The sequence below is a fragment of the Gillisella vitis genome (assembly GCF_021559775.1).
GTDB lineage: Bacteria > Pseudomonadota > Alphaproteobacteria > Rhizobiales > Rhizobiaceae > Allorhizobium > Allorhizobium ampelinum.
Map to the genome: position 1 here is coordinate 345,697 of NZ_CP056049.1, position 56,841 is coordinate 402,537.

The window sequence follows — 56,841 nt, forward strand, 5'->3', positions numbered from 1 at the left end:
GGTTACTGAGCATGCGCACGCCCTCATCAAGGTCGATCAGCGCAAGAATGTAGCCCGGCGTCTCACGATAGGCACCTTCACCTTTCATGACTTCCGTGAAGCTATAGATTTCGCCCAAGCCGGACGCTTCACGCCAGTCAAGCTCAAAACTACCGCACGCGGTGCAGAATGCCTTTGGATACCAAACCGGTTTTGCACAATGCGTGCAGAACGGCAGCAGCAACTTGCCTTTTTGGGCATTCGTCCAGAACGGTTCTGTTTCCGGGAAAACCACCGGCACAGGAATGGGCAGCGCTTGCACTTCTTGACGGTCTTCCATCATGCGTCCTCCTGACCCAACACCAGCGTCACGCTCGCATGCCGCGACATGCCGCCGCCGGTTCCGTGCGCCAGTGCTATGGTGCAGTTTTTGACCTGTGTATTTGGATTGGCTTCGCCCCGCAGCTGGCGCACCGCTTCGATGGTTCGCACCATGCCACCTTGGTAGCCCGGATGGTTGTTGCAGAGGCCGCCGCCATCGGTGTTGATCGGGAGCAGACCATCAAGCCCCAGCGCGCCGCTGGCAACGAAGGCACCACCCTCGCCTTTCGCGCAAAAACCGAGATCTTCCAATGTCATGATGACCGTGATGGTGAAGGAGTCGTAAATCGAGGCATACCGAACGTCTCGCGGGCTCACGCCCGCCTCAGTGAATGCACGGGGTCCTGAAAGCGCCGCTGCTGTGCTGGCAAAATCGCTTGGGCCATCTCCACCATGCCGGATGGCTTCGGCATGACCCAAAAGCTTGACACTCTGACGCTTCAAGCTTCGCGCGATTTCAGGAGCAACAAGAACAAGAGCGCCGCCACCGTCAGTCACGACGCAGCAATCGAGCCGATGAAGGGGATCGGCAATGATTGGTGAATTCACAACATCGTCGATTGAAACGAGCTTGCGCAACAGCGCATTTGGATTGTGTTGCGCATAGGCCGCCGCCGCAACTTTAACGGCGGCGAGCTGTTTTGCCGTTGTACCGTATTCATGCATATGCCGACGCGCAGCCAGCGCATAAATGGCCGCATTGGTTTCGCCATAGACCGTCTCGAAGGGAAATTCCGGTGTATCTGCGGTATGCTTGGCACCACGAATGACACCCCGCACCTTGGCCCCTTGCGTGATGAGGGCGACCTTGCACTTTCCTGCGGCAATGGCAGCAGCGGCATGGCCGACATGCGCCATATAGGAGGAGCCGCCGGTAAAGGTGGAATCGATGTAGCTCAATCTCAGGCCGAGATATTCGGCCATGGAAATGCCGCCGAACCCCAATTGGCCATTGCTGAAATAACCATCCACGTCTTTGATGGACAGGCCCGCGTCGTTAAGTGCGCCCATCGCACATTCTGCATGGATTTGCTGCACGGAATGGTCAGGCAGATTACGGCCCGGATGCTCGTAGGCCCCAACAATAAAGGCCTTGCCACGGATACTCATGTCATTTCCCCAATGTTTACGCGGGCAAGTGTTTGGTGAACAAACGACCAAAGGCCTCGGGGCTATCGTTCAGCCCAGCATTGCGCAGGCACCACCAGAACATTGCCTGATTGCTGGTCAGCACAGGCACACCAAGATCACGCTCAAGCGTGGCGACGATATCGATGACGCGAATGGCCGTGCAGCTGAGGAAGTAAACGTCGGCACCGCAACCTGCATGGTCCAGCGCCCAGCGATACCATTGCCCCGGCTCCACCGATGACATCGCCTTGCCTTCGTCAAGGTCGCGCCCCACAGCGCGGACCACTTCAAAGCCGTGATGTTGGAGAAATGCCGTCTCGCGCTCAACGACGGAGGAAATATAGGGGGTGATCAGCGCGATGCGCTTTGCACCAAGAGCCTTGAGGCCCGCAACCACGCCGTCTGCGGTGCTGGTCGCAGGCCGCGCAGCAATCTTTTCGATCCGTTGGCGCAGCATATTTCCCATTTCCACATCGAACGTCGAAACGGCCGTGCAGTTGAAGACAATGCGATCGACGCCAGCGTCGCACAGCAACGGAACAGCACCTTCGATTTGCCCCGTCATTCCCAAGAGTTCTTCACGGCTACTGCCTGCGAGCTTGAGCCGGGTCGTGAGGAGTGAAACCCCCTCCGGAAGCATCCTCGTCAGTTCCGGCTCAGCCACCGGGTTGCTCGATGGCAACAGCATGCCCAAACTCAGACGCCAGCCATACCCTTTGCCCCGCCCCGAATTGGTTTCTGCATTTGCCATGTTCGCTCCCTTGATAGGCATGCGCTTGATGGCGCACCAATGGGCGTATTTCTGACCTTGACACGGCCCAGAGCCAACTCCCATGTCGCGCTCGTCCGCCTGGTGTCTGGCCCACCCAATCCACAAAAGTTGCCGTTATCGGCACCGTCTGCTCTGGAGCGCAAAGCATATTGACAGACGTTAAAATGAGTGGCCATTTTGATGCGGGAGGAATAACAACATGTCAGAAAACATCAGAGCTTTGTCCCGTGGACTCAATGTGCTTGAGTTTCTCAGCGAAACCGGTGGCGCGACCAGACAGGCCACAGTCGCCCATTTCGGGCTCTCGCGACCGACGATCTATCGTTTACTCGGTACCCTTGAAAAAAGTGGCCTTATCTCGCTTGGTGACGATGGTGTCTATCGACCGACCATTGCCACGCGCGCCCTCAAGGAAGGGCTGACGGATGACGTATGGGCGCTCTGGGCGGCTGAGCCCATTCTGCTCGAGTTACAAAAGGAAGTGGTCTGGACCAGTGAGATCACCACCTTCGATGCTTACAGCTGTACAATGCTCAAGCGTGATACAACCCACTCACTAAACCCCTATCATATCAACCTGCTGGATTTTGATGACAACCACCGATCAATGCTGACAAGTGCATGCGGTCTTGCCTATTTGGCCTTCTGCCCCCAACAACAGCGGGCGCAGATTCTCGAGCATCTCGGACATTTTGGTGATCGGACCCAGTCCGATAGTCAGCGGCCCGATAGTCAGCGGGGTGCCGGTGCCCACACTCGAAATTTGATCAACAAAGTTATTAGCGACGGGTACGCTGTCGAGCAACGAAACTCGTATCCACTGATCGCGGCCATCGCCGTTCCCATTCGTTATGACAATCGTGTGCTTGCATGTCTGAGCATTGTTTGGCTTCCGCGTGCTGTAAAGCTGCAGGATGGCATCACTCAGTTTTTACCGGCTCTCAAGCGAGCACAATCTTTCATTGAACAGAAGCTCCTGGACGATGCCTCAATTGAGTATGATACGAATTTTACCGCCAAATATGTCCATCATGGGCAACAGCACGAGCTGATTTAATCGAATCCTATCCGTTTATTTTTTTAAGTTTCAGGCAATAATCGAGGCAAGACACAAAACCAAAATCGTCGTCTGGCGGTAAACCGGACGACGAAAAATAGTCTCTCGGAATGCGAAAATTCAGCAATCAGAAGCTTATATGACGAGGCTTTGGGCCGCATTCGTTATCGAAGCGTACACGTCTTCGCATGCCGGAAAATTGGTGCAACGTCACGCAGCATTGAACTCACCTCACGTTGAGAATGCACTTTCCGACGTGTCAAATTGCGCTGTTTATAACCGTCAGAATGTCACTCGAAGCCCGGCATAGAAGGCGCGCCCGTCGCCAGGAATGTAACCCAACGAATTTGTCAGGCCCAAACTGGGGATGGAGTTGACTTTTATAAGCGCTGCCATTGCGTTATATTTCGTATCGAAAACATTGGTTATGAGCCCGAAAATTTCAGCATTGTCACTGAGCTTATAGCTCGCATTCAGTGAAAGGAGCGCATAAGGGTCTGACTTTTTGAGCGTATTGTTCTCGTCAAATTGAGCATAGCTTCCAGCAACTCCCGTACCCAAAGCGCCAATTTTCAGGCGATCATTGACGGCATAGTCGACACTCACGTTCAATATCTGGTTCGGGATATTGGGCATTTCCGAGCCCTTAGGGACAGTGATATTGCCCATGGCATCTGCAGAGGGATTATCCGAACTGAATTCCGTAAATTCCTTTTCGAAGGTTGATTTTTGCAGGATGTAGTCAAGGCCGATCGTCCAGGGACCGGTTTCCAGGGCCGCATTGAAACGAACGCCCCGGCGCCAGCTGTCACCTACATTGCTGAACATCGGTCGTGTTTCACGCAATACCAGCCAATAGGTATCCGAGGTCATCTGCGAAAACAGCCGCACATTCCATGAGAGGGTTGCATCGCCGAGTACGGTGTTTTGTCCGCGAAGGCCAGCTTCGAAATTGTTCGAGTGCGTCTGCAAAAGCGGTTCGTCGGCGATCGGGAAGTTGGGAAACGCACAGGTTGATGCGAGATTGCTGCACATCGTCCCAAAAGAAGTAGGAGCCCGGCTTTCGCGGTTGTAGCCGGCATATCCCACCAAATCACTGTTGAACTTGTAGGTGAGGCCGATTGACGGATCGACGCTGTAGTAGGTTTTGTGCATGTTCAGATCATAGTCGTAGGTGACGTTCGTTGCCGAACCATTGTAGCGATTGAGGTCTGAAACGTTAAATCGCAGCGCACTGCCAACCGTCAGCCGATCCGTCACCGCGAGCTGATCTGCAGCATAAAGCGAGAAATAAAGCGCTCGCAAATCTGCCGAGGTTGTCTGATAAACTCCCTGGTCATTGGTGTAGACATAGTCGCTGGTATATTCACCCAGGCTTCTCGAAACCGTACCAGAGGTTGTCGATCCGTCGAGTGCGGCCCCAATGACGAAATCGTTCGCCCGCCCCAAAAGGGTATCGCTGACTCGTCCCTCGAGTGATGCACCGTAGGTGTAAGCGTCTTCACTGTAATTGGTAAGCGATGCGTAACGGTATGAACTGGAATATAATGGAAAACGATTACCATTCAGGGTGAGATACGGCGAGCCCATCATGTTGCAAAGTGTCGCTGCGTTGTCGGCGCAGGATTGCGGGGTTTCACCATCGGCCCATTGCTTAGTCCGTGACACGTGACCAATGTAGGTTTTGCCATTCACGTTCCAACCTGAGTCCGTCTCATGCTCGCCGGAAAGCTGTATCTTCCATCGTCTGTCCGTGTCGCCGCTTGGCGCTATGAAGGAACTTGAACGGTCCTTCGCAAGCATTTCCGCCGGTGTCAGGCCGTTGCCGGAGGACTTAAGGTCCTGGCCACTCAAGGAAAGGTGCAGGGCTGACGTGTCATTTCGCCAACCAAGGTCACCATAGAATTCGTACTGTTTACTGTCGGTATCATCACGCCAGCTCGGATCCTGGACTCTGCTACCGGCGAAATAGGTCGAGAAATTGTCTTTGGAATTGCCGGTCTGGACGGTCTCGCGATTGCGCCCGAAGGACCCTCCCATGGTGTAGATCTCAGTCCCGATATGATTGAAGCCGTCCGGAGCCGGGCGCGGTTTGGCCAAGTCCCCAAGGCCGATCAGAATTTGATCCGGTTTCAGCGCTCCAACCATGCCCGGTGGCATCACAAAGATCGGATTGATGTTGCCCACCGCCGGAGGTCCACCAAGCGGGGGACCGAGATTGAACGATTTACGTGGCACGATCATTCCGAAGGGCGGCGGCGGCAATCCATCGGGTCCAGACGCGGCCCCCGGACCGGCACCCGGCCCCGGCCCTTGACCAGGGCCTGGTCCTGCTCCGGAACCGGGGCCCTGGCCTGGAGCTGCACTTGGACCCACACTTGAACCATTGTCCACCAACGTCAGATCAGGGCAATTCTTGGTGTTGGGATCTTTCGAGCGCTTTGTCTGGTCACCGCCGGGACAATCAAGCTTCTGCGCGTCCGTCGTTGGATTTCGGTTTGTCTTTGCTATTTTAACTGCGCCATCCTGTGCGGACGCTCCCGCGCAAACCATCCCCAAAGTGAGGGCACAGCAACTCGCAGCAAGACATAAGCCTGCCTTTGAACACATTCCTTGTCCTCCCCAAGTTATGCATGTCGTTTTTTTGGAAATAGCTAATCGTTGACCCGCTCCCATTCGGCCCTGCATTCATCAACGATGACCGATCAGGGGTCGCGCCCTGATCGGTGACGGCTTTCAGAGTGTGAAAGCGATCAAAATTGCACGATTATTCCCTTTGAATTTTGCGGCTTGCTCCCTCCCGCAAGCCGCTCAAGGGCAACGATATTCACGGCTACAGTAAACGAGAGCCCGTGCTCCTTCAGCTTCACTGACCTCGTCAACTTCTGCGATAATGAGCATATGTGTGCCAACAATCTGGGTGAAGTTGACTTGGCAATGGAACACCGCTGTCGCCTCATTCAACTCTGGAATCCCGAATCGGCTGGTCTTCCAGTCGCCCATCGCGAATTTATCGGGCAAAAACGTCCCGAAACGGCCTGCAAAGGCATCGGCTATGGGGATATGCTTGCGTGCATTCAGAACATTGAGAGTGAAATGGCGGTTTTTCTCAAGGGCCTGACATGTACGTGAGGACTGGTTGAGGCAGATCATCAGGGTCGGTCGGTCTCCATCGGCAGAGACGGAACTCATTGCTGAGATTGTGACGCCCGCACGCCCTGCCGGGCCATCGGTGGCAACAATAGAAACGGGAGCCGCAACCCGCCCCATGCCAGAGATGAATTTCGCTTTCAGAGCGGCTTTTTCCTCGGCTGCGGTCAGCCCGCCCCCGCTTGTTACCGCCGAGGTCTCTATCTGCTGTGGTTCTGATGTCCAGTCCGTTGCAGGAAGAACACTCTTGGTGTCCGCTGCAACCTTATCATTGTTGGTGTGAACGTGATGTTGCATACCCACCTCCCATTGAGTTTCGCGTGCGCCTGTTTTCCAATTCCGGTTGCTTACGGGCGGGGGCCTTGCGGTCCTTCTGGAAATCTCCGCGCAGCCAACTGCATGGCCGTTTTGTCGAATTGCAGGCCGGGATTGGTGCGCGCCATGGAAATGTCACGGTAATAGCGCTGAAGCCGCGAGCCATTTTTCGCCGAGGTGCTCGTACCGGCAGCACTGTAGAGGATCTCGACCGCGTCCATCGACAGATGCGCTGCGTGCTGCAACCCTGCTTGAATGCGCAGATCGTCGAACTCCGTATAAGCGCTGGGGTCCTTCACGCCACGTTCGCAATAGTCGAGATAGGAACGAGTGCCGGCTGCCAGAGCATTGGATGCCATTTCGAGCATGCCCAGCGCGACGCCGTAGGGTCGGTGGAAGTCCGGTACACCCGGCATCGGAGGCCCAAATTTAGGAGCCCCTGCCCGCAGTCCCACGATCCGTTCGAATTCGTCCAGCGCAGCAAAGCCGACGCCAACCAAAATTGAGGTGATCTCCGCCTGGAAGAAGCCGAACATACGGCCTGAATACATGGAGTTGCCGTGCAACTTGTAACCTTCGGTGCCACCATCGATATTGACGGCGAAGAAGTTTTGGCGAACCAGCAGAGCCTTGGGGATCCATTGCTTGTCGATGCGAATGCTGTTTGAGCCACTGGCGCGCATGCCGATGAAGTCGCGCCAGTTGTCGATCATCTCCCAGCCAGACCTTGGAACCATTGCAATTCCGAGTTCAGGCGGTCCGTCTTTCGCTGGACCCGCGATGCGAACGCCAACGATAGCATGTGTGCTATAGGGCGAACCGGAGCAATAATCCCAGGTTCCGTCAATGATCCAGCCGTCATCGCACTCCGTGGCTGTCCCGCCTGGCACGCCGCGGGCCGGTGCTGCAAATTCGCCGTCATTGCCAAAGATAATGTCTTGGCCAGCCTTATCAAACAAAGCTGCAGCATTCACGGCATGCCCGGAAGCAAGGCAGAGACACCAGCCAGAACCGGGGCAGCCCCGTGCAATTTCGACGATGACACGAGAAAAGACGGTCAGATCAAACTCATAGCCGCCATACATCACAGGCTGCAGAATTCGATAGAAACCGGCCTTGCGAAAACGCTCATGCATTTCAGGAGAATATGTGCCTCGCTCTTCTGCGTCGGCTTGGCCGTCGAGCAAAAGCGGCCGCAAGTCAATGGCGCGCTGTATGATCTGCTCTGGTGTGAGGCCGGGTTCAGGTTGCGCCAATGGCGTCACCTGTTTTTGAGTGCTCTTTGTGGCAAGTACCACGGTGCGTTCTTTGGCAGCGACCACGTCTGAATGCTCCTTGTTTTGAACTCTTCATTCATCGTGTCAGGCCGACTTAAGACGAACAAGGATCAGACAATGTACGTCCGTCGTGCGTACAAAAATCGATTGTCAAATATAAATATATATAAAATTCAATAGGTTGTATCTATGGCTGAAGAGCGCCCAAGTATGGTGAGCGGGTGTCCCATGTTTGATGTATGGCACAGCGCCGTCCTGTCCAAAGCGCAGGGTCAGTTGGTCTAGATTTGCCTTTGGGAAAGTGTGTTGCTTGCAGTTCTGGGCTGATCACTGCCCGCCCTTGGGGCGCGTTGACCAAGGGCGCCTATGCGCTGGCAACATATCATTCTGGTCAATATTGGTAGATGACCGAGGATCTCGCACTGGTAATTAAGGCTGGAATATTCAAATTGTGTGCGAACGATAATTATCGCACGATGCTCTCCGTCGAAACGAATGTCGCACACAATCCTGAGCCGGAGGCGGCTCTCTCTCGGGAAGAATAACAGATCTTATACAAGGACTCGAAGAGATCGACGCATCCTCGTCTTGCAAAATTCCGAATATCTCAACTGCATCAGATGATTGAGATATTCGAAAATGGAATACGAACAGTCATGTTCTCTGTGTCTTCGTATTAGACAAGCGCAGCTTTTGTTTCAGCTTCGGCTTCAGTGGGTGTGTATAGTTTGAACTTGTTCGTCAGCGGGCCGCCCATGGCAATGAGCAAGCCGCCTTCGTCAATCGCGCCAAGATCAATCGGTGTTGCCTTCAGATCCCGCATCAATTGCGCGACTTGCTTCTTGGCCTCCGCATCTGCGCCAGCCAGAAAAAGCACGCTTTCATCCCCAGCGGGAGGCAGTGTTTTGTCGAACACAGGGATCGGCTCATGATTGAAAGCCTTGACCAGCTTTGCACCGGGTAGATAGCCCGCGACGAGTTCACTGGCAATTGCATCGCCGATGACGATGACATCTTCGGGCTTCGGGCCGAGACGATTGTTGGTGGCATCAATCACGGTTTTGCCGTCCCAGGGCAGACCAGCTGTGGCATCGGCGATTTGTGGCCACCGGATCGCAAGGATAATAATATCGGCGGCCAACACCATGTCTTTGCTGGTGGCTGCGCTGGCATTTGGTCCGAGTTGAGAGACCAAATCAGCCAATGTTTCAGGTCCACGCGAGTTCGAAAGAATAACCCGCCAGCCACCGGCTATCGCTTTTGGTGCGAGCATCTGTGCGAGGCGACCTGCCCCAAGAAATCCAAGTGTTTTGGTCATGCTTTGTCCTTCCTCTGAGCCAATAGGGGCCGCCCACGAATGAAACCCCTCGTGGGCGGGCCATATTGATGCAATCAAGCAAGGGCTAGACTGTGAGGCAAGCGATCACGCGTTCCCGTCCGCAGGGTGTATGTTTCAGGGAAGCTTGTAGAGCCCAGCGCCGGTCGTATAAAATGCTCGCGGAGTTGAGCTTCGATCCGGTCACGCGTTGCGAGCAATGGGTCACGTATCTGATCCATCGCGTCTTCAATCGTAAGCATATTGGCCCGCCAGACAACGTTCATGCAGGCAAGTACCTTCCCATTCAAGCGAATGGGTGCAGCAAGGCTGGCGCATCGCGGGTGCGGTAGTTCGTTGCAGGCGCTAACACCATTACGACGACCCGTTTCAATAATCTCCTTAATGAAAGCGCGATCACGCGCGCCCTTATCCTCAGATGCCGATGACGCGTTCAGAGCGCAAAGAATCGACTTCAACTCGTCATCCGGGCAGTGACTGAGATAGGCACGGCCCAGCGGGCTCATCAGCATGGAACGCCGATTGCCGACCATTCCGACATCGCACGACATGGGACTGATGCGATGTGTGGTTCCCTGGATGATCATTGCAGCTTTGTGGTAAACAGCAATGTCCGACGGCCAAATGATCTCCGATGTGAGTTCAAGCAGTGCTGGCAAGGCGATTTCATCAATCCAATTCAGCCGAACGGATGACCTGTTGCCCGCCAATCGCTGCACGCCAGAGCTAAGACGATATTCGTCTCCGAGCTGACTGCGATAGACCAAGTTGAGTTCGCTCAGCGTTTCAAGAATTCGATGGACTGTAGGACGTGGAAGATTGACGTTTTCAGCAATCTCCGGCGGTGCAGCTCCTTTAACCGTATTGAGGTACTGCAACACGTCTATACCGCGCTCCAGTGCTCTGATGCTTTTGTAAGTCATGGTCTCCTCCCATTTGACTTTTTTGGAAAACATGCTCCTCGCTCTATGCATTGTCAAACCTGTCAGATATCGACGAGCGCCGCTCATTCGCCTGCCATCGCCGGCGCTTTACCCGCGAATTCATTGGATTTTCTACCCGTGGTTTCTAGTGGCGGCGTTGGTTCGCCAGGCGGACGGGAGAAAAATAAGACCAAAAAGAACGGGTCGCTTGCCCCGTTCCAAGAGGCGTGACATTGCCATTTGTCGACTGCCCTTGCGACAATCAGAAGCCAGGATTGGCGTCCGCATTCTCAACCGGATGAAAGAACTAAGTCCGCGATTAAACATCTGACGTTTTAGCCAAGTTCTGTTCCCTTTTGACGAAAGGAGGGGTGGGACAAGCCCTTCTCTGCCTGGGTTGGTTTTTCAACTGATGGTCAATGTGATGAACTATTACCCAGCCAAAAGCCGCTGTTACGGTAGAGCGACCGTGAATTGTATTTCGATCCTGATATCCGGCAGGCCTAGAACCGCCTGAACCGTTGCGCGGGCTGGCGGCTCGTCCTTGTCGATCCATGCAGTCCAGGCGCTGTTCATTGCGTCAAAATCCTCGATGTCCCGCAGCCAGATTGTCGCGCTGAGCAGAAGCGACCGGTTCGATCCGATCTTAACGAGAAAAGCGTCGGCCTTGGCCAGTACCTGCTCGGTCTGACCGACGGTGTCCTGGTTCCTGTCATCGGCAGTCAGACCTGAGAAATATGCGACTTTCTCATGGACAACGACACGGCTCAGTCGTTCGGTTTTCGCAATGCGGGTAATCGTCATGCTCTTTGTCCCATTCCATTCTTTGCGGCTAGAAAGCGGTCAGGGCGGAAATCCGTGAGGCTCTCGTGGAGACGCCCGCGGACCACCTCCTGAGCTACCGCTTTGCCCAGATGAGGTGCGATCGATACGCCGCTATGGGTGACGGCAACGTAATAGCCATCCACTCCAGGAACCCACCCGCTGCAGGTCAGGTTGTCGCCGGGTATCGGTCGCACGATCGTGCGGATCGATTCCATATCGTCAGGCTGAATCGCGGGCAGAACCTTTCTAACCGCGTCCAGCAGAAGGGCGGCTTCCGGGCCTTGCGTGTCCAGGGGCTGCATCTTGGTGACGAGAGAGTCGACCGAGACCTTGTGGATCATGAGACGGCCGGCGCCATCCGGACGCACATCAAGATCGTCCATATGGAATTGACGACGAAGCGTTGTCGCGATGGGCAATGTGAAGCCCACAATGCCCATATTCGATGCCATCGGAATGGCCGGCACGCCGTCCAAAACATGCGCCGCCCAGCTACCCGTGCAATTGATGATGGCATCAGCCTCAAAGGCCGCTCCGTCGACGGTCTTGACCGCTTTCGCTACGCCATTTTGAACATCGATCGACGTGACGCCGGAGAATGGTCGGATATCGGCGTTCCACTTTTCTTTCGCCGCGCGCAGAAGCCATGCAGTATAGAGAGCTGGATGGACCCAACCCTCTTCGGGATAATAGACGAGCGGTGATTGTTTGATTGCGCCGTGATCGATTTCCGGTTCCAGCTCAGTCAGCCGGTTTTTGCTGATCCACTCGACACCGTAGCCCCAGTCGCGCATTTGGTCGGCATTGTCGAGTTGGGCTGGCCAATCGCTCTCGTCCGAATACCATTCGATGCTGCCGGTCTGGTGGAACCATGGTGCATGACCAAATTCACGAGCAAGATCGAGATGCGCCCGCATGCCGGCGACATTTAACGCGAAGTAGGGCTGAGGCCTCTTGCCCGTCGCATTGGTCCAGGCGAAACTGGAGGTGGACGCTCCGCCAGCGATCCTCCCAGCCTCAAGTACGGTTACTTGAGCCCCGGCTTTAGCCGCCTCATAGGCCACGGAACTGCCAACGATCCCGGCCCCTATCACTACGATGCGCATATTTTTCTCCTCTTGCCCTCAGTTCGATCGGCATTCCGCCCTCAGTTCGGAAGGCAATAAATGCAGTGATGTGAGCATGTATGGGTGACGCAGGAGCGGAGGGTCAAACAACCACAACGGGGCGGTTTATAAGCAATAGTTATGAAGGGTTCCCGGATCGGAAGTGCATCACATGACTATGAGAAACAGGCAGAAGCTCGCCTCTCCAGGTTATCAAGTTTGCCAATCGCGGGGTTTCTGTTTGATGGTATTTCTTGCCTTGTGTACCACCAGCGCGAGGCCAGAATGTCTTCACCGCCATCCCGAACGGGATACTCGAACACACTTCTGGTGATTGATGGACCGACCGCTGAGTCTCTGGTCTCCATTGATGAGGCCATCGTGCTTGCGGATCTCGCCTTGAGAAAAACATCGGACGAGACAGCACAACAAGACATCCGTCGGATTCTGACCCTTCCCGGTGCAGCCGGAACATGTCTCTCCATCATGTATGGATCAGCAAGCGAAGCCGAGCCATTTGGGGCTAAAGTCCAGTCGGTTTACCCGCAAAACTTTGAGAATGGATTGCCCTCCCATCAGGGTGGCGTTCTGCTTTTTAATCGGCAGACTGGACGGCCCGATGCTCTGATTAACGCCACCGCCATTACAGGTCTGCGGACACCGGCGGCAAGCGCGGTGGCCACGCGTGCGCTTTCGCGCGCCGACGCCTGCGAACTGGCACTCATCGGTTATGGTGAGCAGGCCGAACGGCATATTGCAACGATCCGTGCGGTCCGCAACATATCCCGTGTGCGCGTGTGGGGTCGAAATCCCGAGAAGGCAAAGTTTTTCGCAGATCACCAGACCAGGCTGGGCATCCCGATGGTTCCCTATGGGACGGCTCGAGCGGCCGTGGAGGGAGCGGACATCGTCTGCACGGTAACATCAGCAAAGTCGCCTGTGCTGATGGGAGAATGGCTGACGCCCGGCACCCATATCAACGCGGTTGGAGCGAGTGTCGCAGCTCTCCAGGAGGTGGACCTCGAATGTGTGAAGCGCTCGCGCATCTGGGTCGATTATATGCCAATGGCAATGGCAGCAGCGTCAGACATTTTCGAGCCTTTAGAAAAAGGCATTATTGGCCCTTCAAACCTGATCGGTGAGATTGGCGCAGCATTGAATGGCACCATCACCGGGCGGACCTCGACATCTGAGATCACCCTCTATCGCTCGCTCGGTGTTCCTGCCCAGGACATCCTATTTGCCAACTTCATTTTCCAGAAGGCGAGAGGCCTTGGTCTCGGCGTCGAAGTATCATTGTGAGGATTGACATGCTCCCCAGCCAAAGACATGCGTTTTCAATTCCTGAAGACGTGATCTACCTCGATGCGGCCTACATGTCGCCGATCCCGAACATCGCCACTGAGGCCGGTTGCGATGGGGTTCTGGTCAAGGCGGCTCCCTGGGACATGACCATCAACTCCTACTATGACGAGGTGGAGCGCGTCAGGGAGCTTGCCGCATCGTTCATCGGAGCATCCATCGACGACGTCGGCGTTATTCCGGCAACCAGCTATGGGATCGCCGTTGCCGCAGCAAATGTTCACGTCAGGCCTGGCTCCGTCATCATGATGATGGACAACGAGCATACGTCGCACCGCTATGCCTGGTATGAATTGGCCGAGAAGAAGGGAGCGACGGTTGTAACGGTGCCTCGTCGTCCTGACCAGGAGTGGGGTTCAGCGCTCGCAGCCGCCATCAAGGGCTCAACCGTTCCTGTGTCGGTCGTGGCCGGTACCATCGTCCATTGGTTCGAGGGCATGAGCGTCGATATCGAGGTCGTCGCCGATGCGGCCCATGCGGTCGGAGCTGCCCTCGTGATGGATGGTACGCAATGGGTCGGCGCCGTGCCCTTCGATGTCTCCAAGATACGCCCTGACTTCCTATCCTTTGCAACCTACAAGTTTTTGCTCGGCCCTTATCGTTTGGCATTCCTTTATGCCGACAAGAAATGGCAGGAAGCCGGCAAGCCGATCGAATTCCATTCGTGGAACCGCAAGGGCGGGGAGCGGCCGGATTTCTACCTTGAAACTATGCCAGATTATCTTCCGGGTGCGCGCCGGTTCGACATGGGCGAACGGTCTGACTTCGCCGTGCTGCCGATTGCCATTCGTTCGCTTGAGCTTCTGCAGAGCTGGGGATCGACTGCGGTCTTCAAGCGCCTGGTGCATCTGAACGAATTGATCTGGAAGGAAGCGGAAGCGCGGGGCTTGGAAGGTCCCCGGAAGGATCTCCGCGCACCGCACATATCGGTTGTAGAGCTCGGACAGCGTTTCCGGCCGGATTTCGCCAGAAACCTGAAGGACAACAAGGCCTTTGTCACCGTTCGTGGCACCAAAATGCGGATCACTCCACACGTCTACAATGAAGAGCACGATATCCGCAGGCTTTTTGAACTGGTCGATAGCCTGATACGATAATCACCGTGGTGGGCGTCGTCGATCCGCGAAGCCTGCCTTCCCTACAGCTTACTGCTCGCTGAGGGCTTTGATCCCACGGTCAACGACGTTCATATATTCTCGCGTCGACTGGATAAGATGCTCGATGAAGGTGTCGGCCACAGACGAGGCGATTGTGCCCCATGGTCTATAGACGCTAAGATTGATGTCGAGATGCGGCTGGAAGTCGCGGATCTCGATTGGTAGGTCTTTTGCCATCCAAGCGGAAAGGCGGTCCACCACCGTCACCCCAACCCCGTTGGCAACCAGATTAATACAGGAATGCGAAAGTGCCGCCTCAACCTTGAGGGAGCGGTTGACCCCTCTTTGCTCACAGAGTTCGTCAAGCTGTTTGCGCATCGGATCACCGACGCCCAACGACACGAAGTTCAAGCCGTCAAAATCGTCTGGTTGGACGACGGAAAGTTTGCTCAGCGGATGGCCCTTGGGCATGACGCAGACCGGAGGGGTGGCAATGAGTGCACGCCGAACCACCGACGGTGTCTCATCGTTGACCTCTGACGCGACACCGATATCGAGCTGATTTCGCCCCGCCCGCTGGATGATTGTCGACGAGCTCCTGATATCCAGGGTTATGGCGACGTCGGGATATTGTTTCGTGAAGCTTGCAATGATCGAAGGCATCAGCGTCGACCCGAAAGCAGGCAGGGCTGAGATGTTGAGACGGCCACTCCGGAGCTCCCGGATTTCCTTCGCGATTTGCGATATTCCGCGAACCGTCTCGAACAACCGGCGCACCTCAGCATAGAGCATGTGGGCTTCCGGTGTCGGGATCAAACGCTGACGATGGTTGCGAAATAGCGGAAAGCCAGCCTTGTTCGTCAGCTGCAACAGGATTTTGCTAACTGCTGGCTGGGTGATGTCGAGGGCATCGGCCGCCTTCGTCGTCGTGCCATGCAACATGACCGCCGCAAAGACCTCGACTTCACGCGGTGTAAAATCCACATCCCCTGGGATCACCCTAGCCTCCATTGACGAGAAACAGCAAAGAGGCCTCGATTAGTATCGGGAAGCCAACCGGGTTTCCATATATTTGAAGCCAGAGGTGATGATCGAGGCCAGGACAAAGTAGACAAGAGCTGCTGCGAGCAGCGGCTCGTAGGTTCGAAAGGTCTGGGCGCGAACAAGGTTGGCCGCTGCCATTGTCTCAAAAACCGTAATGGCGGCGGTCAGCGCTGTTCCCTTCAAAAGTAGGATGTTCTGGCCGCCAATCGCCGGAAGCGCGAGCCGGAATGCCTGAGGAAGCAGGATTGATACAGTGATTCGTTGTTTGGACAATCCAAGCGAGCGACCCGCCTCGCTTTGCCCGATCGGGAGGCCGAGAATGGCACCTCTCCAAATTTCCGCACAATAGGCGGCAGTATTCAAAGAAAGCACGACGTAAGCATAGCCATTTGCACTGCGCAACAGCGGCCAAAGAGGGCTGTAGCGGATTGCCGGAACTGTTGCCAGAACCTGGCCGACGCCAAAGTAGAAGATGTAAAGCTGGACCAGAAGCGGTGTGCCGCGAAACGAGAGCATGAAACCGATAACAGGATATCTGATCCACTTCCGCGTGGATATCCTGCCCAGCGCCACCGGAAGCGCCAACAGGTTGCCGGTGATAGCAGAAGCCAGGAACAGCACAATTGTCGTCTGCAAGCCTGTGATAAGTTCACCGGAGAGATAAGATCCGAAATCAGACATCTTATTTACGCCTCCAGGTGAGAGAAGTCTTCACTTCGAGATAATGGAACACAAGCGAGGACGCGCCGGACATAATGAGAAACACCATACCGACCGCCGCATAGAAAAGCAGGTAGTGCCGCGTGGCACCGGCGGCCATCTTGCCGACCAGCACCAGTTCTGTGAACCCGATGAGGCTTACCAATGAGCTTTCCTTGAGGACGATGAGCCACAGATTACCCAGCCCCGGCAGCGCCAGCGGCAACATCTGTGGGATGATCACCAGGAAGAACGCTTGTTTGCGCGTTAGTCCCACTGCAAAGGCTGCTTCGGTCTGACCGCGAGCCACGGCGACGATTGCGCCGCGCAATACTTCCGTGCTGTAGCCACCTTGGACGACGCCAAGCGAGATCGCGGCAGCGATAAAGCCATTCAGCTGGAACTCAACCGACAGGCCCGACATGCTCAATAAATAGCTCAGGGCGTCGGTCGCCGAGTAATAGATCAAAAAGATAACGAGAATATCCGGGACAGACCGGATGACTGTCGTGTAGGTGCCGGCAAAAGATCTGGCCACGACGCTCTTCGACAGTTTGGCAATGGCGCCGACTAGCCCAAGCACCAACCCGATGAGGTAGGCACTGAGGGAAATCTTAATGCTGAGCCACGCGCCTTGCAGCAGCTCGTCGCTCCAGCCTTGGTCGCCAAAGCTGAGTAAAGTGAACCAGGCCATATTTGCATCCATGCCGCATCAATTCGCCGAGTTTGAAGAAGAGCCGGCCATGAAGGACCGGCTCCAACCCTTCACTCGATCATCATTCGCCATAGATGTCGAAGTTGAAATAGCGCTTGGTGATCGCATCGTATTCGCCGCTGGCGCGCACGGCCTTGAGAGCGGCATTCAACTTGTCCTTCAGTGCGGTATCTTCCTTGCGTAGGCCGCCGCCGTCGCCATAACCGAACATCGTTTCGTGAGGCAATGTCACTTTGATTTCGTAAGCCTGCCCCTCAGGCTTGCTCAGGAAGTCCTGGATCTGGATGCCAGCTGCGGCCATGAGGTCGACGCGGCCTGCCTGTATGTCGGCAATCTCATCATCAAGGGTCGGATAGAGCTTGAGGTCAGACATACCGTTGAATTTCTGCTGCATGTAGGTGGCCTGCAGGCTGGAGCTTTGCGCTGCAACGGTAATGCCCTTGAAGGTCTCGGGCTTGGCGACATCGAAGCTGCGTGTATCAGCCTTTGCGCCAACGAGCACGTTGGGAGAGTAGTAGTACTTGTCCGTGAAGTCGATGACCTTCTTGCGCTCGTCGGTAATCGACATGGAACTCCAGATAACGTCGAACTTCTTGGCAAGCAGAGCCGGGATGATGCCGTCCCATGCGACATCAACGATCTCGCACTTGGCCTTCATCTGATTGCAAACGGCGTCCATGAGGTCGATTTCCCAACCCTGCCATTTGCCGCTGGCATCTTTTACTGAGAACGGTGCGTAAGGCTCAGCGGCCACGCCGAAACGAATGACATCGTCAGCAGCGGAGGACGGCTTGGTCATGCCGAATGTTGCGGCGATGACGGACAGTACAATTGCGATCTTTTTCATGTTTTAATTCCCCTTTTTTTGTTGCTGGCAGATTTAACAGGTCGAGCCGGTCTCCAGTCGGCTCAAAGCTTCGCAGACGGAAAACAGATAGTTTTCCGTGTTTCTAGGCGTTGTGATCTGGATGGATGCTGGAAGCGCACCCGCCATGGGCACCGGCATTGCAAGCGCTGGTACACCGAAAAAGTTTGCCCAGCGGCGAAAGTGACCTCCGGCCAGGCCATAAGGCATGAAGTCGTTTCCCACTGCCGTCTGCTCGTCCGACAGCCGTGGTGCAAGTCCCGGCACAACTGGCGTCAGCAGAACATCGACTTCTGACAACAGTCTGTGAAATTCACCTTGGATTTGCGCTTGGTACGCGAGCGCTGATCGATAGGCGGCTTCTGAAATCAAGGCTCCATTCGATAGAAACGCGAGAACCGCTGCCCCAACCCGCCCGGGATGCGCTTCGACAAGCGGGCCATAGAAAGCCGTGAACTCATACACCAGGATTGTCAGCCCTGCTTCGCGAACCTCGCGGGCAAACCGGAATGGGAGGACCTGGATTTGCGCGCCTGCCCTTCGTGCTAAGGCCAGAAACGCGTCATGTGCGGTTGCAATTGCGGGGTCAACCGCTGCTGCATATAAATCGGGGCACAGACCAATTCGCATTCCCGCAACCGACACACGTCTCTTCTCCGGCGTATCGATTCCTGCCATGGCATAATGAAGCAGACGGGCATCCGCCACGTTTCTAGCGATTGGACCGATTGTATCGAAGGTCGGCGCGGTGGGCATCGTGCCTGTCGGGTCAATGACACCATTGGTCGGCTTGAACCCCACGAGACCGGTCGCTGCGGCGGTTGAGCGGTTCGATCCACCGGTGTCGGTTCCGATGGCGGCGATACAAAAGCCCGCTGCTACCGCTGCCGCCGAACCGCTGCTCGTTCCGCCGGTGCCTCTTTCGGCGTCCAGCGGATTGACAACCTTTCCGTACCAGGGATTATCGTGGTTGCCTGCCGTGAGTTCGTGCAGATTGCTTTTGCCAATAATGATCGCGCCAGCCGATCTCAGGTTTGCCACACAACGGGCGTCGTTCACTGCATGGTCCCCATGGAGCAGGTGAGATCCACCGGTCGTTTGCCAGCCACGAACATCGATCATGTCTTTGATCGCAACGGGAATACCGTGCAGCGGGCCAATTCGTTTTCCAGCTCGAATTGCCGCTTCCGCTTGTTGCGCTTCTTCAAGCGCCTCCGCACGCGCTATGAAGATCATCGCCCCAAGTTTATCGTTCTGTTCCTGGATACGCTCAAGGCACGTCTTGACGACCGAGAGGGGCGACAATCCTTCCAGAAACTGGCCTTGAGCTTGGGTAATCGTCTGAGGAAAGGGTTTCGCCACCAGGTTCACTCACTCTCAGGTCTTGGCTTTAGTCAAAATGACGCTAACAGGTCGATTTCAGACTTCCTAATTCCTGCAGGCCGTGGGTTGATTACCAATAGTTATAACGCTGTGGCCACAGCATGTGTGGATCAGGACAGACAGTTCGCTTCAATGTTGGATTTCCGTTCTGTGGCGGTAAACGATACCCGCTGGCCGTTCACCATAGCCGCGAGTTATTCTGTATTCCTCGACGTGAAGAGCACAGGTCCCAAAAAGATTCGGACCTTACAGTCCGCCGCTGGCCGTCTGCAAATGGCAATTTCTGCGCTTGAATGATGCAATCGCATTTCCAAACGAAAAACTGCTTCGCACTTTTCCTGGAATGCTTGTACTCACGTACGCTAAGTACGCTCCGTTCCGGTTCTCAAAATCACCATTTTCGCCAGACCAGCAGCAATTCTTGAACAGACTGTTAGAGACCTCGTTTTATTAACTAAGTCGCTGATTTATGTTCTTTTGGGGCATGGCCCATAATATTGGCAAGTCATCCGGCATGATTGGGCTTTGCGACAGAAGCAGAGAGCCTCTGTCGCAAAGATTGCCGCTCTTTTCTATCGCGCCATTTTTTGCAGAGATTACAAACTGTAACCACCGCGGTTTCCTTAATCGCGGTGGTTATTCTGTTGCGACGGTCTCTTCAGATTCAGGCCGTTCTGTAGCGTTCCAGCCAGTGAGCATATGGTGCGGGAAGTGTCCAGGACGGCTTGTCGATACCTAGCTCAAGCGCCGCTTGATAAGGCCAATGGCTGTTGGCAAGCAGCGGGCGGCCAAGCGACACCATATCTACAAAATCGTCTGCGATTAGTGCATCGGCCTGCTTTGGCTCGCTGATGAACCAGCTCGTGGTGGCGGGAAGTCCAACCTCACGCCGTACCCGTTGGGCGATCGGCCCCATGAAAGCAGGCCCCCACGGAATATTCGCGGTCGGCGTGGAGAAGCCAATGCTGACATCAATAATGTCGAGGCCGCCAGCCTTGAAGCGGCGAACCATTTCGATCCCCTCTTCCAGGTCGTTCGAACCGTCGAATTCGGTCACGCCAAAGCGAGCGGCAAGCGGTAAATGTTCGGGCCAGACATCGCGAACAGCAGCGAGCGTTTCGAGCAGAAATCTGGCTCGTCCGTCAAAGTCACCGCCATAATTGTCTGTGCGCTTATTAGACCAGGTCGAAAAGAAGCTTTGTCCGAGATAGCCATGAGCAAAGTGAAGCTCAAGCCATTCAAAGCCAGCGGCCAGCGCCCGCTTCGCCGCAGAGACAAAGTCTGCCTTGATACGCTCGATATCGGCAAGGGTCATGGCCTGCGGCACCTTGCCAAGATTTGCTCCGAACGCAATGGCGGATGGCGCCAGCGTTTCCCAGCCACGCGGATCAGACCCGGAAATATGGTCGTCTCCCTCCCATGGACGATTGGCGCTCGCTTTGCGGCCTGCGTGTCCGATCTGAATCCCGGGAACGGCACCTGCTGCCTTCATCAAATGCACCGCTTTTTTCCAAGGCTCAATCTGCTCATCGCTCCAGATGCCTGCGCATCCGGGGGTGATACGGCCTTCTGGCGATACTGCTGTCGCCTCAGCGACCACCAAACCTGCCCCGCCGTGCGCGAGTCCAGCCAGATGGACGTGATGCCAGTCATTGATAATGCCGTCCTCGGCCGAATACTGGCACATCGGCGATACCGCAATGCGATTTCGCAGTGTTATGCCTTTGAGTGTGAAAGGGGTAAACAAGGATGACATGGAGACTCCAATTGATCGTTATAAATGCACATATATGTTTTCGATAGTTCGATTACAATCGAACTTTGCAACAAGACATTGTGATGCTAGAATGAACCATGCGCGCCATCCCACATCCCGCTTTGAAAGACGTTACTCTCACCCAGGTGCTCTACGCCCTCAGCGACCCTGTACGGCTTGGTGTCGTGCGTCAGCTTTCAAATGAGGGACAGGCCACATGCTCTGCACTGGATGGGGGCCGGCCGAAGTCCAGCATGTCCCACCACTTTAAAGTCTTGAGAGAGGGCGGCCTGGTTTTTACCCGCACAGATGGACCAACGCACTTGAACGAGCTGCGCCGCGAAGAGATCGATGAGCGATTTCCGGGTCTATTGGACGCTGTCCTGGCCGTATCAGACGAGCCGGGCTGACGGCACCGCACGGTGGTCCCGTGGTGATTGATCGCAGCCCGGCTCGGTTGTAATTTGAAGGCCAAATGGCTTTGGATCTGGTGACCAACGTCAAACGTGAAATGCCGTCAAAGCCCTTCTGCATTCATCTGCACGCCAATATCGTAAATGTCTGATCGACATCTCGGGTGCAGCCTTGAGGGGATCGCACCTACGACCCCATGGTTGATAGTCGAGAGAAGGCGTAAAATATCAGGCTGTACTGTGCTTAAAAATCCCAGTCCTCGTCCTCAGTCGCAACTGCCTTGCCGATGACATAGGAAGAGCCTGAGCCGGAAAAGAAATCATGATTCTCGTCGGCATTCGGCGAGAGTGCCGACAGGATTGCCGGATTGACCTTGCAGGCCTCCGGCGGAAACAGAGCCTCGTAGCCGAGGTTCATCAGCGCCTTGTTCGCGTTGTAATGCAGAAATTTTTTGACGTCCTCTGTCAGTCCGACACCGTCATAGAGCGCCTCGGTGTATTTGGCCTCGTTGTCGTAGAGCTCAAGCAGCAGATCGAAGGCGAAGTCCTTGGTTTCCTGCCGCTGCTCCTCGCTTAAGGGCTCGAGACCACGCTGAAACTTGTAGCCGATGTAATAGCCATGTACAGCCTCGTCGCGGATGATGAGACGGATCATGTCTGCCGTGTTGGTGAGCCTGGCGCGGCTCGACCAAAACATCGGCAGATAGAAGCCGGAGTAAAACAGGAAGCTTTCCAGGAACACACTGGCGATCTTGCGTTTCAGCGGGTCAGGATTGCGATAGTGTTCGAGGATCAGCGCCGACTTCTTCTGGAGAAACTCGTTTTCTTCAGACCAGCGATAGGCATCATCCACGTCGGACGTCGAACACAGGGTCGAGAAGATCGAGGAATAGGAACGGGCATGCACCGCCTCCATGAAGGAGATGTTCGAATAGACCGCCTCCTCATGCGGCGTGATGCAATCCTCCATCAGCGTTGGCGCACCGATACTCGTCTGTATGGTATCGAGCAGGGTCAGTCCCGTGAAGACGCGGATGGTCAACTGCTGTTCCTCCGGCTTCAACGCCGCCCAGGATGGGATGTCGTTTGACAACGGCACCTTCTCCGGCAGCCAGAAATTGCCGGTCAGCCTGTTCCAGACCTCCAGGTCCTTGTCGTCGTCGATGCGGTTCCAGTTGATCGCACGCACCAGCTTGGTTTGCGTCGGAGTGTTGGTCTTCATCTGTATGTTCATGTGATATCTCGATCTCACAGCGCGCAGGATACGCAGCCCTGCACTTGCGTGCCGGTCAGCGCCATCTGGCGAAGGCGAATGTAATAGATGGTCTTGATGCCCTTCTTCCAGGCGTAGATTTGCGCCCGATTGATGTCGCGGGTCGTTGCGGTGTCACGGAAAAACAGCGTCAGCGAAAGACCCTGATCCACATGCTGGGTGGCGGCCGCATAAGTGTCTATGATTTTCTCAGGTCCGATCTCATAGGCGTCCTGATAGTAATCAAGGTTATCATTGCTCATGAAGGCGGCCGGATAGTAGACGCGGCCGATCTTGCCTTCCTTGCGGATCTCGATCTTCGAGACGATCGGATGGATCGAGGATGTCGAATGGTTGATGTAGGAGATCGACCCCGTCGGTGGCACAGCCTGAAGGTTCTGGTTATAAAGGCCGGACGTCATCACCACCTCTTTCAGCGCCAACCAGTCTTCCTGTGTCGGGATCGTGATTCCGGCCGTTTCGAATAGCTCTGCGACGCGCCTGGTCGCTGGAAGCCATTCGGTTTGCGTATATTTGTCGAAATACTCGCCAGACGCATATTTCGAGTTCTCGAAGCCCTTGAAGCTCGTGCCGCGTTCGACGGCGATCCGGTTAGATGCACGAATCGCGTGATAGGTCACCGTGTAGAAATACATGTTGGTGAAATCGATGCCCTCTTCCGATCCGTAGAAGATGCGTTCGCGTGCGAGATAGCCATGCAGGTTCATCTGGCCAAGGCCGATGGCGTGGCTATCGTCATTGCCTCTCTCGATCGAGGGAACCGACGAGATATGGCTCATGTCGGACACGGCGGTCAGCGCCCGGATCGCGGTCTCGATGGTCCTGCCGAAGTCCGAGGAATCCATCACCGCTGCGATGTTCAAGGACCCGAGATTGCAGGAGATGTCCTTACCCATGGTCTTGTAGGACAGGTCGTCATTGTAAGTGCTGACGTCGCTCACCTGTAGGATTTCCGAGCAGAGATTGCTCATCGAGATGCGGCCGGCAATCGGGTTGGCGCGGTTCACCGTGTCCTCGAACATGATATATGGATAGCCGCTCTCGAACTGGATTTCGGCAAGAACCTGGAAGAAATCACGCGCCTTGATCTTCTTCTTGCGAATGCGGCTGTCGGCGACCATCTCGCGGTATTTTTCCGTGACCGAGATTTCTGAAAACGCGACGCCGTAGACACGTTCCACGTCGTAGGGTGAGAACAGGTACATATCCTCGTTGTTCTTCGCCAATTCAAAGGTGATGTCGGGGACCACCACACCGAGCGACAGCGTTTTGATCCTGATCTTCTCGTCGGCGTTTTCACGCTTGGTATCGAGGAAGCGCATGATATCCGGATGATGGGCATTCAGGTAGACAGCCCCTGCCCCCTGGCGCGCACCGAGCTGGTTGGCATAGGAAAAACTGTCCTCCAGCAGCTTCATCACCGGGATGACGCCCGAGGACTGGTTCTCGATTTGCTTGATCGGTGCGCCTGCCTCGCGGATATTGGTCAGGGATAACGCGACCCCACCCCCACGCTTGGAAAGTTGCAGTGCCGAGTTGATGCCACGGGCGATGCTTTCCATATTGTCTTCCATGCGCAGCAGGAAGCAGGAGACCAGTTCGCCGCGTTGCTTCTTGCCGGCATTGAGAAAGGTCGGCGTCGCCGGCTGGAAGCGGCCGGAGATAATCTCGTCGACCATGTCACGTGCCAAAGCCTCATTGCCCTGCGCCAACGTCAACGCCACCATGCAGATCCGGTCTTCGTAGCGCTCCAGATAGCGCTTTCCGTCGAAGGTCTTCAGTGTGTAGCTGGTGTAATATTTGAAGGCGCCGAGAAAGGTCGGAAAGCGAAACTTCCTCGCATAGGCATGGTCGAAAAGATCGCGGACGAAGTTGAACGCATACTGATCCAACACCGCCTGCTCATAGTAGCCTTCGTCCACGAGGTAATCGAGCTTCTCCCGCAGATTATGGAAGAAGACGGTGTTCTGGTTGACGTGCTGCAAGAAATACTGCTTTGCCGCCAGAGCGTCCTTATCGAGTTGGATTTTACCATCCTCATCGTAGAGGTTTAGCATGGCGTTCAGCGCGTGATAATCCAGCGCCTGTTCGTCCGCCTTCAAAGGGCGCTCGAAAGTTGTGACGTCCAAAATCGTTCCATCCCATATTTGACATTGGCGACATCCTCGTCCGTGCCGAGCAATTCGAACCTGTAAAGGTACGGCACTCGACATTTCTGTGAGATCACATCGCCGGCGAGACAGAACGTCTCGCCGAAATTAGTATTGCCCGCGGCGATCACGCCCCGGAGATGAGAGCGGTTGTCCGCATCGTTGAGGAAGCGGATGACCTGTTTTGGAACGGCTCCTTTGCCATCGTCACCCGAATAGGTTGGCACGATCAGAACGTAAGGTTCATTGATCGACGGATTGCCGCTCCTTGGGCTGACGGGGATACGAGACGCACGCAAGCCAAGCTTGCCGACAAAGCGATGGGTGTTTTCCGATCTGCTGGAAAAATAGACAATCAGCCCCATCGCCAGACCCTCATGCCAGCGCGTTGATCATGTCGGGACGAAAACCCGCCCAATGGGTATCGCCAGCGATGACGACGGGAACCTGCCGATAGCCAAGACCTTGAACCTTGGCATAGGCGTCCTCATCGACGGAAATGTCGATGATGCGGTAGTCGAGACCCTGGCGATCGAGCGCGCGGGTGGTTGCGTTGCACTGGACACAGGCAGGTTTGCTGTAAACGGTGATGGTCATCATATCCTCGTTGGGTTTTGATTTCTGGCCGCAGAAAGGCCTCCGAAGACGCCGTTGCCGACGCTCGTTTCTGGACATTGAGTGGGAGAATGACAGGAGCTCAGACGCTCTTCAGCGACCGTCTTCGTTTAAATGCCGGACCGTTACAGGAAAAATCACGCATGCCTTCACCCCGAAGTGTTTTGACGGATTGTCGGCAAGGAAACGCGGACAAGCGACATCATATCGCTTGCCGTCACGCGACCTTCCGGGCACCCCGCCCGTGGACGTTTTCGTTTGAGGCAGGTCTCCTGGCTCGCGGGTCGTTACATCCATCCTTGCCTTCCCGAAGCATGATGCTTCAGTGGCTTTCACTGGACAGATGCTCGCCGCTTACAGTTGCGGGGGCAGCTTCGGAATTACCCGACCATCTCTGGTCCGGCGCACCGTATTCCCGTCTTAGCTTTCGATTCGTAATGAGAATCGAAAGAACCTCGAACACTAAATATGGTATACGAGGCTGAAATTTCGTCAACAACTATACCGCCGAACGGATAGCTCTCCCCAGGAAAAATGCAGTCGCTTTTCAACCGCACGACACGATCGTTGACACTCATGGCCGAAGGACGCGATCTGCATGACCGTGCGCTTCAGTTGTCGTGCGATGCCGAAGAAATCGAACAGGTGCGAAAGCCGGACGGGCAGAGCCGTCTGGCACCTTGCAAATTGCGGCGTCGCTGCCGAGCGGTTTGCACGTAATCGCGCCAACACTGCCGCGGTTTCGCGAACTGCATCCCAAAGTGACGATTGATCTGCTTTAGAGAGGCCGGGCGTCTATTCATTCGCGAACGGAAGGTCTTGAAAAGATATAAACTATCGAGGGGCGGATACCCTTCGTCTATCGGACTGGGTCTGTCGGACTTGGCCTATTGGACTTGTGGGCCTCAATCCATTGGCTGACTGGAATGAGAGAGGGTGCTACAGTCGGAGATCACACTCGAATTCATAAAACTTCGTACTTGCGCGCCAGACGTTTGATGCCTAAAATTGGGTAATGTCTGATCATTCGTCTCAACGGTTGTCGCCGTCAAATATCCCAATGGATGCGCTAAGTGAAGTTCTACAGGACTTTCGCTTGAGTGGGGTCAATTATGGGCGCTGTGAACTGCGACATCCGTGGAGCATCGCCCTGCCGCATCAACAGCTGCTTCGGTTTCACTTTATCAGCAAAGGTCCATGCTGGATTCATACCGAAGCCCAAGGGTGGCAGGAATTGCATGATGGGGATCTGGTGCTACTGCCGCAAGGTATCGCACATCGATTGGCAAGCGCGCCGGATGTTGAAGGCGACTCGCTCAAGAGCTGTCAGATAAAAAGGTTGAGCAGCAAGGTTTGCGAACTGGTGCGGGAAGGAACCGGGGCGACCAGCACCCTTTTTTGCGGTTCCATGGCTTTGAGCGCATATGCCCTTGATCCTTTGATCGCTTTGATGCCGCCAATCATCAAGGGCTGCGATGTCGCTGGCAATGACCCGGTTATTGGCCCCCTGCTGGCGGCTATGACGGCAGAGGCTTCGCAGCCTCAGATGGGCAGCGCGACGATCCTGTCGCGTATGGCTGACTTGCTCGTTGCGCGGCTTATCCGCTGTTGGGTCAATTGCAGTGGAGCCGCAACCACCGGCTGGCTCGCCGCCATCCGCGACCCTCATCTTGGTCGTGTATTGGCCGCCATGCACCGCGATCCGGGCCATAACTGGACGCTTGAAAGCCTTGCCGGTGTCGCGGGCCAATCGCGCTCGATCTTTGCCGAACGCTTCAGCGCTATTTTAGGAGAAGGCGCGGCACGCTATCTCGCCCGCCTGCGCATGCAGCTTGCCCGTGAGTTGTTGGGGCAAGGTGGCATGTCGGTTGCCGAGGTTGCATCTCGCCTGGGCTATGAATCCGAGGCGTCTTTCGCCCGCGCTTTCAAACGTATTACCACGGTCTCCCCGGGCGTTGTGCGCCGCACAGTTTCCGGACGAACGGACATGGTTTTCGGATTTTAAGCTACATATAATCCCAAATCTTTCGTCTATGAAGTGCTTCTGGATTCAGGAGATACGTCAATGACGGACAGAACATCACAATTTAACAGCGCGGATATAGACCTCGATACCGCTGAGCCGGTTGCGTGGAGCCCTGCCACCTGGTTTGCCGTCCTTTCGATGGCGGCCACCAGTTTTGCACTGGTGTCGGCTGAGTTCCTGCCAGCAGGCTTGCTGACGCCAATGGCCCGTGATCTTGGGATCAGCGAGGGAACAGCCGGACAGGTCGTGACTGCCACGGCTTTCGTGGGGGCCATCACGGCCCTATTGAGCAATGTCCTGATCGGCAGATTAAACCGCAAGACAGTGTTGGTCGGCCTTAGTGCGTTGGCAATCGGCTCCAATATTCTTGCAGCGGTGGCGACGGACTTTTGGCTATTGATGCTCGGTCGAGCAGGCCTCGGCATTGCCCTCAGCGGCTTCTGGGCGCTTTCGGTTGCCGTCGTCGCCAGGTTGGTTGGGACCAATGCAACAGGACGGGGCATGGCGATCGTCACGCTCGGCGTCTCACTCGCAACGATAGCCGCGCCATCGATAGGCGCTTTGATCAGCGATTGGCTGGGCTGGCGCAGCGCCATGTCGATGACGGCGGGACTTGCTGCAATTGCCATGTTGCTACAGGTAATCTGCTTGCCGACGCTGCCTGCAAGCACAAGCAACAGTCTCTCTGATGTTTTCCGGCTGACGCGGCGGCGTGGCGTTCAACTTGGAATGTTGGCCATCCTTTTGTTGATGACGGGACATTTTGCCGGCTCGGTTTATGTCCGTCCTTTCCTTGAACAGGTGACCCTGCTTGAAACCGGACCGATTGCCCTGGCACTTCTCGGGTTTGGCGTTGCCTCGGTGATCGGTAACGTTGCGGGTGGCCGGATGGCGGACGCCAGTATTCATATGGCACTCGCTGTCACCGCCGCGCTGATGGCATCTGCGGCGCTCGCCTTGGTGCTTTGGGGCAGTTATGTCGGCGTTGCCTTCAGCCTTGTGACGCTTTGGGGCTTTGCCTTCGGCATGGCACCCGTGGTGCTGCCGACCAACCTATCGCGCAGCGCACCTGACGCCCTGGAGGCAGCGGGCAGCCTGATGGTCGTTTCTTTCCAGGTCGCGATCACGATTGGCGCGGTTGTCGGCGGCTATGTCGTCGATCATTATGGCGCTGCGGGACCCTTGACCCTGACCGCCGCCCTGGCCGCATTGACTGTCGTCCTGGCGCTGACGCAACCGCGCACCTGATCTTCGCTTTCGGGTCAGCCGCCGTTTCCACTTTGAGCCTCGACGTGAACATGAACAACCAGTTGATGCTCCACGACGAGATCAGCGAAGCTGCTGCCCCCTTATGGGGGCAGTCGTCAAAACGCCAGACAGCATGAACGTCAAGATATCTGAGCAACTGTGATAGTCGTCAGATGGCTGAATCGATAATTTTGCAGATGCCTGTACGCACAACGTCCTTGCTGGTGAGTTGACCGGGCTGGATATCAAAGACAGCATCGACCCTGACGCCTGCCCCTTTCTGACGCGCGACAACCCGCAGGGTCTGAATCCGGCCACTCCCACTGGTTTCCTGGAAAGCGTCAATAGACGACAATTCCTTGTTGACCTTTATGCCGGAAAAGCCTTCCGCCGCCACGGCCTGAGCCAGCTTTTTCAGAACAACCGCGGAATTGGCTGTGGGGTATTCCTGCCACGAGCGATAGCTTAATGCGGTGACCATGGGGACGCCGCTCACTTTGAAATTATTCTCGCACGATGCCGCTTGCGCAAGTGCCGTGGCGTTAAAAAGCAAGGCTGCGGCAATGATCGTAACTTTCATTTTTTCTCCTCGCGGCGGACCGTAATCGACCTAACGCATATTCGTTTTGATATTGAAGAAAGGCCGTTAATGCCCCCAGTTAGGCATGCAATCAACGCAAACGGCCCGCCAAACCATGGGTAGGGCGAGCGCGTTGTTCAGTACGAATAATTCAGGGCCACTGACCGCTGACCAGGCATCCGATTGCTTCCCAACCACTGTATTCATACCATGAATAATTGGGGTCGTGGCACCCTTGCGCAAAGCTGGCTGTCTGAACCATGGCAGGTTTTGCTGAATGCTGAGCCTCTGATGGTGAAGCGAGACGCGGAATTGAGGCCGAGGCGCTTGATATCGCGAATGCCATGCCAATTGCAGCAATCAATCCGATTTTGAGTGTTCTCATCGCTAGATCCTTTCGCTCTGCCCCAGCCCGGCGTGACTTCAGCGGCATAGGCGGCGTAAGGTCAACTCGTACAGGTGTGCTAGTGTGGCAGATCGAGCGGTATCCGGGCAGTCGGTCAGTTCAGAGTTTAAGGGGTGATTTCCGCCTGCGAATTTGCTTGCCCAGCGAATAACGGCGGCACCTCAATGAATGTAGTCTGTGATATTCCTGTATCGATAATCTCAAAAACCGCCTTGAGCATGCCATCGACATCCTGACGCACCATTTCGATGTCGCCACCCAAAAGCGCCACAAAGGGATCCCAGTCGAAACAGCCTATCGCTGGTAGCCGATCCGCGACATAGCCGGAGGTCTTGAGCCACTGCATGACGCCTTCCAAAGATATGGTGGAGTTTACAAACATTCCGCCCGGAATTTCGCCTTCAACCATCGCCAGTGTTTGCAAAGCTTTTTCTGCTTTTTCCGGGGCGTATCCGCAGGTGAGTATGTGGCGTTCATCGATCGGAACGCCCATATCCTGATGGGCTGCCCGAAAACCGCGCACCCGCTCCAAGGTGTTGTGATCAGTGGCGCGCCCGCCAACGAACAGCAGGGGAGCGGCCTTGCCGGTCTTGCTGTGGGAATTTTTTAGAATACGACGGGTCAATTCCCGCGCCCCTGCAAAATTATCCGAAATAACGGAAGGTGCTGCTGTTCCCGGCAGGTCGAGATTAATGCTGCGCGCGCCGGCAGACGTGCATATTTCGGTGATCCGGTCAGGGTTGGTTGCTCCGGTCGAAACCAGCCATTCCACTTGATAGGACAGCAGAGTACGTGCGGCCTCTACTTCAAGCTCCGGGTCACGTCGCGTGCAGGTGATAATCGGGAAAAGGCCGCGCGAGCGCGCCATGTCCTCGAAGGTCTCTACGATCGAGCCAAAATAACGGTTGTCATACTTAGGGACGATCATGCCGATGATCTGGGATTTTTCCCGGCGCAGCAGGCTGGCCTGCATGTTCAGCGCATAGCCTTGCTCCTCAGCGATCCGTCTGATTTTTTCCGCCAGTTGGGCGCTGATCCGGCGCTTTTTCCAATTGCCGTTCAAAACAGCACTCACAGCGCTGGCGGATGTGCCCGCAAGCTCGGCCAGATCATAGATCGTCGTCTTCTTGGCAGTTTTTTTCTGATTCACAAGCGCCTCCCGTTGAAACCCAACTTGACATCAAAGTCAGAAGATGGCAATTCTTGCGTCATCGATTGAGCATCGTTGCTCAATCGATGAAGTTGGTTGGCTTTGGAGGGTTGACCGGGAGGCGTTCAAGCAATTCAGGATTGTTGTCGCATCATCGTGCGCTCTTTGTGCCGTGATGACGGTCTTCATCGGCACGCGTCTCTCGATACTGGTTTTGGGTTCTAGAGGAGGAAGCTATGAAATTTCATTCCATGATGATGGTGTCGGTTGCTGCCGCTGCCATGTTTGCAGGCTCTGCCTTGGCGCAGGAGAAGGCAACGGTTGCGTTTCTGATGCCCGATCAGGCATCGACACGCTATGAAAACCACGATTTTCCGGGCTTCAAGGCAGAAATGGCCAAGCTGTGCGCCGGATGCACGGTGATTTACCAAAACGCCAATGGCGATACCGCACTTCAGCAACAGCAATTCAACTCGGTGATTGCGCAAGGCGCAAAGGCGATTGTGCTGGACCCGGTGGATTCGTCCGCTGCCGCAGCACTGGTGGAGCTGGCGCAGTCGCAGGATGTGAAGGTGATTGCCTATGACCGTCCTATTCCAAAGAAAGCAGCAGATTATTACGTGTCCTTCGACAACGCTGGCATTGGCGAGGCTATTGCCAAGTCTTTGGTGGAGCACCTGAAGGCCAAGGGCGTACCACAAGGTTCTGGCATTCTTCAAATTAACGGTTCGCCCACCGATGCCGCCGCTGGTCTGATCCGCGATGGTGTTCATAAAGGCCTGAAGGATTCCGGCTACAAGACCTTGGCAGAATTTGACACACCAGAATGGGCACCACCAAAGGCGCAGGAATGGGCGGCTGGCCAAATCACCCGTTTTGGCGCAGACATCAAGGGCGTTGTTGCCGCCAATGACGGCACAGGCGGCGGTGCGATTGCGGCCTTCAAGGCGGCTGGCGTTAATCCGGTGCCACCCGTTACCGGCAATGATGCGACCATTGCAGCACTTCAGCTGATCATTTCCGGCGATCAGTACAACACGATTTCCAAGCCATCGGAAATTGTTGCGGCGGCGGCGGCCAAAGTCACCGTTCAGTTTCTGAAGGGCGAAAAGCCGGAAGCCAAGACCACGCTGTACGACACACCCTCGCAGCTGTTCATTCCGGCTGTGGTGACGGCAGAAAACATCAAGGCTGAAATCTTCGACAAGAAGATTCAGACGCCTGCCGAAGTCTGCACGGGTGAATATGCCGCTGGCTGCAAAAAGCTGGGCATCACCCAGTAATTGTTCTGATCTGTGTTCGGTCCGGCACGGCCGGATCGGACATGCCTCGAACCTGAAAAGAGCGTTTCGCCATGGTGCAAAATGACCAAGCGGCCCCGAAAACGGGTGGCCCTATTCTGAAATTGCGCAATATTTCCAAGAATTTTGGTGCCGTGTCGGCGCTAACGGATATTGATCTGGAAGTGTGGCCCGGCGAAGTGGTGGCCCTTGTGGGCGATAACGGCGCTGGCAAATCCACCTTGATCAAGGTGCTGGCAGGCGTACACCAGCCCACCTCCGGCACCATCGAATTTTGCGGCGAAAACGTTTCGCTCGATAGCCCCAGCCGGGCGCTGGAACTGGGCATTGCCACGGTGTTTCAAGACCTCGCCCTATGCGAAAATCTGGATGTGGTGGCCAATCTCTTCCTTGGTCACGAGCTTGCGCCGTGGAACCTCGATGAAGTGGCCATGGAAGTGCGCGCATGGACGCTTTTGAAAGAGCTGGCAGCGCGGATTCCATCGGTGCGCGAGCCGATTGCCTCGCTCTCCGGCGGTCAACGCCAGACGGTTGCCATTGCCCGCTCGCTGCTTTTGGACCCGAAAATCATCATGTTGGATGAGCCGACGGCAGCCCTTGGCGTGGCCCAGACTGCCGAAGTTTTGAACCTGATTGAGCGGGTGCGCGAACGCGGGCTGGGCGTCATCATCATCAGCCACAATATGGAAGATGTGCGCGCCGTGGCCGATCGCATTGTGGTGCTGCGTCTGGGCAAAAACAACGGCGTGTTTACCCCGGATGCTTCCAACCAGGAGCTGGTTGCCTCCATCACCGGGGCCACGGAAAATTCCGTCTCACGTCGCCTGACCCGCAAGACAAATAGCCAAGAAACCAGCGGGAGACCCGCATGAGCAACAATATGTCGAACCCTGAAACCAAGTCCTCCCAAGCCTTGGACCGCAGCGATGAGCGCGTCACCCACGATGATGGTGTGCTGGCCATGCTGCGCAGTTTTATCAATCGGATCAAATCGGGCGATCTGGGCATGTTGCCAGTCGCCATTGGGCTGATTGTGATTTCCACCGTGTTCAGCATTCTCAATCCGGTTTTTCTGGCACCCAACAATCTGGTCAATCTGCTGTTTGATTGCGCAACGGTGGGCATCATTTCGCTGGGCATTGTCTGCGTGCTGCTGCTGGGTGAGATTGATCTCTCGGTTGGCTCCATGAGCGGTTTGGCTTCGGCTGTCATTGGCGTGTTGTGGGTTAATTCCGGCCTTCCGGTGGTTGTTGCGATTTTTGCAGCGCTGGTCACAGGTGCCGCCGTGGGGGCGCTTTACGCGGTGATGTACAATCGCATGGGCATGCCAAGCTTTGTCGCCACGCTGTCTGGCCTGCTGGCCTTGCTGGGCATGCAGCTCTACATTCTCGGCCCAACGGGCAGTATCAATCTGCCCTATGCCTCACCTCTGGTGCGGTTTGGCCAGATTTTGGTAATGCCGCATTGGCTCTCCTTCACGCTGGCTTTGGTGCCTGGTATTGTGATGGTTGTGTTTGGCTTAGGCGTGCGCAAGCGCCGCCAAGCGGTCAACCTGTCCTCAAAGCCCTTGAGTGGGTTGTTGATCAAGGCTGCCATCCTCACGCTTGGCTTCGAATTTGCAGTCTACTATCTCAATCTCGGACGCGGCGTGCCTTGGATGTTTGCGCTGTTCGTGGCGCTGGTGGTGGTGGTCAATTACCTCCTGACCAAGACACAATGGGGCCGCTCGATGTTTGCCGTAGGTGGTAATCGCGAAGCCGCCCGCCGCGCTGGTATCAATGTCCGCCGCATTTACATGAGCGCCTTTATGCTGTGCTCCACTCTTGCAGCCCTTGGTGGCGTGTTGTCGGCATCGCGCCTTGCATCCTCCAGCCAGCAGGCAGGCACGGGGGACGTGAATTTGAACGCCATTGCCGCCGCCGTGATTGGTGGCACCAGCCTGTTTGGCGGGCGTGGCAGTGCCTATTCGGCGCTGCTCGGCATCATCGTCATTCAGGCGATTTCCAATGGTTTGACGCTTCTCAACCTCAGCTCGTCGCTGCGCTACATGATCACCGGGGCCGTTCTTGCCATTGCCGTGATTGTGGATTCGCTTGCGCGCCGCTCCCGTGTCAGCCACGGCCGCGCCTAACCTGTATTTCAAGGAGAATTGTATCATGACAGATATCATGAAGGGCAAAGTCGCCGCTATCACCGGCGCTGCATCGGGCATCGGTCTCGCTTGCGCCAAAATTCTGCTGGCGGAAGGCGCAACGGTGGTGTTGATCGACCGCGCCAAGGACAAGTTGGATACGCTTTGCGCAGAACTCGGTGAGCGCGCCAAGCCGCTGGTGGTGGATCTTTTGAATGGGCCAGAGGTTTCCGCCATGCTGCCCCGCATTCTGGAGGTCGCAGGCGGGCTTGATATTTTCCACGCCAACGCCGGAGCCTATATTGGCGGTGCCGTGGCAGAAGGCGACCCAGATGCGTGGGACCGGATGCTCAACCTCAATATCAACGCAGCCTTCCGCTCAGTTCATGCGGTATTGCCGCATTTGATTGCGCAAAAATCCGGCGATATCCTGTTTACCAGCTCGATTGCAGGCGTGGTGCCAGTGGTGTGGGAGCCGATTTATACGGCCTCGAAATTTGCCGTTCAGGCCTTTGTCCATTCCACCCGCAGACAGGTTTCGCAGCATGGCGTGCGCGTGGGTGCGGTGTTGCCCGGTCCAGTCGTCACCGCATTGCTGGATGATTGGCCAAAAGCCAAGATGGATGAAGCGCTGGCCAATGGCAGCCTGATGCAGCCGCAGGAAGTGGCCGAAGCCGTGCTGTTCATGCTGTCGCGGCCACGCAATGTCACCATCCGTGATCTGGTGATTGTGCCCAACAGCGTCGATCTTTGATCGACGCTCACCCTCATAATTGTCCCATCGATATTTGAAGAGCATTTGCCATGATCGAAGCACCTGACACCATCGCGACCGGGCTTGAGCGCTACATTATCGGCGTCGACGTCGGCACAGGCAGCGCCCGTGCCGGCCTGTTTGATCTGAGCGGTACGCTTGTAGCCGTTGCCAAACACGATATTGCGCTGTTTCGCGAGACAGGGGCAATTGCCGAGCAGTCCAGCACAGACATCTGGGATGCGGTCTGCACGGTTGTCCGGCAGGTTGCCGAAGGTGTGGACGATCCAGCTCATGTCATCGGCCTAGGCTTTGATGCCACCTGCTCGCTGGTGGTGCTGGGTGAAGGTGGAAAGCCATTGCCCGTTGGCTCGTCAGAGCTTGCTGAGCGGGACATTATCGTCTGGATGGATCAACGTGCTGTGACGCAAGCGGAGAAAATCAACGCTATTGGCCATGATGTGCTGCGCTATGTCGGCGGCAAGATTTCGCCGGAGATGGAAACGCCCAAGCTTCTCTGGCTGAAGGAAAACCGCCCGGAGACCTTCAAAAGCGCTTGGCAGTTTTTCGACCTTGCCGATTTTCTCACCTGGAAGGCAACGGGCGATCTTGCGCGCTCCACCTGTACCGTGACCTGCAAATGGACCTATCTGGCCCATGAACAGCGTTGGGACCCAAGCTATTTCCATACCATCGGGCTGGAAGAGCTTGCCGATGAAGGTTTTGCCCGGATCGGCCAACGCATTGTGGAGCCCGGAACGCCGCTGGGGCAGGGGCTGACAGAAGCGGCGGCTGCCGCGATGGGCCTAAAAGCCGGAACTGCGGTTGCCGCAGGCATGATTGATGCTCACGCGGGCGGCATTGGCACGGTGGGTATTGGCTCAGGGCCAAAGGACAATATGGCCTATGTGTTTGGCACATCCTCTTGCACCATGACCTCAACGGAGGAGCCTGTGTTTGTCCCCGGTGTCTGGGGGCCATATTATTCTGCCATGGTGCCCGGCATGTGGCTCAATGAGGGCGGGCAGAGTGCAGCCGGTGCGGCCATTGACCAACTGCTGGCCTTTCACCCGGCAGCACCAGAGACCGCCGCAAAGGCGCGCAAACAGGGTATTGCCCTGCCGGTTCTGTTGGCGCAGGCGGCAGCGGCCAAGGTCAGCGCCCTGCCCGATGTCGTGCATTTGGCAAAAGGTCTGCACATCGTACCAGAATTCCTCGGCAACCGCGCGCCTTTTGCCGATCCCCACGCACGTGCCATCATTGCTGGTCTGGGCATGGATCGGGATTTTGATAGTCTGGTTGCGCTCTATATCGCGGGCCTGTGCGGCATTGGTTATGGCCTGCGGCAAATCATCGAGACACAGGCCGCATCGGGCGCCTTTATTGAGCGAGTTGTGATCAGCGGTGGTGCTGGCGAGAGCGATCTGGTGAGGCAGGTGTTGGCCGATGCTTGCGGCAAGCCCGTGGTGGCTGCGGGTCTGGATGAGCCGGTGTTGCTGGGATCCGCGATTCTGGGTGCCGTGGCGGGAAAGGCCTTTTCAGGTGTCAGCCAGGCAATGGAAGCCTTGAGCGGCGTAACAAAGACCTATCATCCGCAGGTCGGCGCTTTGGCCAATATCCACAAACGCAGATACAGCCATTTCACAACGCTACAGCAACAGGGTAGAGCGTTACGCGACGTGTAAATGCGCTCAATATCCTTGGGGCTCTCCGACACCTGGACGAAACGACGAGCAGATAATCCGATCGAAATGTTGGCCTCTTGAAATGCTGGTCAGCTTTGGAGTCTTAGGGTGTATCGCGTGTGTCGCCGCTCTCCGGTGCGCGTGAATGCACCGATCTCGACAAGGTGCTGGAGGTCACGCGTTGCTGTCGCACGCGATGTGGACGTGATTGAAATGTAATTTTCCGCGCTCAACCCGCCTTTAAAACCAGCAATACCCTCTCGAAAAATACGGGCGATGACTTTTTCCTGGCGTTCATTAAGCCGGTCCCGAAACCGATCGTAGAATTTTGCCTTTTGAATGAAGAAGGCAATACGATCAATCGTCGCCTGTTGGGCATCCAGGATTGTCTGCGAAAAATAGACAATCCATCCGGTGATATCGAGCTTTCGCTGATGGCGCTCAAGTTCGCAGTAATAGGCCTTTCGGTCACGCTCAATTGTAAAGGCAAGCGAAATCAGACTTGGTTGCCCAATGTTCTGTGCTAGCGATTTTTCAGCTAACGCGCGTCCAATTCTACCGTTACCGTCCTCAAAGGGATGGATGCTTTCGAAATAGAGGTGTCCGATGGCTGCGCGGATCAGCGCAGATAATGGAACTGACCCGCCTGGCCCCGATCGATTGAACCAGTCGATGAAAAGCGCCATTTCCGCAGCCACCTGGCGGGATGGCGGTGCCTCAAGATGGATTATAGGCTTGTCCAGGCGACCTGAGACGATCTGCATGGCATCATTGTGGCGACGGTAGGCGCCAACTGTTTCGATATATCGGGTTCCCGCCATCAGCATCGAGTGCCAACGGAAAAGGTCCTCATGCTGGAGTGGGCCGGACCAATTTTTATAGACGTCGGCCATCATCTCTGCGATCCCACGTTCTTGTGGTCGGACCGGACGATTGTCTGTATTGAGACCAAATTGTCGGCGCAGCGACGACTGTACGCTTGCTCGATCAAGGAACTCGCCTTCGATCTCCGACGTTTTGATGGCTTCGTCGCTCAGCAACTCAATCCGCAATTGGTTGCTGTCGTCGTCACTGAAATGCCTGACAGCACCGATAACCTCACCGGATGACTGGAGAAACCTTTGCTCCAAAGGGGCCATGTTCTCAATGTCATAGGAGAAGTTTGGCCAATCGGGCAGTTGCCAGTTCCATTGCATGAGTTATAGCCGCCTTTTCTATAACTCAAAATTATGCTGATTGGTGAGCTATTGCAAGTCATTCTATCGATCATCTGGGCTTGAAATCTGCTGTGTACCCTTTGTCAAAGATCCACTTTCATTACCGCTCGCCTACGACGCAAGGTCGACAGAATGGAATTCAAGCATTCCAAGACATGATCGTTCCTAACATCAGTCGGAACCGTAGACCCTTTCACACTCTCTTTCGTAGCTTTGTCCGGCGATCAAGAATGAGGTGATCGACTTTTTCGGAGCGCGCATGATCGGGATCGCTTTCGGCGGCGCTGGTCAGGATTAACTCACCCAGTTTTGCCTGAACGGCCTTGCCGTATGCGCAGTTGCCCTTATGGCCTGGATTGAAAGAGGTCGTTATAATTGGGCCACATCATGCGATTTGCAGGACGATTTTGCCACGAGTATGCCCGTCTTCGGAAAGTTCCAGCGCCTCCTTGACGCTCTCGAACGGAAGGACAGTGGCGACGTAAGGCTTCACCTTACCTGCTTCTATCAATTCCCGAATCTGCGTGAGTTGCTGCGAATTTGGCACGCACTGCACCCTGGCAACACCGACGCCATGCTGCTTGTCTTCGTCAGAAGGAAAGGCGACCGCCGTCACCAGGAAGCCATCCTGCCTCAGGGTGGTGAATGCTCGCTTGAATGTCTCGCCTCCAACCGTGTCAAAGACGACGTCCATGTCACGAACGATGTTTTCGAAAGGCTGCCTGGTGTAATCGACGAACTCGTCCGCGCCAAGATTGCGGACATACTCCTCGTTTCGAGCGGACGCCATCGCGGTGACATGCGCGCCTCGGGCCTTCGCAAGCTGAACTGCCAGGGAGCCGACGCCGCCAGAGCTGTTTGTGATGAACACGTGCTGGCCGGTCGAAAGTTTGGCAACGTCAAACATGGCCTGCCACGCGGTTAATGCTCCGAGCGGCGTAGCAGCCGTTTCGATAAAATCGAGGGTGGAGGGCTTGCGCGCGACATCCGTCGTTTTGGCGATCGCATACTGCGCGAAACCTCCCTGTTTGATAACGCCGTAGACGCCGTCGCCTCGATTGAATTCGGTGACGCCTGGTCCAAGTTTTTCGACAATGCCTGCAATCTCTCCGCCCAGATGGATTGGCAAGGTCATCCCCATTCGCTGGCCAGCGCCACTGCGAATCTTCCAATCCACAGGGTTGACGCCTGCCGCATGGACTTTAACCAGCACTTCGCCTGCTTTCGGCTCAGGATCTTTGACGTCGGCATATTTCAGCACGCTGTTGTCGCCATATTCGTTGATAATGATTGCTTTCATGTCTTTGCTCTCGGTTGTTGAGGTTTTGGTGTCGGCTCGACCATCGACAAGTCCTATGCTAGACGAACACCTTATCGATGTTCTGCCAATCTCCATCGCCGAGAGGCCAATCATGCCCAGACATCCGTTCACCTTTCAGCGGGGCTTCAAACAACGCGGCGAAGGCTTGCCAATCCATGCCCACGACGAGGCACAACTCACCTTTGCCGCATCTGGGATGGTGCAGGTTCACACTGAGGAAGGCCGGTGGCTGGTACCTTCACAGCTCGCAGTCTGGATTCCCGCTCGCGTTCCCCATCGCGTCGATGTCTTGACGGACGCCGAATTATGGATGGTCCATTGGGAGCCATCGGCGGCGCAGGAATGGGCGCCTCCGGTACCGCTCGATCAGACATTCGCTTTACGCGTGACCCCGCTCATGCAGTCTTTGCTCGAGGCGGCTTTCATGGCCGATGTCAGCCAAGAGAAGGGGGAACTCGTAGCCAAGCTCATGCTGCACGAACTGACGTCAACGGCCCACGCGCCAACATTCCTCCCCCTGCCGACAAGCACAATCGGGCTTCGGGTCGCAGACATGGCTCTCACCGATCATCAGAGCCTGATGAGCATCGATGAACTTGCATCGCGGGCCGCGACATCCGTGCGAACATTAAGCCGATTGTTTCCTTCGGAGACAGGGTTGACCTTCAAGGCCTGGCGACAACGGGCGCGGATCGTGCAGTCGATGGATCTACTCGCCAAGGGAAAGCCAATCGCCCGCGTGGCTGCCGACTTAGGATTTTCCAGTGCCGCTTCGTTCTCGCACGCTTTCCGGCAGGTCACGGCCATGACGCCAACCCAGTTTATGGGGGTGAAACCTTTAGCCTGGAGTCTGTCACGTTCAGATTGAACCAGACAGACTCTAAATTCTCTTGTTTTCGTTTGTGTTTTCGGAAAAATCGGTTTTCCCTTTTCCCTGACAAACTCTAAAGGCGTTCAGCCTCTGGTGTCGCAACCAGTTTTGCGGCTTCGATATTTGCCAGTGAAAGTGCGCCGCGCATCGATTTTCCCGTGGCGAGGGTTGCGGCCATCACGCCGATGAACATGTCGCCGGCTCCGTGCGTGCTTTCCACTTTCACCTTCACGGCAGGCAGGACAATTTCGTCTCCGCCTCGACTTGCGTAGGCGACACCCGCGCCGCCTGCGGTGACCACAACGTCCGGGAAGTTCGCCAACAGCCTCCTTGCCGCTTCCAATGCGCCATCGAGCGTTTCGACAACCGGGACGCCCGCCAGCATTTCAGCCTCGATGGCGTTGACGACGATGATGTCGATCAGGTTTTGAAGGTCGGCTGACAAGGCGCGCGCCGGTGCGGCATTGATCAGGACGCGGCCCCCAGCCTGCCGGACGACCCTTGCTGCGGCGACATTGGCGGCGTCGGGGATCTCGTTCTGCAAGACAAGAACCGTTGTCCGGCCCAGCAGATCGGCTGCGGCTGCGACATCCTGATCGCCAAGCGTCAGGTTGGCGCCGGACACAATAACGGCACCGTAATCGCCCTGCGCATCGAAAATTGCCACGCTCATGCCGGTGGCATGGCCGGTAGACGCCACGGCGTCGCGCCGCACGAAGCGATCATCAACCTGTCGGCGTTTAAGATTTTCCAACAGAAACCGTCCGAATTCGTCGTCGGCAACTGCGCCGATCATGAATGTCGAGACGCCAGCCTGTGCTGCCGAGACAGCCTGATTGCCACCCTTGCCGCCGCTTTTGGGGTGCCAGGACGTGCCTGCAACAGTTTCTCCCTGACGTGGCCGGTCTGGACCGAAGACCGCGATATCATAATGCAGGCTGCCGAAAACGGTGACGATAGGCGAGAATGTCATGGAAGGCGATCTCTACGTTTGGAGGTAACGGCGGACATGGTGCGGTCGAGATTGCGCTCGGCGGCCTGATAGTCGCGCTGGGCGACGGCAACGAAAATGGCGTCGAGAATATTGAGCTGCGCAATGCGCGCCGCGGCATTTTCCCCCATCAAAGGCGAGCCTTGTGCGGTGGAACACAAGACCACGTCGGCGGACTGGGCGAGCGCGGAGGAACCGTAATTGGTCACGGCAATGGTGCTGGCGCCGTTCTTGCGGGCAAGTTGCAGGGCCTCGATCACGGCAATCGTGTTGCCCGAATGCGAAAAGCCAATGGCGACATCGGTATCGGCAAGAAGGGCCGCCGACATCAGCATCATGTGTGAATCATCGAAGACGCTGGCGCGCACGCCAATTCTCAAAAACTTGTGGGCCACATCCCGGGCGATCTGCGCCGAGCCGCCGACGCCGTAGAAATCCCGGTTTCGAGCCTTATGAATCATGTCCGCCGCCTGGTCGAAGGCTGCCATGTCCAGAATGGCAAGCGTTTCCTCAAGGGCGTGGATCGAGGTGCGAAAGACTTTCTGGACGATTTCAAGCGAGGTATCGTCAACCGACAATTCCTGATGCATTTCGGTGGTCGGCTGGCGGTTATACTGGCTGACGGAAGAGCGGAAATCCCGGAAGCCGGAAAAACCGAGCTTCTTGGTGATCTTCACCACCATGGCTTCCGAAACCCCGGCATTTTCGGCGATCTGCTTCAGCGAGGTCTCCTCGCTGAAATCACGCATGCCGAAGACCGTATCCACGACCTTTGCTTCCAGCGGCGTCAGCATTGGCATCATCATGCGAATGCGCGGCCCCACCGCCTTCATGTCAAAGCCATCAGCGTTCATTCCCGTCCCCTTGTCGCGCGATCAATCATCATTGCGACGAGGATTATAAGGCCGGTGGCGAGCAGTTGATAGAAGGCCTGGACATTCATCAGCGTCAAACCATTGCGCATGGCACCCAGGATAATGGCGCCGAGAATGGTGCCGACAATACTGCCCTTGCCGCCCATCAGCGATGCACCGCCAATCGCCGCTGCTGCAATTGCATCCAGCTCCCAGAGATTGCCGAGAATGGGCTCGGCCGCGCCAAGACGGCCAATCAGGATAAGGGAGGCGAGTGCGGCGAGCCCGCCGGAAATCACATAGGCGGTAATCTTGGTACGGGCGATTGGAACGCCTGCCACGTAAGCGGCTTCCTCATTGCCGCCAACCGCCATCAGGTATTCGCCAATGGGCGTCTTCTTCAGCAGCACCCAGGCGGCGACCGAAACACCGGCAACGATCAACACCGGGATTGGCAGGCCGATCAGGGTTCCATTGAACAGCGCCCGAAAGCCGGGCGGAATGCCCAGCACCGGATTGCCACCGGTGAAGATCAGCGCGATGGCTCGGTAGGTGCTCAGTGTCCCCAGCGTCACGATGAAGGGTTGCAGGCCGATATAGGCGACAAGCACGCCATTAATAAAGCCGCATACCGCGCCGACACCAAGCCCGGCGAGGATCGCCAAAGGGATGGGCGTTCCACCCAGCAGCAGCGTCGCGGTCATCACGGCGGCAATGGCGGCGGTCGGCCCGACCGATAGATCGATGCCGCCTGAAATGATCACCAGCGTCATGCCCAGCGCCAGGCAGGCATTGATGCTGGATTGCTGGAGAATATTGGTCAGATTGCGCTCCGACAGGAAGCCGGGAACGAGCGCTGCAAATACCGCCATGATGACGATGAGGCCGATCAGCGTTCCGGCGTCACGCAACGAGACGGAAAACCGGCGAAAGGTCGGGACCGATTGGCTGGCGGCGGATGAAGAGGCGGTCATGGAGAAAGATCCTCTCTGTTTATGCAGGATGTGCGATGGCGGTAGCACCGGCACTCGCTCCTGGAATGGCATGGGCGAGAATGGCGCTTTCCGTCAGCTGTTCGCGCAAGATTTCAGCCGCGATCTGCCCTTCCCGCATCACCAGGACCCGGTCGGAGAGCCGGATGACTTCGGGAAGCTCGGAGGAAACGACGATGATCGAATGGCCTTCGCGGGCCAGGGCTTCGATCAATTGGTAGATCTCGGATTTTGCCCCGACATCGATGCCGCGTGTCGGCTCATCGAACAGCAGGATCTGCGATTTGGCCGCCAGCCAGCGGGCAATAATGGCCTTTTGCTGGTTGCCGCCGCTAAACAGGCGGATAGGGCGATCAAGCTGAAACGGCCGCAGGTTGACCCGCTTCAACAAATCCTGCGCGCTGGCGCGCAGTTTTCCGGTGCGGATCAGACCGGCAGCGGAAAAGCTGGGAAGCGAAGCCAGCGCCATGTTCAGACTGACCGGGCGCAAGGGGATAATGCCTTCGCGCTTGCGCTCCTCCGGCACAAGGCCGATACCTGCGGCAATTGCGTCACGGGGATTGCGCAGGCTGACACTCTTGCCATCGATGGTAATAGACCCCTCGCTCAGACGATCGACACCGGCGATCAGCCGCAGCAATTCCGTGCGCCCCGAGCCGACCAGCCCGGCAATGCCCAACACTTCACCCCTTTTCAGGGTGAAGGAGACATTTTTGATCTTGGTGGCTGAAGACAGGTTGCTGGCTTGCAGCCTGACCTGATCAGTTACGAAGGAATGATGGGTTTCCTGCATCAGTTCACGCCCGACCATCATGGCAATGACCTGTTTTTCCGATGTGGTTTTCATGTCAACGATGCCAACGAGCTTGCCATCTCGCATGACGCTGGCGCGCTGGCAGATACGGAAAACCTCGTCCATCTTATGCGAAACATAAATAATCGACACGCCGCTGGCCGAGAGATCGGCAATCACCTCAGCCAGCCGGTCGAACTCGCTCGGCGTCAAGCTGGAGGTCGGCTCATCCATGGCGATGACCTTGGCCTTGTCGAGCAGGGCGCGGCCGATCTCGACAATCTGCCGCTGCGCGACTTTCAGGCTGGAGATGGGCGCGGAAACGTCGATGCTGCGGTCGATCATCGACAGCGCTTCGGCGGCCCGCTGTTCCTGCTCCCGGCGCGAAACGAAAAGCCCGCCCATATGGGTCAGCGAATGGCCAAGAAACATGTTCTGGGCAACACTCAGATGCGGCACCTGTTGAAGTTCCTGATGGATCATCGCAATGCCAGCCTGTCTTGCATCCTGCGGCTTGCGAAACGCGACAGCTTCGCCATCGACGAAAACACTGCCGGAGGTTGGCCGGAAGACGCCGGACAGAATGCGCAGAAGCGTTGATTTTCCGGCGCCGTTTTCACCCAGCAGCCCGTGAATTTCTCCGGGAGCAACGTCAAAGCTCACATCCGTCAGCGCGTTGACGCCCGGAAAGCTCTTGGAGATTGTTTCAAATCCCAGTCTAGGCACCATCTCTTACCTCCTCCTGCAAGACACGCACTGCCAGCCCTGAAAGCTGGCAGTGCGTTAACCTCGATTATTTTGCAGCCTTGGCATCTTCCATCAGCACGGCGCGCACATCGACGCCCTTGCCTTGGTAGCGGGCGAGGTTGTCGGCGGTGATCAGCGCCTGAGGCGTGGCGACGACGCGCGGCAATTTCTGGCCGGCAACGAGCCGAAGGGCTGTTTCCATGGCCACTTCACCTGTTAGAACCGGAAAGCTATCGACGGTGCCGGTCAGTTCGCCTGCCTTGATCGAGGCGTAGGCGTCTGAAATACCGTCAGTGCCGAAGACAGCGACCTTGCCCGCAAGCCCTGCCGCCTTGACGGCTTCGACCACGCCCAATGCCATGCCGTCATTGTTGGCATAGAAGCCGATAAGATCGGGGTGTTGGTTGAGGATGTTGGTCGCGGCATCGTAGGAGGTCTGCCGGTCCCAATTGCCTGGAACGCTGGCGACGATCTTGAAACTGCCGTTTTCACCGATGGTGGATTTAAAGCCGTCGGTGCGTTGCACGGCGGCATAAACACCGGCCTGGCCCTCGATGATCGCCACCTTGCCACCCTGCGGACGGTTGGTGATGAACCATTTGGCGACGCGCACGCCGTTGTCGCGCTGAACATTGCCGACATAGTGCTCGGCCTGCGGGATCACGGCATCATTGACGTCAACGACCGGAATATTGGCGGCCTTGGCCTGTTCGATCACCGGTTGGAGATTGGAATCCGTCTGCGGCGACACCAGCAGAACGTTATAGCCTTGGGTGATCATCCCCTCAGCAATCGTCAACTGGCCAAGCTGGTCGCCTTCGCTTTGCGCCGCCTGATAGGCGACCGGAACGTTCTTGGCCTTGCCGAACGCGGCATAGCCCTCACCGAGCGACCGCCAGTATTCGTTGGTCAGTGTCTTTGAGACGGCGCCCGCCTTGGTGCCGTCGGGAAGCTTCGGAAAGGGGCCGAACTTTGCTTCCAGCTGCGACCAGTCCATGCGGTCTTTTTCAGTGTCGGAATTGAGTGGGGCAAGCTGCTGCGCAAAGGCTGCGCTGAACAGGAAGCTGGCAGCAAGGCCAGTGGCAAGCGTCAGTTTCATCATGGTCTTCATCGGTTCCTCCCAGGTGGTATCATCAAGCATGCCTCCGGCATGCCTTTGGTTACAAAGGTCTGAAATCTCGGGGTATTTGGAATTGCGGGCCTTAGCCCAGCATCAGTTCCTGAACGATGGCCTGCGCGGACACGGCATCCTGACGGTCGATGGCGCCCGAAAGACGATTGTCCTGATCGAGGCGATCGACAATCCGCAGCATGCGCTTGACGGTCTGGATATTGACCTCGCATTCGTGGACGGGATCGAGACCCGTCATGTCCGGGAACGTGTCGAAGTAGATGGCGCCATCATAGCCGTCCTTGCGGATCTGGCGCAGAAGCTCGATGGTCTGCTGGGTGTGGACCGCGCCCACCATCAGGCCATCGTCGCGCTTGGCATAGCCATCGTTCAGATGCACACCGAGAACGCGGCTATGGCGGGCAATCAAGGCGGCGGCAAAGGCTGGCTGTTCATCGGCGTAGAGAACGTGGGCAAAGTCCAGCGTCACACCAAGATTGGGCATATCGACATCCCTGATGGCCAGCAATGTCGTTGCCGCATCTGGCATCAGGCTGTAGGACCGAGGTTCGTTTGGCTTGTACTCGATGCTGATCTGGCAATCCGGATCATGGGCGCAAACTTCACGAATTCCGTCAATTTCGTGTTGCCACAGGGTGTGATAGTCGGCCTGGAAGGCGTAATCGAATCCATCCTGGCCGAGCCAGAGCGTCATCAGCCTGCTACCTGCGGCGCGGGCCGCATCGATCCCTGCCTTGGTGAGATCGATGGCTTCCCGCCGGACTGCCGGATCGGGATTGGTGAATGCGCCGATCTTGAAGGCGGGATTGGTGTAATAGCGCATGGCAAACCCATTGATTGCCAGGCCCATATCGCCGATCTGGCGGGCCAAAACAGCAGGGTCTTCGCCAACATGATCGGGATAATTGAGATCGAGATCCGTTAGCCCATCGACTTTTGCGGCACGCTTTGCCATTTGCAGCATGGTCGGCTTGCCGGACAGGTCCGGCCATTCTGCCTTTGGGCAGGAGGCAAAGGAATTCAGGCGGGTTGCAAATTTCAGCTGGGTCACGGCTCTGGCTCACTTTGATCACTACACTTCATACTTCACAAAATAATTGTGATTTGTAAAGTAAAAAATCTCTTAGACCCCAGTGAATTGCCTGGAGCCGACCTCAGCCACGCAGCAATGCCTCGATTTCGCTGCGCTCCGGCATGGCGGGCGCGGTTCCCCGGCGGGTCACGGCGATGCCCGCCGTCGCACATCCAAACCGGACCGCGTCGAGCGGAGTAAACCCATCGGCAAGCGCTGCGGCAAAACCGCCGACGAAGGCGTCCCCTGCCCCTGTCGTATCGATGACAGGCCCGGCTGCAATGGCCGGAACCGCCACCGAGGCATCGTGGCTATGAAACAACACGCCTCTGCTGCCGAGCGTGATGATGGCAGTACCGACACCGCGCTCCAGAAGCACATCCCCCGCCCGCTTAGCATCTTCAATCGTATTGAGCGGAAAGCCAACCAATGCGGCGGCTTCGGTTTCGTTGGGAATGATATAGTCGCATAGCGGATAGATCGCGTCTGGAAACGGCTCGGCGGGGGCGGGGTTGAAGATCGTGGTGACGCCAGCCTTACGGGCGATCATCAGCCCGTGGTGGGCCGCCTCGGCAGGCTGCTCCAGCTGCGTCACGAAAATCGCGCTGGTCTCGATGGTTTGCCGCGCCGCCTCGACATCCTCAATGGTAATGGTTCCGGCTGCACCTGGATAGACGATGATGGCATTGTCGCCCGTCTTGTCGTTGACATAGATGAATGCGGCACCGGTGGGCTGGTCGTCCATAATGGTCAGTTTTGGCAGGACACCCGCATCCGCATAGGTCTTCAACGCCAGATCACCGAACGTGTCGCGGCCGATCTTCGAGATGAAGGAGACGTTCGCGCCCTCCCCGGCCCTTGCTGCCGCAACCGCCTGGTTGGAGCCCTTGCCGCCCGGCCCGACGGAAAAGCCGCTGCCGGTGATCGTCTCGCCCACCACCGGCAATCGCGCCGCAAGATAAGCGGTATCGGCAACAAAGATTCCAAGTATCGAAACGCCCTTGCCCATCCTGCCCTCCTTATGCTCCAGCCGGTGGGATGACGCCCTTGGTGAACAGGAAGCAGCCGTAGAAGCGGGTTTCGCCGGTTGAAATCACACAATAGGCCTTCTTTGCAAGATCGTAGAATGCAAACCGCTCGATGCCGTACATCGGCGACGGCTTGCCCTCGGCGCGGTCGATTTCCACTTGGACCTCGCGTTGCACCGGCTGAATGTCGTCCGGGGCACCCATAACTTCCATACGACCTGCCGAATTTTGCAAGGGTGTATCGAGCGGCAAAACCGACAGCAGGACGCGCACAGCTTCTGCGGCGGATAGATTAGCCATGGAGAGCGGACGGCCCAGCACGGTTTGGCGCGCCACGCTATCGCTGGGGAAATTGGTATCGGAAATCACAAGTGTATCGCCATGCCCCATGGATCGCAGCGCATGCAGCACGTCGGCATTCAAGGCAGGATGAAGATTTTTCAGCATGGGACACTCCTTGTTTAACTTAACTTACTACAATGACTGGCCTATTTGACCGCACCGGCGGTCAAGCCCTTGACGATATAGCGCTCCAGGAAAATACCGACCAGGACAAGCGGCATGATGGCGGCGGTGGCGATAGCGGCCATGGACCACCAATTGATCCCTTGCGAGCCAGTCTGGCTGGCCACCATGACGGGCAGCGTCTTGGCGTTCGAACTGGTCAGGAGCGCTGCGAAGAAATATTCGTTCCAGCAGAGAATAACCGACAGGATGAAGGCGGCCACCATTCCTGGGAGGGCGATGGGCAGGACGATTCGCATAAACGCCCCCCAGATCGAGCAGCCATCGACAAGGGCTGCCTGCTCGAGTTCGACGGGGATCGTGTCGAACTGGTCACGCATGATCCAGATGACGATGGGCAGTACCATCAGCGTGTATACCAGAACGAGACCGGTCAGAGTATCCAGCAGCATCAGGTGTTTATAGAGCACCAGAAACGGCATGGCGAGCACGACGGGTGGCAGGATCAATTGGGACAGGAAGAAGAACGAGATATCCTTGTTACGCAACCAGAGAAATTTGTAGGAAAACCGGCTAAGGCCATAGGCCGCCAGCGATCCGATCACCACAGCCAGAAACGAGGCTCCAGCCGAGGCGACGACGCTGTTGAAGAAGCGCCGCATGAATTCGTCGCGCACTGTCGAGGCCACGAATATCGTGTCCGGCGAAAGGCCGAGCGAGCGCCAGCCCTTCCAGTCCGGCGTAAAATCCACGAAGGGAATGAGGTGGCCCTGGGTGACATTGACGGCGGTCTTGAAGGATGTCGTGATGGTCCAGTAGATCGGAAACAGGGAGATAAAGGCCCAGAACACCAAGGCGGCATAAATCAGCAGACTGCTTGTCAGAAATTGAAGGCGACGAAACCGGGGTTCGGCTCGGCTTTCAGGGCCGTTATGGCTGGTGCTTGTGTTTGCCATGGTCGGTGCCTCAGTTGGAACGTTGCAGCCAGCGGCTCGTCACCTTGAGGATGAGCGAGACGAAGATAATGATGATGACGAGATAGAACTCGGCCAGCATGGTGCCGTAGCCGACATTCGACCGGTCACGATATTCCCGGAAGATGAAGCTGGAGACCGTATCTGTCGCGCCGCCGGGTCCGCCTGCGGTGACATTGATGACGATATCGGCAAGCTTCAACTGGAAAATGATCCGCAGGATAATCACGGTGACGCTGACCGGCAGCATCAGCGGAAAGGTGATTTCCTTGAAGCTCTGCCAGCCGGAAGCGCCATCGACCTTGGCGGCCTCCTTAATCTCCGTTGGCAAGGCCTGAAGCCCGGCCAGAAGCAGGATCATCATGAAGGGGATCGAGACCCAGGCATCCATGGCCATCAGCGAGAGACGGGCAAGCCATGGGGTCGAGAAAAACGCGGGGTTGTCCCATCCGAGATGCCGGGCAAGCGTTGCCGCCGGGCCGAAGCGATATTCCATCAGCGATTTGCCGATCATCCAGCTGACGGCAACCGGGCTCAACATCAGCGGCAGAAGGAAGGCGACGCGAAAGAACTTCCGGGCCTTGATTTCGGCGTTCAAAAGCAGCGCGAGGCCAAAGGCAATGGCATATTGCACAAGAACCGCCAGAACATAATAGACCATGTTCAACAGCGCGTTCCAGAAATAAAAGTCAGCAAACAGCGTGCGTAAGTTGTCGATGCCGTTGAAGCGCCGCCCTGCGGCAGCGCTGAGGTTCCAGTCGGTGAAGGCAATATAGAGGCCGAACACCGTGGGAAATACCACCATGGCGACCGTAAACAGCACCGCCGGCAGAACGAACACGGCCCGCTGGCCAGCTTCGCCACGGATCATGATCTGCGCGGCGCACAGAGCCACGGCCCAGACGATATAGGCATAGAGCAAGGGACGCCAGCTGACGAGACCAAGCGATGTCACCCCGGCTACATCGAGAATTTGCAGAATAAGCACGCCAAGCAGCAGCACCGTGGCCACCGTCAGCAGCAGGCGGCCACGCTTAGCGCCGGTTTGCCGCAGCGATAGCCTTTCGGTCGGGCGAATGACAGGCATGGTCGTGTCGGACATCAGCAAACCCTTGGGCATAGCGCCCTGCACAAAACCGTTGGCCAAAATTGGCTTTAGGCGGTCAATAGATGTCAGGCGACATGGGAAAGCCGCCTGACGCCTTATGGAAATACCAGCGGCAGTTTCCTGCCGCTGGCATGGCTCAAACGCCGAGCGAGGCCTTGTAGAGAGATATCTGCTTGTCGCGGCCAAGCTGATCGGTGAGTTTTTCCCAGGCCGCCGCAATCGCATCGGCGCCTTCCTGGGGCTTCACCCTTCCCGCAAACACCTTTGCCAATTCGTCTTCCGCCACGCTGTAATATTGGAAGATACCGGGAATACGTGGCTCGATGGCGGCGTTCGGATGGTTGTAGGACTTCGACTGGGAGGCGAGATAATTGCTGATGAACGCCTCCTCATAGCCCGCGGCCACCCATTCCTTGATATCGAACTGGCTCTTGCGATAGCACTGGAAGCCGGAGGGATAAGCCGCCGTCCACAAGGCGAGATCCTTGCCACCGAGATGGGCTGCCGCACTCCAAGCCGCCTTCTTTTTCTTCTCGTCCTTATCGACACGAGCCATGACGTAAACGCCCCAACCCAGATAGGCCATGTTGGGCGCATAGTTCGGCCCGCTGGCCAGCGTCTCCCATTTCCCGGTCTTGGCATTATAGACATCGTCGGAGCCGGGAAGAATGTCGAAGGCGATGGTATCGCCCACCACCGAACTATCGCTGGTTTGGGCGCTTTGCCCGACATCGCCCCACCAGGAGACCATGGAGCCGGTTCCGGCCAGAAACTGCTGGAACGCCGTCGTGCCGGGATCGGCATTCAGCTGGTCGCCGGCTTCGGAAGGCAGGGCATCGACCACGTCCTGTATAGCGCGCACCCAGGCCGGATTATTGATACGCGGCTTCATCGTATCGATGTCGAACAGCCAGGCCTTGTCATCAGGGTGCTTGGCATAGGCCGTTGCGCGACTGCCGAGGAAGTAGAAACCAAAACCACCCCAGGCCTTTGGTGCATCGAGATAGCCGATGGCATCGGCACCGGCGATTTTCTTGCCCTTGAGGAACTTGGTCGCTTCCTGCACCTGCTGCCAGGTTTTCGGCACGCCCCATTCGCCAGCATGGCCTTCGGCTTTCCAGGCCTTGGCGAGATCGGCGTCGGTGAAATAATCCTTGCGGTAGTTGAAGTTGTGGCAATCGCCATCCACCGAAACGCGGTAGACTTTGCCACCCCAGGTGCCGACCGGGGCCTTCAGGTAATCGACGTAATCCTCCATGTCGATCTGGGCCTTCACCCAGTCCGGCATTTCCGAGGCAAGACCCTTGCCGCAGACATCGCCCTCAAACGGCGCGCCCATTTCCAGAAGGTCGAAATCCACGGTGCCGGTGGCAATCGCTTGTTGAAGACGGGGATTGTAATCGGCCTGGGCCAGGTCGATCCAGGTGATCTTCGCGCCGGTATAATCCTCCCAGGGCTTCAGGAAGCCGCGAAACAGCACATTGTGCAGATTCTGATTGTTCAGGCCCATGAAGGACAGTTCGACGCCAGCGAACTCTCCCTTCTTGACGGTCTTCTTCGTGGCCTCCAGGCACAGCTCGCCGACCTTCTGCCAATCGGCATCGGTGGGAGAGCCTTTTCCAACGCCGGGTATTTGCAGGATCTGCATGCGCAGGGACGCCTCGTCGGCCAGTGCCGTTCCGGCATTGCCCAGCAACCCGCCGGCAGCCGCCACAGCCCCAAGGCTTGCACCGGTCTTCAGGATGGCGCGACGGCTCAGGCCTATCGCCATCATCCTCTCGTATTCGCTGACTTTCATACCTGTCTCCTCCCTTGTTCGCCTATGTCAAATAACTGCTTTCACATGTCCCCTCCCGTGGACGGGCGAAAGCAGGCTTCCACTTTTCCCTGACAAACTCTATTCCAACCGCAGCCCCGTTTCAGCGTCGAACAGATGGACCATGGCCGGGTTCGGCGTCATGGCAATCATCTGTCCGGACGGCTCTGCCAAACGCTCGCGGAACACGCCGATAACTTTCTGCTGGCCAAGCCGGGCAAAGACCTGGGTTTCCGTTCCCGTCGATTCCAGCACGGTAACGTTAGCGGTGACATCGCCGCCAAGCACAAAATGCTCAGGCCGAACGCCGTAGAAAGCCGCTCGTCCGTCCGAACCTGCAGGAGCCGAATTCAAGGGAAGTCGGATGCTCTCTTCGGTCTCGAAAAACGGCGTTGCAGATGCCCGGATATGACCCTTGATCAGGTTCATCGACGGCGAACCGATAAACCCAGCCACGAACATGTTGGCTGGCGCATCGTAAAGCGCCAGCGGCGAGCCGATCTGCTCGACGCGACCATCCCGCAACACGACGATACGGTCCGCCATGGTCATGGCTTCGACCTGGTCATGGGTGACGTAAATCATCGTCGTCGCCAGACGGCGTTGCAATTCCTTGATTTCAGCCCGCATCTGGACCCGCAATTTGGCGTCGAGATTGGACAGTGGTTCGTCGAACAGGAAAACCTTCGGATCCCGGACAATCGCCCGGCCCATCGCCACGCGCTGCCGCTGCCCGCCGGAAAGCTGACGGGGGTAGCGAGTCAGATAAGGGACCAGATCGAGAATTTCTGCTGCCTTGCGAACGCGCTCGTCAATGAAGGACTTGGTTTCACCGCGCATCTTCAGCGCAAAGCCCATATTCTCCGCCACGGTCTTGTGCGGATATAGCGCATAGCTTTGGAACACCATGGCGATATCGCGATCCTTTGGTGGCAGGTCGTTGACGACTTTTCCGTCGATAACGACATCGCCAAAGGTGATCGGCTCCAGCCCGGCAACCATGCGCAGCAGCGTGGACTTGCCGCATCCCGATGGGCCGACAAGAACAACGAATTCACCATCAGGAATCTCGACGGAAACGCCATGGATAACCCTCAGGCTACCATAGGCCTTGCCGACATTGACGATATTCATCGATGCCAAAAGCAGTTCTCCTCCCAGGACGGAGTGCATTGCGCACTCCGTTTAAGCGGTTTTCCGGAAAACCGTAACGGCTGGAGACCTCCCTCTCGCCGTGACAGTCCTTGCGTCCGGAAAGACGCTATCTGCACCGAGAACTTCACACAATCTTTTATTTTGGTAAAGTCGGTTATTGCGTTTCTCTTAAATATTTTCGATGCTCACCAAAGTGCAGTCGAAACGGGAGTTTGGGCGACGTTGAACTATGGATTGCGGTGAATATAGCCCTCGCGCAGCCCTGTTTAAGCATCGCCGCATCGGGAAGCATCACAAAAAAATGTCAAATCGTGAAGAAATTCACGATCGCAAAGGGAAGGCAAGCCAATGCTGAAGGGAATAGATCCGGTTTTGAACGCTGAATTGCTGCATGCCTTGATGCTGATGGGCCACGGCGACCAATTGGTGCTGTGCGATATCAACCATCCGGCCGAGACGATTGCCAAGCACACGACCTATGGCAAGCTGATCAATCTGTCGGGTTGCGGTCTTGAGGTTGCCACGGCAGCGATCCTGACGCTTTTCTCCCTCGATACCTTTGTGGAAGCGCCGGTGAAGAGAATGCAGGTGGTTGGCGACCCTGGTGGACAGGTACAGATCTTTTCGGCCATCCAGCATGTGGTGGACCGCGCGGAAGGACGACCGATCAAGATCGACGCCTTGGAACGTTTCGCTTTTTACGCCGAGGCAAAGACGTCCTTTGCGATCGTTAGAACCTCCGATCCCGGCCCCTATGGATGCTTTATTTTCAGCAAGGGCGTCGTTTAATTCGAACGCAAATGTGTCTTGATCTATCAGAGGGGTGAATCGATCAGGCCGGATCGATTCAGATAACTCGTTGGACGCGTCAATCGAACCACGCCAGACTCTGGCCATGGAGAAAGAGAACAACAGCCCGGTCCAACTTCGCCGTATCGACCCGTCGCAAAACATGCGGCGCTTTTACACGCTCGCACTGCAACCGACCCTGTTCGGCGGCGCCTCGGTGATCCGCAACTGGGGACGGATTGGTACGACAGGCCAGACTATGATCGAGACCTTCGACCGAAAAGAGGATGCCCAGCGGGTGCTTTCACGCCTGGAGCGGACGAAAAGAAAACGAGGTTATCATGATGCGGGTCGTCTAACTTGATAGACATCAGACATATTCATGCTTTTTTACAGAGCAGTTGAATTTGCGTACGATTCATCATACATATTCCACTTAGAGAGACGAAAACGGCTCTGCCTTCTGCGGCAGGGCATGAAAGTGGTGGATGGCGTGACCGGTCAAGTGAAAACACGCGCCAAAGGCGCTGGCTCCCTGGTTGCACAGGTCAGCGACAGCCTTCGCAAGGCGATCCTTGGCGGGGACTATGCGCCGGGCGATCGGCTTCCCAGCGAAATGGAACTGACCGAGGCCCATGGTGTCAGCCGGACCGTCATCCGTGAGGCAGTCACCGGCCTGCGTTACGATGGGCTGGTCGAGGTGCGCCAAGGGGCTGGCATTTTCGTCCTCAATCATCATCAATCACGCTCAAACCCGTCGAAGCTGGATCGCGCCCGGCTGTCCTCAGATCTAGAGGTTTTGGAGATCCGCACGCCGCTGGAGATAGAGGCTGCCGGGCTTGCCGCGCTGCGCCGTTCGCCTGCGCAGGAGGAAGCGATTTTCTATTGCCATGCAAAATTGCTGGCCTGTATCGAGGCCGACCGCTCCATTCGAGAGGCCGACCTGGCCCTGCACATGGCGATTGCTGCGGCCACCAATAATCCGCTGTTTACGCAATTTCTCGAGATGCACGGCGCATCCGCTATCCCTCAGTCCAAAGTGGTCGCGGAAAACCGGGCTGCTGAACAAACGGCCTATCGCCGCCTCATTCACAGGGAACACCAGGCCGTGGTCGTGGCGATTTCCGACGGCGACGAAAAAGCCGCCCGCGCCGCCATGCAGGATCATCTGCGCGGCAGCCAGTTGCGCTACCGTGATCTGTTGCGCGATCTGCGCGGCATCGGCAGCGAGACCTGAATCTCAGGCTTCCGTCCCCCAGACCTCGATCTGGGTAAGCGCCGGAAACGGCGATGGATCATCGGCTTTCACCAGACTGTGCAGCCGAACCCATTCGGTGCGCGTTTCGGGCAGGCTAAAACGCTGGGCGGCAGAGGATTTAACCAGCGCCAACCGCGTTTCCTCTCCACCCGAAAAGCTCAGAACAGCACTTTCCCACCAGGCATCGTGCGGGAAATCAGCTCGCAGAGTGAGAACCACTTCACTGAGCGTGACCGGGCGGCCGAAAAACAGGGTCAGGGCAGCCTGCGGGTCCCTGTTGATCCCCCAACTGGTGAACGGCCAGAAACCGTGATTGCTATTGGCTCGCTCGCCATCGATGACATTGCGAACTGCGAAGGCCGCCTCCCCGCGTGTTTCGACATTGGCCTCGACATGCGGAAAAGCTTGAGAATTGGCGTGGTCGTCCAGGGGGTTAAAGGCAAGGTTTCTCTGTGCCACTATCTCTTCCGACCTCGCCTTCGCAGCGTAAAGCCGGTGCAGGTCTCCGCAAAATGCATGGGGTTGATAAGCGATCTTTCTGGCGCCGAACGGTATGGAAAAGCTAAAACGGCCCTGCGGCAAATACAGGATTGCCGGTGCTATGGCGGCATCAAGTGCCAGACGGACATGACCGGGCTCGGACACGTCGACTAATAGCCGGTCGCCGTCACGGTAGGGCTGGCGATAGACCAGAAAGGTTTCGTGGTCCGCACTGCTCTGCGCCAGGTTTTGGCCCGCAGCATCCACCACAGTGAGTGTCACTCTCATCCTCACCCTCCTCAAGTAATCGTCAGCGATAAGCGCGGTGTCTGAAACGGCAGCAGAATACGGAAAATTCTCTCCGGCCATGCCTGCCGCAGCCGGGGATCGCCGATGTCGATTGCCTCGATGATTGGCTCTGCCGCACCGCTCACACTAATTTCGCCGAGCCCGTCCAGGACCAGCCTCCCTGCTTCCATACGTGGCGCAACGCAGGTCATCAGTGATAGGACCGCAGGCTTGTCACCGTCATGCTCATCGACAACTTCGATATGGCTGCCACGAATGAGCCTGACGCTGCGGCGATAAGAGCGTAGCGCTGCTTCCTTCGGGTAAGCTGCGGCTATCTCCAGCGAAATGCGGGCCTCCTCCACCTCGAAAGCCGTCTCGACATCGCGTGCGGCACATTCCGGCCCCTCCTGCTGCATGACGCCCGCAAAAGCAGGAAGGTTGTGGTAAGCCGATTGCATCGTCCAGATCTCGTAACGCTGCGGCGAGAAAGTCTTGGCCGTATAGGTTTCGACGCCGATATCGATGAGAAACGGTTGTCCGTTCTTGTAAAGCGTCAGGCTGCCGACATCGTTATGATTATGG

At 56.5% G+C, this 56,841-nt stretch carries 53 protein-coding genes, 1 pseudogene and 1 riboswitch (2 of these 55 cut by a window edge); of the genes and pseudogenes, 16 read left to right on the forward strand and 38 right to left on the reverse strand.

The window, feature by feature from the left end:
• The 3 genes in view from AVCG78_RS23625 to AVCG78_RS23635 are tightly spaced (at most 16 nt apart) and all read right to left on the reverse strand, a layout consistent with a single transcriptional unit that may run on beyond the window.
• Positions 1-322 carry the 5' portion of a Zn-ribbon domain-containing OB-fold protein gene (locus AVCG78_RS23625; RefSeq protein WP_197434953.1) on the reverse strand. The gene continues 104 nt to the left of window position 1, outside the view, so only the first 322 of its 426 coding nucleotides appear in the window; it begins with the start codon at positions 320-322; its stop codon lies off the left edge, out of view.
• Positions 319-1,470 carry a thiolase domain-containing protein gene (locus tag AVCG78_RS23630; RefSeq protein ID WP_071203442.1) on the reverse strand — a complete coding sequence of 384 codons (1,152 nt, stop codon included), beginning with the start codon at positions 1,468-1,470 and terminating at the stop codon, positions 319-321. The genes AVCG78_RS23625 and AVCG78_RS23630 overlap by 4 nt, the downstream gene beginning before the upstream one ends.
• Positions 1,471-1,486: 16 nt before the next feature.
• The gene (locus AVCG78_RS23635; RefSeq protein WP_071203570.1) at positions 1,487-2,242 is read right to left on the reverse strand and encodes a maleate cis-trans isomerase family protein; all 756 of its coding nucleotides are present in this window, start codon (positions 2,240-2,242) and stop codon (positions 1,487-1,489) included.
• Positions 2,243-2,462: 220 nt separating this feature from the next.
• Here AVCG78_RS23635 and AVCG78_RS23640 point away from each other — a divergent pair, with 220 nt between their 5' ends.
• Positions 2,463-3,320 (forward strand): helix-turn-helix domain-containing protein, encoded by an 858-nt coding sequence (locus AVCG78_RS23640; RefSeq protein ID WP_015918505.1) that lies wholly within the window; start codon positions 2,463-2,465, stop codon positions 3,318-3,320.
• Between the two features lie 282 nt (positions 3,321-3,602).
• On the opposite strand, the gene AVCG78_RS23645 is transcribed toward AVCG78_RS23640, so the two are convergent.
• The 7 genes from AVCG78_RS23645 to AVCG78_RS23675 all read right to left on the reverse strand — a co-directional run bounded on the left by AVCG78_RS23645 (position 3,603) and on the right by AVCG78_RS23675 (position 12,252).
• Entirely contained in the window at positions 3,603-5,507 is a 1,905-nt protein-coding gene (locus tag AVCG78_RS23645; protein WP_234796134.1) for a TonB-dependent receptor domain-containing protein, read from the reverse strand.
• Between the two features lie 624 nt (positions 5,508-6,131).
• Entirely contained in the window at positions 6,132-6,767 is a 636-nt protein-coding gene (locus AVCG78_RS23650) for a flavin reductase family protein (protein ID WP_015918503.1), read from the reverse strand.
• A 50-nt stretch (positions 6,768-6,817) separates the two neighbouring features.
• Positions 6,818-8,107: an acyl-CoA dehydrogenase family protein gene (locus tag AVCG78_RS23655; RefSeq protein WP_071203440.1), complete on the reverse strand. Its 1,290-nt coding sequence runs from the start codon at positions 8,105-8,107 to the stop codon at positions 6,818-6,820.
• A 631-nt stretch (positions 8,108-8,738) separates the two neighbouring features.
• Positions 8,739-9,380, reverse strand: a complete 642-nt coding sequence (locus AVCG78_RS23660; RefSeq protein WP_071203439.1) for an NADPH-dependent F420 reductase — start codon at positions 9,378-9,380, stop codon at positions 8,739-8,741.
• A gap of 74 nt (positions 9,381-9,454) precedes the next feature.
• Positions 9,455-10,321: a helix-turn-helix domain-containing protein gene (locus tag AVCG78_RS23665; RefSeq protein ID WP_234796133.1), complete on the reverse strand. Its 867-nt coding sequence runs from the start codon at positions 10,319-10,321 to the stop codon at positions 9,455-9,457.
• A gap of 453 nt (positions 10,322-10,774) precedes the next feature.
• A complete protein-coding gene (locus tag AVCG78_RS23670) occupies positions 10,775-11,125 on the reverse strand; it encodes a RidA family protein (RefSeq protein WP_071203437.1) in 351 nt (116 codons plus the stop codon).
• Positions 11,122-12,252 carry an NAD(P)/FAD-dependent oxidoreductase gene (locus AVCG78_RS23675; RefSeq protein WP_071203436.1) on the reverse strand — a complete coding sequence of 377 codons (1,131 nt, stop codon included), beginning with the start codon at positions 12,250-12,252 and terminating at the stop codon, positions 11,122-11,124. Before AVCG78_RS23675 ends, AVCG78_RS23670 begins: the two co-directional genes overlap by 4 nt.
• Before the next feature lie 141 nt (positions 12,253-12,393).
• Here AVCG78_RS23675 and AVCG78_RS23680 point away from each other — a divergent pair, with 141 nt between their 5' ends.
• The gene (locus AVCG78_RS23680) at positions 12,394-13,554 is read left to right on the forward strand and encodes an ornithine cyclodeaminase (RefSeq protein WP_234796132.1); all 1,161 of its coding nucleotides are present in this window, start codon (positions 12,394-12,396) and stop codon (positions 13,552-13,554) included.
• Between the two features lie 8 nt (positions 13,555-13,562).
• Positions 13,563-14,711: an aminotransferase class V-fold PLP-dependent enzyme gene (locus AVCG78_RS23685; protein ID WP_071203435.1), complete on the forward strand. Its 1,149-nt coding sequence runs from the start codon at positions 13,563-13,565 to the stop codon at positions 14,709-14,711.
• Between the two features lie 48 nt (positions 14,712-14,759).
• Here AVCG78_RS23685 and AVCG78_RS23690 read toward each other — a convergent pair whose 3' ends face one another.
• The 6 genes from AVCG78_RS23690 to AVCG78_RS23715 all read right to left on the reverse strand — a co-directional run bounded on the left by AVCG78_RS23690 (position 14,760) and on the right by AVCG78_RS23715 (position 21,173).
• Positions 14,760-15,710, reverse strand: a complete 951-nt coding sequence (locus AVCG78_RS23690) for a LysR substrate-binding domain-containing protein (protein ID WP_071203964.1) — start codon at positions 15,708-15,710, stop codon at positions 14,760-14,762.
• A 39-nt stretch (positions 15,711-15,749) separates the two neighbouring features.
• Positions 15,750-16,436, reverse strand: coding sequence for an ABC transporter permease (locus AVCG78_RS23695; protein WP_071203434.1), 687 nt, complete (start codon positions 16,434-16,436; stop codon positions 15,750-15,752).
• 1 nt (position 16,437) lies between these two features.
• The gene (locus AVCG78_RS23700; RefSeq protein WP_234635193.1) at positions 16,438-17,148 is read right to left on the reverse strand and encodes an ABC transporter permease; all 711 of its coding nucleotides are present in this window, start codon (positions 17,146-17,148) and stop codon (positions 16,438-16,440) included.
• 82 nt (positions 17,149-17,230) lie between these two features.
• Positions 17,231-18,016, reverse strand: a complete 786-nt coding sequence (locus AVCG78_RS23705) for a transporter substrate-binding domain-containing protein (protein WP_015918492.1) — start codon at positions 18,014-18,016, stop codon at positions 17,231-17,233.
• A 33-nt stretch (positions 18,017-18,049) separates the two neighbouring features.
• A complete protein-coding gene (locus AVCG78_RS23710; protein WP_234796146.1) occupies positions 18,050-19,270 on the reverse strand; it encodes an amidase in 1,221 nt (406 codons plus the stop codon).
• A gap of 811 nt (positions 19,271-20,081) precedes the next feature.
• Positions 20,082-21,173: an NADH:flavin oxidoreductase/NADH oxidase gene (locus AVCG78_RS23715; RefSeq protein WP_071203431.1), complete on the reverse strand. Its 1,092-nt coding sequence runs from the start codon at positions 21,171-21,173 to the stop codon at positions 20,082-20,084.
• A gap of 98 nt (positions 21,174-21,271) precedes the next feature.
• Between AVCG78_RS23715 and AVCG78_RS23720 the strand changes: the two genes are divergently transcribed.
• Positions 21,272-21,583, forward strand: coding sequence for an ArsR/SmtB family transcription factor (locus AVCG78_RS23720; RefSeq protein ID WP_060717738.1), 312 nt, complete (start codon positions 21,272-21,274; stop codon positions 21,581-21,583).
• Positions 21,584-21,830: 247 nt separating this feature from the next.
• Here AVCG78_RS23720 and nrdF read toward each other — a convergent pair whose 3' ends face one another.
• Genes nrdF through nrdH form a run of 4 tightly spaced genes read right to left on the reverse strand, consistent with a single transcriptional unit; the run spans position 21,831 to position 25,606 of the window.
• Positions 21,831-22,820 (reverse strand): class 1b ribonucleoside-diphosphate reductase subunit beta, encoded by a 990-nt coding sequence (nrdF, locus tag AVCG78_RS23725; RefSeq protein WP_071203430.1) that lies wholly within the window; start codon positions 22,818-22,820, stop codon positions 21,831-21,833.
• 14 nt (positions 22,821-22,834) lie between these two features.
• A complete protein-coding gene (gene nrdE, locus AVCG78_RS23730; RefSeq protein WP_234891504.1) occupies positions 22,835-24,916 on the reverse strand; it encodes a class 1b ribonucleoside-diphosphate reductase subunit alpha in 2,082 nt (693 codons plus the stop codon).
• Between the two features lie 41 nt (positions 24,917-24,957).
• Positions 24,958-25,374: a class Ib ribonucleoside-diphosphate reductase assembly flavoprotein NrdI gene (gene nrdI / locus AVCG78_RS23735; RefSeq protein ID WP_071203428.1), complete on the reverse strand. Its 417-nt coding sequence runs from the start codon at positions 25,372-25,374 to the stop codon at positions 24,958-24,960.
• 10 nt (positions 25,375-25,384) lie between these two features.
• Positions 25,385-25,606: a glutaredoxin-like protein NrdH gene (nrdH, locus tag AVCG78_RS23740; RefSeq protein WP_070148374.1), complete on the reverse strand. Its 222-nt coding sequence runs from the start codon at positions 25,604-25,606 to the stop codon at positions 25,385-25,387.
• 263 nt (positions 25,607-25,869) lie between these two features.
• A riboswitch (cobalamin riboswitch) is annotated at positions 25,870-26,097 on the reverse strand.
• A 67-nt stretch (positions 26,098-26,164) separates the two neighbouring features.
• Between nrdH and AVCG78_RS23745 the strand changes: the two are divergent.
• The 3 genes and pseudogenes from AVCG78_RS23745 to AVCG78_RS23755 all read left to right on the forward strand — a co-directional run.
• Positions 26,165-26,400 (forward strand): annotated as a pseudogene (locus tag AVCG78_RS23745) (LysR family transcriptional regulator); the annotation flags it as partial.
• A gap of 239 nt (positions 26,401-26,639) precedes the next feature.
• Entirely contained in the window at positions 26,640-27,629 is a 990-nt protein-coding gene (locus AVCG78_RS23750) for an AraC family transcriptional regulator (RefSeq protein ID WP_071203426.1), read from the forward strand.
• A 60-nt stretch (positions 27,630-27,689) separates the two neighbouring features.
• Entirely contained in the window at positions 27,690-28,898 is a 1,209-nt protein-coding gene (locus AVCG78_RS23755) for an MFS transporter (RefSeq protein ID WP_071584809.1), read from the forward strand.
• Positions 28,899-29,067: 169 nt separating this feature from the next.
• Here AVCG78_RS23755 and AVCG78_RS23760 read toward each other — a convergent pair whose 3' ends face one another.
• Together AVCG78_RS23760 and AVCG78_RS23765 are read right to left on the reverse strand one after the other, a co-directional pair.
• On the reverse strand, positions 29,068-29,478 hold the full coding sequence (locus tag AVCG78_RS23760) for a hypothetical protein (RefSeq protein WP_071203424.1): 411 nt from the start codon (positions 29,476-29,478) through the stop codon (positions 29,068-29,070).
• Between the two features lie 512 nt (positions 29,479-29,990).
• Positions 29,991-31,034 (reverse strand): LacI family DNA-binding transcriptional regulator, encoded by a 1,044-nt coding sequence (locus AVCG78_RS23765; RefSeq protein ID WP_071203423.1) that lies wholly within the window; start codon positions 31,032-31,034, stop codon positions 29,991-29,993.
• Between the two features lie 236 nt (positions 31,035-31,270).
• Here AVCG78_RS23765 and AVCG78_RS23770 point away from each other — a divergent pair, with 236 nt between their 5' ends.
• The 5 genes from AVCG78_RS23770 (at position 31,271) to AVCG78_RS23790 (ending at position 36,905) form a co-directional block, all read left to right on the forward strand.
• A complete protein-coding gene (locus AVCG78_RS23770) occupies positions 31,271-32,317 on the forward strand; it encodes an ABC transporter substrate-binding protein (protein WP_071203422.1) in 1,047 nt (348 codons plus the stop codon).
• Between the two features lie 71 nt (positions 32,318-32,388).
• The gene (locus tag AVCG78_RS23775; protein WP_071203421.1) at positions 32,389-33,207 is read left to right on the forward strand and encodes an ATP-binding cassette domain-containing protein; all 819 of its coding nucleotides are present in this window, start codon (positions 32,389-32,391) and stop codon (positions 33,205-33,207) included.
• Positions 33,204-34,466: a sugar ABC transporter permease gene (locus tag AVCG78_RS23780; protein ID WP_071584807.1), complete on the forward strand. Its 1,263-nt coding sequence runs from the start codon at positions 33,204-33,206 to the stop codon at positions 34,464-34,466. The genes AVCG78_RS23775 and AVCG78_RS23780 overlap by 4 nt, the downstream gene beginning before the upstream one ends.
• Positions 34,467-34,491: 25 nt before the next feature.
• Complete coding sequence (locus tag AVCG78_RS23785) at positions 34,492-35,220, forward strand: SDR family oxidoreductase (RefSeq protein ID WP_071203419.1); 729 nt, start codon at positions 34,492-34,494, stop codon at positions 35,218-35,220.
• Positions 35,221-35,270: 50 nt separating this feature from the next.
• Positions 35,271-36,905 carry an FGGY-family carbohydrate kinase gene (locus AVCG78_RS23790; RefSeq protein ID WP_071203418.1) on the forward strand — a complete coding sequence of 545 codons (1,635 nt, stop codon included), beginning with the start codon at positions 35,271-35,273 and terminating at the stop codon, positions 36,903-36,905.
• A gap of 89 nt (positions 36,906-36,994) precedes the next feature.
• On the opposite strand, the gene AVCG78_RS23795 is transcribed toward AVCG78_RS23790, so the two are convergent.
• Both AVCG78_RS23795 and AVCG78_RS23800 read right to left on the reverse strand, forming a co-directional pair.
• Entirely contained in the window at positions 36,995-38,101 is a 1,107-nt protein-coding gene (locus tag AVCG78_RS23795; RefSeq protein ID WP_071203417.1) for a Fic family protein, read from the reverse strand.
• Between the two features lie 406 nt (positions 38,102-38,507).
• Complete coding sequence (locus AVCG78_RS23800; RefSeq protein ID WP_071203416.1) at positions 38,508-39,422, reverse strand: NADP-dependent oxidoreductase; 915 nt, start codon at positions 39,420-39,422, stop codon at positions 38,508-38,510.
• A 112-nt stretch (positions 39,423-39,534) separates the two neighbouring features.
• On the opposite strand from AVCG78_RS23800, the gene AVCG78_RS23805 reads away from it, so the two are divergent.
• Positions 39,535-40,311, forward strand: coding sequence for an AraC family transcriptional regulator (locus AVCG78_RS23805; RefSeq protein WP_071203563.1), 777 nt, complete (start codon positions 39,535-39,537; stop codon positions 40,309-40,311).
• 76 nt (positions 40,312-40,387) lie between these two features.
• On the opposite strand, the gene AVCG78_RS23810 is transcribed toward AVCG78_RS23805, so the two are convergent.
• The 12 genes from AVCG78_RS23810 to AVCG78_RS23865 form a co-directional block, all read right to left on the reverse strand.
• Positions 40,388-41,287, reverse strand: coding sequence for a ribokinase (locus AVCG78_RS23810; RefSeq protein WP_071203415.1), 900 nt, complete (start codon positions 41,285-41,287; stop codon positions 40,388-40,390).
• A complete protein-coding gene (locus AVCG78_RS23815) occupies positions 41,284-42,159 on the reverse strand; it encodes a MurR/RpiR family transcriptional regulator (protein WP_015918471.1) in 876 nt (291 codons plus the stop codon). Before AVCG78_RS23815 ends, AVCG78_RS23810 begins: the two co-directional genes overlap by 4 nt.
• On the reverse strand, positions 42,156-43,133 hold the full coding sequence (locus AVCG78_RS23820; protein WP_015918470.1) for an ABC transporter permease: 978 nt from the start codon (positions 43,131-43,133) through the stop codon (positions 42,156-42,158). The genes AVCG78_RS23815 and AVCG78_RS23820 overlap by 4 nt, the downstream gene beginning before the upstream one ends.
• A gap of 19 nt (positions 43,134-43,152) precedes the next feature.
• Positions 43,153-44,673 (reverse strand): sugar ABC transporter ATP-binding protein, encoded by a 1,521-nt coding sequence (locus AVCG78_RS23825; RefSeq protein WP_071203414.1) that lies wholly within the window; start codon positions 44,671-44,673, stop codon positions 43,153-43,155.
• 64 nt (positions 44,674-44,737) lie between these two features.
• A complete protein-coding gene (locus AVCG78_RS23830) occupies positions 44,738-45,802 on the reverse strand; it encodes a sugar ABC transporter substrate-binding protein (protein ID WP_071203561.1) in 1,065 nt (354 codons plus the stop codon).
• Positions 45,803-45,893: 91 nt separating this feature from the next.
• Positions 45,894-46,865, reverse strand: coding sequence for a sugar phosphate isomerase/epimerase family protein (locus tag AVCG78_RS23835; RefSeq protein WP_071203559.1), 972 nt, complete (start codon positions 46,863-46,865; stop codon positions 45,894-45,896).
• A 112-nt stretch (positions 46,866-46,977) separates the two neighbouring features.
• Complete coding sequence (gene rbsK, locus AVCG78_RS23840; RefSeq protein WP_071203413.1) at positions 46,978-47,904, reverse strand: ribokinase; 927 nt, start codon at positions 47,902-47,904, stop codon at positions 46,978-46,980.
• A gap of 10 nt (positions 47,905-47,914) precedes the next feature.
• Positions 47,915-48,370: an RbsD/FucU family protein gene (locus AVCG78_RS23845; protein ID WP_015918465.1), complete on the reverse strand. Its 456-nt coding sequence runs from the start codon at positions 48,368-48,370 to the stop codon at positions 47,915-47,917.
• 41 nt (positions 48,371-48,411) lie between these two features.
• Positions 48,412-49,344, reverse strand: coding sequence for a carbohydrate ABC transporter permease (locus tag AVCG78_RS23850; protein WP_071203412.1), 933 nt, complete (start codon positions 49,342-49,344; stop codon positions 48,412-48,414).
• Between the two features lie 10 nt (positions 49,345-49,354).
• Positions 49,355-50,464, reverse strand: coding sequence for a carbohydrate ABC transporter permease (locus AVCG78_RS23855; RefSeq protein ID WP_071203557.1), 1,110 nt, complete (start codon positions 50,462-50,464; stop codon positions 49,355-49,357).
• Positions 50,465-50,606: 142 nt separating this feature from the next.
• On the reverse strand, positions 50,607-52,268 hold the full coding sequence (locus AVCG78_RS23860) for an ABC transporter substrate-binding protein (protein WP_071203411.1): 1,662 nt from the start codon (positions 52,266-52,268) through the stop codon (positions 50,607-50,609).
• A 99-nt stretch (positions 52,269-52,367) separates the two neighbouring features.
• Positions 52,368-53,429 (reverse strand): ABC transporter ATP-binding protein, encoded by a 1,062-nt coding sequence (locus AVCG78_RS23865; RefSeq protein ID WP_071203555.1) that lies wholly within the window; start codon positions 53,427-53,429, stop codon positions 52,368-52,370.
• 360 nt (positions 53,430-53,789) lie between these two features.
• On the opposite strand from AVCG78_RS23865, the gene AVCG78_RS23870 reads away from it, so the two are divergent.
• From AVCG78_RS23870 to AVCG78_RS23880, 3 genes are all read left to right on the forward strand, one after another.
• Positions 53,790-54,230, forward strand: coding sequence for an RbsD/FucU family protein (locus tag AVCG78_RS23870; protein ID WP_071203410.1), 441 nt, complete (start codon positions 53,790-53,792; stop codon positions 54,228-54,230).
• A 106-nt stretch (positions 54,231-54,336) separates the two neighbouring features.
• Entirely contained in the window at positions 54,337-54,594 is a 258-nt protein-coding gene (locus AVCG78_RS23875) for a WGR domain-containing protein (RefSeq protein WP_071203409.1), read from the forward strand.
• A gap of 111 nt (positions 54,595-54,705) precedes the next feature.
• Positions 54,706-55,467, forward strand: coding sequence for a FadR/GntR family transcriptional regulator (locus tag AVCG78_RS23880; protein ID WP_071584803.1), 762 nt, complete (start codon positions 54,706-54,708; stop codon positions 55,465-55,467).
• A 3-nt stretch (positions 55,468-55,470) separates the two neighbouring features.
• Here the strand turns inward: AVCG78_RS23880 and AVCG78_RS23885 are convergent, their stop codons facing one another.
• Positions 55,471-56,256, reverse strand: a complete 786-nt coding sequence (locus AVCG78_RS23885; protein WP_071203407.1) for a carbohydrate-binding protein — start codon at positions 56,254-56,256, stop codon at positions 55,471-55,473.
• 11 nt (positions 56,257-56,267) lie between these two features.
• Positions 56,268-56,841, reverse strand: the final stretch of a protein-coding gene (locus AVCG78_RS23890; protein ID WP_071203406.1) for a heparinase II/III domain-containing protein. 1,232 nt of this gene lie beyond the right edge of the window; only the last 574 of its 1,806 coding nucleotides appear in the window; the start codon falls outside the window, past its right edge; it ends in the stop codon at positions 56,268-56,270.

What these genes read in the sequence shown, in the direction of transcription:
- AVCG78_RS23630 (WP_071203442.1), bottom strand. Translation starts at nt 1,470, where the DNA reads ATGAGTATCCGTGGCAAGGCCTTTATTGTTGGGGCCTACGAGCATCCG.
- AVCG78_RS23635 (WP_071203570.1), bottom strand. Translation starts at nt 2,242, where the DNA reads ATGGCAAATGCAGAAACCAATTCGGGGCGGGGCAAAGGGTATGGCTGG.
- AVCG78_RS23640 (WP_015918505.1), top strand. Translation starts at nt 2,463, where the DNA reads ATGTCAGAAAACATCAGAGCTTTGTCCCGTGGACTCAATGTGCTTGAG.
- AVCG78_RS23650 (WP_015918503.1), bottom strand. Translation starts at nt 6,767, where the DNA reads ATGCAACATCACGTTCACACCAACAATGATAAGGTTGCAGCGGACACC.
- AVCG78_RS23660 (WP_071203439.1), bottom strand. Translation starts at nt 9,380, where the DNA reads ATGACCAAAACACTTGGATTTCTTGGGGCAGGTCGCCTCGCACAGATG.
- AVCG78_RS23665 (WP_234796133.1), bottom strand. Translation starts at nt 10,321, where the DNA reads ATGACTTACAAAAGCATCAGAGCACTGGAGCGCGGTATAGACGTGTTG.
- AVCG78_RS23670 (WP_071203437.1), bottom strand. Translation starts at nt 11,125, where the DNA reads ATGACGATTACCCGCATTGCGAAAACCGAACGACTGAGCCGTGTCGTT.
- AVCG78_RS23675 (WP_071203436.1), bottom strand. Translation starts at nt 12,252, where the DNA reads ATGCGCATCGTAGTGATAGGGGCCGGGATCGTTGGCAGTTCCGTGGCC.
- AVCG78_RS23680 (WP_234796132.1), top strand. Translation starts at nt 12,394, where the DNA reads ATGAAGGGTTCCCGGATCGGAAGTGCATCACATGACTATGAGAAACAG.
- AVCG78_RS23685 (WP_071203435.1), top strand. Translation starts at nt 13,563, where the DNA reads ATGCTCCCCAGCCAAAGACATGCGTTTTCAATTCCTGAAGACGTGATC.
- AVCG78_RS23695 (WP_071203434.1), bottom strand. Translation starts at nt 16,436, where the DNA reads ATGTCTGATTTCGGATCTTATCTCTCCGGTGAACTTATCACAGGCTTG.
- AVCG78_RS23700 (WP_234635193.1), bottom strand. Translation starts at nt 17,148, where the DNA reads ATGGCCTGGTTCACTTTACTCAGCTTTGGCGACCAAGGCTGGAGCGAC.
- AVCG78_RS23705 (WP_015918492.1), bottom strand. Translation starts at nt 18,016, where the DNA reads ATGAAAAAGATCGCAATTGTACTGTCCGTCATCGCCGCAACATTCGGC.
- AVCG78_RS23710 (WP_234796146.1), bottom strand. Translation starts at nt 19,270, where the DNA reads ATGATCTTCATAGCGCGTGCGGAGGCGCTTGAAGAAGCGCAACAAGCG.
- AVCG78_RS23715 (WP_071203431.1), bottom strand. Translation starts at nt 21,173, where the DNA reads ATGTCATCCTTGTTTACCCCTTTCACACTCAAAGGCATAACACTGCGA.
- AVCG78_RS23720 (WP_060717738.1), top strand. Translation starts at nt 21,272, where the DNA reads ATGCGCGCCATCCCACATCCCGCTTTGAAAGACGTTACTCTCACCCAG.
- nrdF (WP_071203430.1), bottom strand. Translation starts at nt 22,820, where the DNA reads ATGAACATACAGATGAAGACCAACACTCCGACGCAAACCAAGCTGGTG.
- nrdE (WP_234891504.1), bottom strand. Translation starts at nt 24,916, where the DNA reads ATGCTAAACCTCTACGATGAGGATGGTAAAATCCAACTCGATAAGGAC.
- nrdI (WP_071203428.1), bottom strand. Translation starts at nt 25,374, where the DNA reads ATGGGGCTGATTGTCTATTTTTCCAGCAGATCGGAAAACACCCATCGC.
- nrdH (WP_070148374.1), bottom strand. Translation starts at nt 25,606, where the DNA reads ATGACCATCACCGTTTACAGCAAACCTGCCTGTGTCCAGTGCAACGCA.
- AVCG78_RS23750 (WP_071203426.1), top strand. Translation starts at nt 26,640, where the DNA reads ATGTCTGATCATTCGTCTCAACGGTTGTCGCCGTCAAATATCCCAATG.
- AVCG78_RS23755 (WP_071584809.1), top strand. Translation starts at nt 27,690, where the DNA reads ATGACGGACAGAACATCACAATTTAACAGCGCGGATATAGACCTCGAT.
- AVCG78_RS23760 (WP_071203424.1), bottom strand. Translation starts at nt 29,478, where the DNA reads ATGAAAGTTACGATCATTGCCGCAGCCTTGCTTTTTAACGCCACGGCA.
- AVCG78_RS23770 (WP_071203422.1), top strand. Translation starts at nt 31,271, where the DNA reads ATGAAATTTCATTCCATGATGATGGTGTCGGTTGCTGCCGCTGCCATG.
- AVCG78_RS23775 (WP_071203421.1), top strand. Translation starts at nt 32,389, where the DNA reads ATGGTGCAAAATGACCAAGCGGCCCCGAAAACGGGTGGCCCTATTCTG.
- AVCG78_RS23780 (WP_071584807.1), top strand. Translation starts at nt 33,204, where the DNA reads ATGAGCAACAATATGTCGAACCCTGAAACCAAGTCCTCCCAAGCCTTG.
- AVCG78_RS23785 (WP_071203419.1), top strand. Translation starts at nt 34,492, where the DNA reads ATGACAGATATCATGAAGGGCAAAGTCGCCGCTATCACCGGCGCTGCA.
- AVCG78_RS23790 (WP_071203418.1), top strand. Translation starts at nt 35,271, where the DNA reads ATGATCGAAGCACCTGACACCATCGCGACCGGGCTTGAGCGCTACATT.
- AVCG78_RS23795 (WP_071203417.1), bottom strand. Translation starts at nt 38,101, where the DNA reads ATGCAATGGAACTGGCAACTGCCCGATTGGCCAAACTTCTCCTATGAC.
- AVCG78_RS23800 (WP_071203416.1), bottom strand. Translation starts at nt 39,422, where the DNA reads ATGAAAGCAATCATTATCAACGAATATGGCGACAACAGCGTGCTGAAA.
- AVCG78_RS23805 (WP_071203563.1), top strand. Translation starts at nt 39,535, where the DNA reads ATGCCCAGACATCCGTTCACCTTTCAGCGGGGCTTCAAACAACGCGGC.
- AVCG78_RS23810 (WP_071203415.1), bottom strand. Translation starts at nt 41,287, where the DNA reads ATGACATTCTCGCCTATCGTCACCGTTTTCGGCAGCCTGCATTATGAT.
- AVCG78_RS23815 (WP_015918471.1), bottom strand. Translation starts at nt 42,159, where the DNA reads ATGAACGCTGATGGCTTTGACATGAAGGCGGTGGGGCCGCGCATTCGC.
- AVCG78_RS23820 (WP_015918470.1), bottom strand. Translation starts at nt 43,133, where the DNA reads ATGACCGCCTCTTCATCCGCCGCCAGCCAATCGGTCCCGACCTTTCGC.
- AVCG78_RS23825 (WP_071203414.1), bottom strand. Translation starts at nt 44,673, where the DNA reads ATGGTGCCTAGACTGGGATTTGAAACAATCTCCAAGAGCTTTCCGGGC.
- AVCG78_RS23830 (WP_071203561.1), bottom strand. Translation starts at nt 45,802, where the DNA reads ATGAAGACCATGATGAAACTGACGCTTGCCACTGGCCTTGCTGCCAGC.
- rbsK (WP_071203413.1), bottom strand. Translation starts at nt 47,904, where the DNA reads ATGGGCAAGGGCGTTTCGATACTTGGAATCTTTGTTGCCGATACCGCT.
- AVCG78_RS23845 (WP_015918465.1), bottom strand. Translation starts at nt 48,370, where the DNA reads ATGCTGAAAAATCTTCATCCTGCCTTGAATGCCGACGTGCTGCATGCG.
- AVCG78_RS23850 (WP_071203412.1), bottom strand. Translation starts at nt 49,344, where the DNA reads ATGGCAAACACAAGCACCAGCCATAACGGCCCTGAAAGCCGAGCCGAA.
- AVCG78_RS23855 (WP_071203557.1), bottom strand. Translation starts at nt 50,464, where the DNA reads ATGTCCGACACGACCATGCCTGTCATTCGCCCGACCGAAAGGCTATCG.
- AVCG78_RS23860 (WP_071203411.1), bottom strand. Translation starts at nt 52,268, where the DNA reads ATGAAAGTCAGCGAATACGAGAGGATGATGGCGATAGGCCTGAGCCGT.
- AVCG78_RS23870 (WP_071203410.1), top strand. Translation starts at nt 53,790, where the DNA reads ATGCTGAAGGGAATAGATCCGGTTTTGAACGCTGAATTGCTGCATGCC.
- AVCG78_RS23875 (WP_071203409.1), top strand. Translation starts at nt 54,337, where the DNA reads ATGGAGAAAGAGAACAACAGCCCGGTCCAACTTCGCCGTATCGACCCG.
- AVCG78_RS23880 (WP_071584803.1), top strand. Translation starts at nt 54,706, where the DNA reads ATGAAAGTGGTGGATGGCGTGACCGGTCAAGTGAAAACACGCGCCAAA.
- AVCG78_RS23885 (WP_071203407.1), bottom strand. Translation starts at nt 56,256, where the DNA reads ATGAGAGTGACACTCACTGTGGTGGATGCTGCGGGCCAAAACCTGGCG.